Annotated in this window: 57 protein-coding genes, 1 tRNA gene and 1 pseudogene (2 of these 59 cut by a window edge); 29 read left to right on the forward strand and 30 right to left on the reverse strand. The window is 62.9% G+C overall.

Annotated features, from left to right (window positions below; all coding sequences use genetic code 11):
• Both NKH78_RS26510 and NKH78_RS26515 read left to right on the forward strand, forming a co-directional pair.
• On the forward strand, window positions 1-35 hold the final stretch of the coding sequence (locus tag NKH78_RS26510; protein WP_292657898.1) for a LabA-like NYN domain-containing protein. The gene continues 547 nt to the left of window position 1, outside the view; only the last 35 of its 582 coding nucleotides appear in the window; the start codon falls outside the window, past its left edge; its stop codon occupies window positions 33-35.
• On the forward strand, window positions 32-709 hold the full coding sequence (locus tag NKH78_RS26515) for a uracil-DNA glycosylase (protein WP_352647302.1): 678 nt from the start codon (window positions 32-34) through the stop codon (window positions 707-709). Before NKH78_RS26510 ends, NKH78_RS26515 begins: the two co-directional genes overlap by 4 nt.
• Before the next feature lie 30 nt (window positions 710-739).
• Here NKH78_RS26515 and NKH78_RS26520 read toward each other — a convergent pair whose 3' ends face one another.
• The 6 genes from NKH78_RS26520 to dapA all read right to left on the reverse strand — a co-directional run bounded on the left by NKH78_RS26520 (window position 740) and on the right by dapA (window position 3,983).
• Window positions 740-871 (reverse strand): hypothetical protein, encoded by a 132-nt coding sequence (locus NKH78_RS26520; RefSeq protein WP_352508496.1) that lies wholly within the window; start codon window positions 869-871, stop codon window positions 740-742.
• 4 nt (window positions 872-875) lie between these two features.
• Complete coding sequence (locus tag NKH78_RS26525) at window positions 876-1,259, reverse strand: hypothetical protein (RefSeq protein WP_352738171.1); 384 nt, start codon at window positions 1,257-1,259, stop codon at window positions 876-878.
• Window positions 1,260-1,367: 108 nt separating this feature from the next.
• Window positions 1,368-1,595 (reverse strand): hypothetical protein, encoded by a 228-nt coding sequence (locus NKH78_RS26530; RefSeq protein WP_352689565.1) that lies wholly within the window; start codon window positions 1,593-1,595, stop codon window positions 1,368-1,370.
• A gap of 170 nt (window positions 1,596-1,765) precedes the next feature.
• The gene (locus NKH78_RS26535; protein WP_352689564.1) at window positions 1,766-2,494 is read right to left on the reverse strand and encodes a GH25 family lysozyme; all 729 of its coding nucleotides are present in this window, start codon (window positions 2,492-2,494) and stop codon (window positions 1,766-1,768) included.
• A 102-nt stretch (window positions 2,495-2,596) separates the two neighbouring features.
• Entirely contained in the window at window positions 2,597-3,076 is a 480-nt protein-coding gene (gene smpB, locus NKH78_RS26540) for an SsrA-binding protein SmpB (protein WP_023768487.1), read from the reverse strand.
• A 25-nt stretch (window positions 3,077-3,101) separates the two neighbouring features.
• Window positions 3,102-3,983: a 4-hydroxy-tetrahydrodipicolinate synthase gene (gene dapA, locus NKH78_RS26545; protein WP_352647295.1), complete on the reverse strand. Its 882-nt coding sequence runs from the start codon at window positions 3,981-3,983 to the stop codon at window positions 3,102-3,104.
• Between the two features lie 228 nt (window positions 3,984-4,211).
• Here dapA and NKH78_RS26550 point away from each other — a divergent pair, with 228 nt between their 5' ends.
• Window positions 4,212-6,251: a lytic transglycosylase domain-containing protein gene (locus tag NKH78_RS26550; protein ID WP_352738211.1), complete on the forward strand. Its 2,040-nt coding sequence runs from the start codon at window positions 4,212-4,214 to the stop codon at window positions 6,249-6,251.
• A 312-nt stretch (window positions 6,252-6,563) separates the two neighbouring features.
• Window positions 6,564-7,454, forward strand: a complete 891-nt coding sequence (locus NKH78_RS26555) for an alpha/beta fold hydrolase (protein WP_352738173.1) — start codon at window positions 6,564-6,566, stop codon at window positions 7,452-7,454.
• A 51-nt stretch (window positions 7,455-7,505) separates the two neighbouring features.
• Here the strand turns inward: NKH78_RS26555 and NKH78_RS26560 are convergent.
• Window positions 7,506-7,596, reverse strand: a tRNA-Ser gene (locus NKH78_RS26560).
• Window positions 7,597-8,045: 449 nt separating this feature from the next.
• Here NKH78_RS26560 and NKH78_RS26565 point away from each other — a divergent pair.
• The 11 genes from NKH78_RS26565 to NKH78_RS26615 all read left to right on the forward strand — a co-directional run bounded on the left by NKH78_RS26565 (window position 8,046) and on the right by NKH78_RS26615 (window position 18,420).
• Window positions 8,046-9,254, forward strand: a complete 1,209-nt coding sequence (locus tag NKH78_RS26565) for a porin (RefSeq protein WP_352507518.1) — start codon at window positions 8,046-8,048, stop codon at window positions 9,252-9,254.
• Window positions 9,255-9,408: 154 nt separating this feature from the next.
• Window positions 9,409-10,515: a pyridoxal phosphate-dependent aminotransferase gene (locus NKH78_RS26570; protein ID WP_352738175.1), complete on the forward strand. Its 1,107-nt coding sequence runs from the start codon at window positions 9,409-9,411 to the stop codon at window positions 10,513-10,515.
• A gap of 90 nt (window positions 10,516-10,605) precedes the next feature.
• Window positions 10,606-10,884 carry an acylphosphatase gene (locus tag NKH78_RS26575; protein WP_352690002.1) on the forward strand — a complete coding sequence of 93 codons (279 nt, stop codon included), beginning with the start codon at window positions 10,606-10,608 and terminating at the stop codon, window positions 10,882-10,884.
• A gap of 146 nt (window positions 10,885-11,030) precedes the next feature.
• Complete coding sequence (locus NKH78_RS26580) at window positions 11,031-11,693, forward strand: TetR/AcrR family transcriptional regulator (protein ID WP_352690003.1); 663 nt, start codon at window positions 11,031-11,033, stop codon at window positions 11,691-11,693.
• A 48-nt stretch (window positions 11,694-11,741) separates the two neighbouring features.
• Window positions 11,742-12,905 carry an isovaleryl-CoA dehydrogenase gene (locus tag NKH78_RS26585; RefSeq protein WP_352884745.1) on the forward strand — a complete coding sequence of 388 codons (1,164 nt, stop codon included), beginning with the start codon at window positions 11,742-11,744 and terminating at the stop codon, window positions 12,903-12,905.
• 82 nt (window positions 12,906-12,987) lie between these two features.
• Window positions 12,988-13,380, forward strand: a complete 393-nt coding sequence (locus NKH78_RS26590; protein WP_352690005.1) for an AbrB/MazE/SpoVT family DNA-binding domain-containing protein — start codon at window positions 12,988-12,990, stop codon at window positions 13,378-13,380.
• Complete coding sequence (locus NKH78_RS26595) at window positions 13,377-13,760, forward strand: type II toxin-antitoxin system VapC family toxin (protein WP_352480311.1); 384 nt, start codon at window positions 13,377-13,379, stop codon at window positions 13,758-13,760. The genes NKH78_RS26590 and NKH78_RS26595 overlap by 4 nt, the downstream gene beginning before the upstream one ends.
• 4 nt (window positions 13,761-13,764) lie before the next feature.
• Window positions 13,765-15,372 carry a carboxyl transferase domain-containing protein gene (locus NKH78_RS26600; protein WP_352690006.1) on the forward strand — a complete coding sequence of 536 codons (1,608 nt, stop codon included), beginning with the start codon at window positions 13,765-13,767 and terminating at the stop codon, window positions 15,370-15,372.
• A 1-nt stretch (window position 15,373) separates the two neighbouring features.
• A complete protein-coding gene (locus NKH78_RS26605; RefSeq protein WP_352738177.1) occupies window positions 15,374-15,904 on the forward strand; it encodes an O-acetyl-ADP-ribose deacetylase in 531 nt (176 codons plus the stop codon).
• A 70-nt stretch (window positions 15,905-15,974) separates the two neighbouring features.
• On the forward strand, window positions 15,975-16,385 hold the full coding sequence (locus NKH78_RS26610; RefSeq protein WP_352706063.1) for a hypothetical protein: 411 nt from the start codon (window positions 15,975-15,977) through the stop codon (window positions 16,383-16,385).
• 49 nt (window positions 16,386-16,434) lie between these two features.
• Window positions 16,435-18,420, forward strand: a complete 1,986-nt coding sequence (locus tag NKH78_RS26615; RefSeq protein ID WP_352706065.1) for an acetyl/propionyl/methylcrotonyl-CoA carboxylase subunit alpha — start codon at window positions 16,435-16,437, stop codon at window positions 18,418-18,420.
• An 82-nt stretch (window positions 18,421-18,502) separates the two neighbouring features.
• Here NKH78_RS26615 and NKH78_RS26620 read toward each other — a convergent pair whose 3' ends face one another.
• On the reverse strand, window positions 18,503-19,624 hold the full coding sequence (locus NKH78_RS26620) for a branched-chain amino acid ABC transporter substrate-binding protein (protein WP_254819977.1): 1,122 nt from the start codon (window positions 19,622-19,624) through the stop codon (window positions 18,503-18,505).
• Between the two features lie 375 nt (window positions 19,625-19,999).
• Entirely contained in the window at window positions 20,000-20,266 is a 267-nt protein-coding gene (locus NKH78_RS26625) for an SEL1-like repeat protein (protein ID WP_352706067.1), read from the reverse strand.
• A 459-nt stretch (window positions 20,267-20,725) separates the two neighbouring features.
• On the opposite strand from NKH78_RS26625, the gene NKH78_RS26630 reads away from it, so the two are divergent.
• The 5 genes from NKH78_RS26630 to NKH78_RS26650 all read left to right on the forward strand — a co-directional run bounded on the left by NKH78_RS26630 (window position 20,726) and on the right by NKH78_RS26650 (window position 24,360).
• Window positions 20,726-21,070 (forward strand): DUF2147 domain-containing protein, encoded by a 345-nt coding sequence (locus NKH78_RS26630; protein ID WP_254819976.1) that lies wholly within the window; start codon window positions 20,726-20,728, stop codon window positions 21,068-21,070.
• Between the two features lie 206 nt (window positions 21,071-21,276).
• Window positions 21,277-21,429, forward strand: coding sequence for a hypothetical protein (locus tag NKH78_RS26635; protein ID WP_023718367.1), 153 nt, complete (start codon window positions 21,277-21,279; stop codon window positions 21,427-21,429).
• 30 nt (window positions 21,430-21,459) lie between these two features.
• The gene (locus tag NKH78_RS26640) at window positions 21,460-21,654 is read left to right on the forward strand and encodes a hypothetical protein (RefSeq protein WP_352706069.1); all 195 of its coding nucleotides are present in this window, start codon (window positions 21,460-21,462) and stop codon (window positions 21,652-21,654) included.
• Window positions 21,655-21,739: 85 nt separating this feature from the next.
• Window positions 21,740-23,242 carry an AMP nucleosidase gene (locus NKH78_RS26645; RefSeq protein ID WP_352647263.1) on the forward strand — a complete coding sequence of 501 codons (1,503 nt, stop codon included), beginning with the start codon at window positions 21,740-21,742 and terminating at the stop codon, window positions 23,240-23,242.
• Between the two features lie 80 nt (window positions 23,243-23,322).
• A complete protein-coding gene (locus NKH78_RS26650; RefSeq protein ID WP_352706071.1) occupies window positions 23,323-24,360 on the forward strand; it encodes an endonuclease/exonuclease/phosphatase family protein in 1,038 nt (345 codons plus the stop codon).
• A gap of 30 nt (window positions 24,361-24,390) precedes the next feature.
• Here NKH78_RS26650 and NKH78_RS32715 read toward each other — a convergent pair.
• From NKH78_RS32715 to NKH78_RS26670, 3 genes and pseudogenes are all read right to left on the reverse strand, one after another.
• A pseudogene (locus tag NKH78_RS32715) lies at window positions 24,391-24,986 on the reverse strand (DUF922 domain-containing protein).
• 111 nt (window positions 24,987-25,097) lie between these two features.
• Window positions 25,098-26,777: an electron transfer flavoprotein-ubiquinone oxidoreductase gene (locus NKH78_RS26665; RefSeq protein ID WP_352706075.1), complete on the reverse strand. Its 1,680-nt coding sequence runs from the start codon at window positions 26,775-26,777 to the stop codon at window positions 25,098-25,100.
• Window positions 26,778-26,883: 106 nt separating this feature from the next.
• Complete coding sequence (locus NKH78_RS26670; RefSeq protein ID WP_254820002.1) at window positions 26,884-27,066, reverse strand: hypothetical protein; 183 nt, start codon at window positions 27,064-27,066, stop codon at window positions 26,884-26,886.
• On the opposite strand from NKH78_RS26670, the gene NKH78_RS26675 reads away from it, so the two are divergent.
• The 3 genes from NKH78_RS26675 (at window position 27,017) to NKH78_RS26685 (ending at window position 29,504) form a co-directional block, all read left to right on the forward strand.
• On the forward strand, window positions 27,017-27,661 hold the full coding sequence (locus NKH78_RS26675; protein WP_352647256.1) for a hypothetical protein: 645 nt from the start codon (window positions 27,017-27,019) through the stop codon (window positions 27,659-27,661). The two genes, NKH78_RS26670 and NKH78_RS26675, sit on opposite strands and share 50 nt — an antisense overlap.
• 37 nt (window positions 27,662-27,698) lie before the next feature.
• Window positions 27,699-28,580, forward strand: a complete 882-nt coding sequence (locus NKH78_RS26680) for a uracil-DNA glycosylase (protein WP_352706078.1) — start codon at window positions 27,699-27,701, stop codon at window positions 28,578-28,580.
• A gap of 105 nt (window positions 28,581-28,685) precedes the next feature.
• Window positions 28,686-29,504, forward strand: a complete 819-nt coding sequence (locus NKH78_RS26685; protein WP_352706080.1) for a helix-turn-helix domain-containing protein — start codon at window positions 28,686-28,688, stop codon at window positions 29,502-29,504.
• Here the strand turns inward: NKH78_RS26685 and NKH78_RS26690 are convergent, their stop codons facing one another.
• The gene (locus NKH78_RS26690; RefSeq protein WP_502899851.1) at window positions 29,505-30,482 is read right to left on the reverse strand and encodes a DMT family transporter; all 978 of its coding nucleotides are present in this window, start codon (window positions 30,480-30,482) and stop codon (window positions 29,505-29,507) included.
• A complete protein-coding gene (locus tag NKH78_RS26695; protein ID WP_352706152.1) occupies window positions 30,479-30,697 on the reverse strand; it encodes a hypothetical protein in 219 nt (72 codons plus the stop codon). Before NKH78_RS26695 ends, NKH78_RS26690 begins: the two co-directional genes overlap by 4 nt.
• A gap of 154 nt (window positions 30,698-30,851) precedes the next feature.
• On the opposite strand from NKH78_RS26695, the gene pepN reads away from it, so the two are divergent.
• Window positions 30,852-33,497 carry an aminopeptidase N gene (gene pepN / locus NKH78_RS26700; protein ID WP_352738182.1) on the forward strand — a complete coding sequence of 882 codons (2,646 nt, stop codon included), beginning with the start codon at window positions 30,852-30,854 and terminating at the stop codon, window positions 33,495-33,497.
• A 190-nt stretch (window positions 33,498-33,687) separates the two neighbouring features.
• Window positions 33,688-36,012, forward strand: a complete 2,325-nt coding sequence (locus tag NKH78_RS26705; protein WP_352738184.1) for a PAS domain-containing sensor histidine kinase — start codon at window positions 33,688-33,690, stop codon at window positions 36,010-36,012.
• Window positions 36,013-36,063: 51 nt separating this feature from the next.
• Here NKH78_RS26705 and NKH78_RS26710 read toward each other — a convergent pair whose 3' ends face one another.
• The 16 genes from NKH78_RS26710 to NKH78_RS26785 all read right to left on the reverse strand — a co-directional run bounded on the left by NKH78_RS26710 (window position 36,064) and on the right by NKH78_RS26785 (window position 52,487).
• On the reverse strand, window positions 36,064-36,438 hold the full coding sequence (locus NKH78_RS26710) for an EF-hand domain-containing protein (protein ID WP_352738185.1): 375 nt from the start codon (window positions 36,436-36,438) through the stop codon (window positions 36,064-36,066).
• Between the two features lie 254 nt (window positions 36,439-36,692).
• Entirely contained in the window at window positions 36,693-39,653 is a 2,961-nt protein-coding gene (locus tag NKH78_RS26715; RefSeq protein WP_352778072.1) for a bifunctional [glutamine synthetase] adenylyltransferase/[glutamine synthetase]-adenylyl-L-tyrosine phosphorylase, read from the reverse strand.
• Window positions 39,653-41,122, reverse strand: coding sequence for an ATP-binding protein (locus NKH78_RS26720; RefSeq protein WP_352738188.1), 1,470 nt, complete (start codon window positions 41,120-41,122; stop codon window positions 39,653-39,655). The genes NKH78_RS26715 and NKH78_RS26720 overlap by 1 nt, the downstream gene beginning before the upstream one ends.
• Window positions 41,123-41,128: 6 nt before the next feature.
• Window positions 41,129-41,803, reverse strand: coding sequence for a response regulator transcription factor (locus NKH78_RS26725; protein ID WP_254819962.1), 675 nt, complete (start codon window positions 41,801-41,803; stop codon window positions 41,129-41,131).
• Between the two features lie 289 nt (window positions 41,804-42,092).
• Entirely contained in the window at window positions 42,093-43,637 is a 1,545-nt protein-coding gene (locus NKH78_RS26730; protein ID WP_352690015.1) for a Do family serine endopeptidase, read from the reverse strand.
• 116 nt (window positions 43,638-43,753) lie between these two features.
• A complete protein-coding gene (locus NKH78_RS26735; RefSeq protein WP_352738189.1) occupies window positions 43,754-44,218 on the reverse strand; it encodes a cytochrome c-type biogenesis protein in 465 nt (154 codons plus the stop codon).
• Complete coding sequence (locus tag NKH78_RS26740; protein WP_352884757.1) at window positions 44,215-46,203, reverse strand: heme lyase CcmF/NrfE family subunit; 1,989 nt, start codon at window positions 46,201-46,203, stop codon at window positions 44,215-44,217. Before NKH78_RS26740 ends, NKH78_RS26735 begins: the two co-directional genes overlap by 4 nt.
• Before the next feature lie 14 nt (window positions 46,204-46,217).
• Complete coding sequence (ccmE, locus tag NKH78_RS26745; protein WP_352706090.1) at window positions 46,218-46,661, reverse strand: cytochrome c maturation protein CcmE; 444 nt, start codon at window positions 46,659-46,661, stop codon at window positions 46,218-46,220.
• Window positions 46,662-46,664: 3 nt separating this feature from the next.
• Complete coding sequence (gene ccmI / locus NKH78_RS26750) at window positions 46,665-47,801, reverse strand: c-type cytochrome biogenesis protein CcmI (protein ID WP_352752362.1); 1,137 nt, start codon at window positions 47,799-47,801, stop codon at window positions 46,665-46,667.
• A gap of 78 nt (window positions 47,802-47,879) precedes the next feature.
• The gene (locus NKH78_RS26755) at window positions 47,880-48,314 is read right to left on the reverse strand and encodes an RT0821/Lpp0805 family surface protein (protein ID WP_352690020.1); all 435 of its coding nucleotides are present in this window, start codon (window positions 48,312-48,314) and stop codon (window positions 47,880-47,882) included.
• Window positions 48,315-48,423: 109 nt separating this feature from the next.
• Entirely contained in the window at window positions 48,424-49,779 is a 1,356-nt protein-coding gene (locus NKH78_RS26760; RefSeq protein WP_502899853.1) for an ATP-binding protein, read from the reverse strand.
• 82 nt (window positions 49,780-49,861) lie between these two features.
• Window positions 49,862-50,527: a response regulator transcription factor gene (locus tag NKH78_RS26765; protein WP_352588745.1), complete on the reverse strand. Its 666-nt coding sequence runs from the start codon at window positions 50,525-50,527 to the stop codon at window positions 49,862-49,864.
• A gap of 64 nt (window positions 50,528-50,591) precedes the next feature.
• A complete protein-coding gene (locus tag NKH78_RS26770) occupies window positions 50,592-50,891 on the reverse strand; it encodes a hypothetical protein (RefSeq protein WP_352690022.1) in 300 nt (99 codons plus the stop codon).
• A gap of 383 nt (window positions 50,892-51,274) precedes the next feature.
• The gene (locus NKH78_RS26775; protein WP_352690024.1) at window positions 51,275-51,685 is read right to left on the reverse strand and encodes a DUF3168 domain-containing protein; all 411 of its coding nucleotides are present in this window, start codon (window positions 51,683-51,685) and stop codon (window positions 51,275-51,277) included.
• Between the two features lie 266 nt (window positions 51,686-51,951).
• Window positions 51,952-52,218, reverse strand: a complete 267-nt coding sequence (locus tag NKH78_RS26780) for a DUF1488 family protein (protein WP_254819951.1) — start codon at window positions 52,216-52,218, stop codon at window positions 51,952-51,954.
• Window positions 52,215-52,487 carry a hypothetical protein gene (locus NKH78_RS26785; RefSeq protein ID WP_352690026.1) on the reverse strand — a complete coding sequence of 91 codons (273 nt, stop codon included), beginning with the start codon at window positions 52,485-52,487 and terminating at the stop codon, window positions 52,215-52,217. The genes NKH78_RS26780 and NKH78_RS26785 overlap by 4 nt, the downstream gene beginning before the upstream one ends.
• A 268-nt stretch (window positions 52,488-52,755) precedes the next feature.
• On the opposite strand from NKH78_RS26785, the gene NKH78_RS26790 reads away from it, so the two are divergent.
• From NKH78_RS26790 to NKH78_RS26805, 4 genes are all read left to right on the forward strand, one after another.
• Entirely contained in the window at window positions 52,756-53,094 is a 339-nt protein-coding gene (locus NKH78_RS26790; protein ID WP_254819949.1) for a co-chaperone GroES, read from the forward strand.
• A gap of 99 nt (window positions 53,095-53,193) precedes the next feature.
• Complete coding sequence (gene groL / locus NKH78_RS26795) at window positions 53,194-54,813, forward strand: chaperonin GroEL (protein ID WP_352738196.1); 1,620 nt, start codon at window positions 53,194-53,196, stop codon at window positions 54,811-54,813.
• A 78-nt stretch (window positions 54,814-54,891) separates the two neighbouring features.
• Window positions 54,892-55,053 (forward strand): hypothetical protein, encoded by a 162-nt coding sequence (locus tag NKH78_RS26800; protein WP_352479526.1) that lies wholly within the window; start codon window positions 54,892-54,894, stop codon window positions 55,051-55,053.
• Window positions 55,054-55,206: 153 nt separating this feature from the next.
• Window positions 55,207-55,824, forward strand: partial view of a transglycosylase domain-containing protein gene (locus NKH78_RS26805; RefSeq protein ID WP_352738197.1) — the 5' end (the start) only. Its footprint extends 1,542 nt past the window's final position; only the first 618 of its 2,160 coding nucleotides appear in the window; the start codon lies at window positions 55,207-55,209; its stop codon lies off the right edge, out of view.

The following is a 55,824-nucleotide window of genomic DNA, read 5'->3' on the forward strand; positions in this document are numbered from 1 at the left end:
CCGAACCGGCCGAAGTCGACGAGGAAGACTATTGACGGTCGTTGCCTTGACCGCGCCCCTGGTCGTCTCGCCCGAACCCGATCGCGATTGCCCGCTCTGCCCGCGGCTGCACGACTTCATCGCCGAGTGGCGGCGGCGCGAGCCGTCCTGGTTCAACGCGCCAGTGCCGACCTTTTTGCCGCCGGAAGGCGAGGATGCGGTGCGCTTGCTGATCGTCGGCCTGGCGCCTGGCCTGCGCGGGGCGAACCGGACGGGGCGCCCCTTCACCGGCGATTTTGCCGGCGACCTGCTCTACAACACGCTGATCGCGCACGGCTTTGCGCGCGGCGAATTCAAAGCGCGACCAGATGACGGGCTGGAGCTTGTCGGTTCGGCGATTACCAATGCGGTGCGCTGCGTGCCGCCGGATAACAAGCCGGTTGGCGCCGAGATAGCGACCTGCCGGACGTTCCTGGTACCGACGATTGCGCGGTTTCCAAATCTGCGCGCTGTGCTGGCGCTGGGCTCGATCGCGCACCAGTCGACCGTGCGGGCGCTCGGCCAACGCGTTGCCGCCTATCCGTTCCGGCATGGTGGGCAGCAGCAGGCCAATGGCATCACGCTGTTTTCCAGCTATCATTGCTCGCGCTACAACACCAATACCGGCGTGTTGACGGAAGCGATGTTCGTCGACGTCTTCAGTCAGATAGAAGCTTTTCTGAAGACATAGAGTCGGACGAGGCCCGCCAGGGCACGAGCCTTAGATTCGGGCGATCGCAAACAACCAGGCCAGGAGATCCAGCAACCACAGAAACAGTGCAAGCTGCAGCGCGACGCGCAGGCGTTGGATGATCCGCCAATTGCTGGCCATGTCGGATTTGATGCGCAGCAAGCGCTCATTGCATCCCGTCCACGGTTGCGGGAGGGTGCTGGTCGACGAAGTCCTGGGGCAGCTTCTTGGGATCGAAACGGAACGTATAGTTATAATACGGCCACAACATAATCGCGACCAGCAGTCCGATCAGAAAAAGCAACGTCAGTGCCAGCCAGTCCCAAGGCCCTACGCCATCCAGGAGCGCCCTGCCTCTAAGGAGAGAACTCGCGAACGCAGTTGCGAAAATCAGATTGCCGGCGCGCGTATTGAGACTTTCAACCACGCCCTGCTGGTGTTGGAGGCCACGCACCGCCTCCGCGTAGACAAATGCCAGGCGGGGGTCGCCGCCGTCCGCCGCTGCAGGCGGGGCGTTGCTGTCATTGGTCGATGAAGGGCGCTCCGGCATCAAATGCAGTTAGCACAGCGCCGCCCCGATACGAATAGTTGGTGGAAGCATAAAGGCGGGACGGTGACGTTCAACTTTTAGGGAAACAATGAATCGGGCGGCGATTGATCAATCTACAAAATCCCATGAAATCTCAGCTTTGAACCTCGCAATCGCCTCCTCGACTAACCCCAAAGGAATATCCTTCCGATACAGAGTTACCTCTCGGGTTCGCCTTGTGTCGTCACGGAAAATCTCCAACACTTGGTCGCCTTCAATCCAAAGCTCGACGCCGATTCCGTCCCGGTCGGCTACGTCGCTTGCGACTATCCAAGATTTTTTTGGTCCTGCGGTCATTGGCTAATCCAGAGTATGCGGCCAAGCTAGCGTATCTCTGCCGATAAAGTCTGCAAAACGGTCGTAAGCTGAACTCGAAACTGAGACGCTATCGAATAGCCGTATTTGTCAAGGCTTCGTCGTTCTGTCATCGCGCCACTGAGGGTGCTTTCGGGCGGACAGGAATAGTGTCAATCCGACGCCGTCGCTTCAGGCGCTGCGGCAAACATCGCTGCCAGCGTCGCCGGCCCGCCTTGGAGAACATTCAGGTCGACGTCGCCGCTGATGCCGTCGACGCGGCCCCGGTTGTGGTACTGCCAGTAAATCCAGTCGTCATGGCCTGGCCGCAGCGCCAGCGAACGCAGCCAGCGCGGGCGGCCGGCTACCTGCCCGGCATAGGCTTGCGCGGCCTCGTCGGTCACATAGAGGATGGCCGTCTTGCCGAACGCTGCTTCGACCGGGCCGAGGAAGGCTGAGAGTTCGGCCCTCAGTTGTTCGGGAGTTGGGCGCTGCGGGCAATTGCCGCCGAACTCGATGTCTACCACCGGCGGCAGCAAAGGCTGATCGCGCGGCACCACCGAGATGAAGTTGCGTGCCTGATCGGCACCGGGCCTGCAGAAGGTGAAAAAGTGATAGGCGCCGACGGCAAGGCCGGCGGCGCGGGCCGCACGCAAATTGCCCGCGAAGGCATCATCGACATGGTCGCCGCCTTCAGTTGCCTTGATAACAGCGAAGGCGACATCGTCGGCGGCAACACGCCGCCAGTCGATCTGCCGCTGATGGTGGGAAACGTCGATGCCCCTGACCGGATATTTGCCGCGATCCGGAGAAAACGTCTGAAAGTAAGTATAGCCGCCGGCCAGGATGAGGCCTGCCATGAGCAGACCGGCAGCACCCCACAAGACGATCCGGTTTTTCAACAGAGACCTACCCCCATTGGCCCGCCCTGCCCGCCGCCATGCTCCGGGCGTTCGTCGCTCGAAAAGCCAAATCATTGGCTTTTCGTCCGCTTCGGACCGCCCTCACCCTCGCTCTTTCAGCAGCCGGCCCTTCTCGCGCGACCAGTCGCGCTGCTTTTCGGTCTCGCGCTTGTCGTGCAGCTTCTTGCCGCGGCCAACGGCGAGCAGCAGCTTGGCACGGCCCTGGTCGTTGAAGTAGATCTTCAGCGGCACCAGCGTCATGCCTTCGCGGTCGACGCTTTGCGCCAGCTTGGCCATCTCGCGCTTGTTGAGCAGGAGTTTGCGGCGGCGGCGTGGCTCGTGGTTAAAGCGGTTGGCCTGCAGGTATTCCGGCAAATAGGAATTGATCAGCCAGATCTCGCCGCCCTCGACCGAGGCGTAGCTGTCCTGGATGTTGGCCTGGCCCTGGCGCAGCGACTTCACCTCGGTGCCGGTCAGCACAAGACCGGCCTCGATCGTGTCGAGCACCTCATAGGAAAACCGCGCCTTGCGGTTTTCCGCAACGGTCTTGTTGTTGGGATCGGCTTTTCTGACTTGATTCATGATGCGGAGAGGTGGCGCCTCATCCCTAGTTTATCAAGCCGGCGTGCTTCATCGCCGCGTCGATCTTCTCGGCGGTCGACGGCTCGACCGTCATTAGCGGCGAGCGCAGCACGTTTTCGACCTTGCCCAGCTTCGACAGCGCATATTTCGCGCCGGAAACGCCGGGCTCCATGAAAATCGCCTTGTGCAGCGGCAACAGACGGTCCTGCAGGTCGAGCGCCTTGGCGCTGTCGCCGGAAAGCGTTGCCTCCTGGAATTCGGCGCAGAGCCTGGGCGCGACATTTGCGGTCACCGAGATGCAACCGACACCGCCATGCGCGTTGAAGCCGAGTGCCGAGGCGTCTTCGCCGGAGAGCTGGATGAAATCCTTGCCGCAGGTGGCGCGCTGCTCTGAAACCCGCTCGACCTTGCCGGTGGCATCCTTGACGCCGACGATGTTCTTGAAGTCGTGCACCAATTGCCCCATCGTCTCCGGGCTCATGTCGACCACCGAGCGCGGTGGAATGTTGTAGATGATGATCGGCAGGCTGGTCGCCTTGGCGACGGCGGCGAAATGCGCATAGAGGCCGCGCTGCGTCGGCCTGTTGTAATAGGGCGTGACGACAAGGGCCGCGTCGGCGCCCGCCTTCTCGGCAAACTGGACCAGGCCGACCGCCTCTTCGGTGTTGTTGGAGCCGGCGCCGGCGACGACCGGAACCCGGCCCTTGGCGACCTCGATGCAAACCTTGACGACTTGGCGGTGCTCGTCATGCGACAGCGTCGGCGACTCGCCGGTGGTGCCGACCGGGACCACGCCCGTCGTGCCTTCGGCGATCTGCCAGGCTATGAACGCGCGAAAGGCTTTCTCGTCGAAACGGCCGCTCTTTTCGAACGGTGTGACGAGCGCGGTCAGCGAGCCTCTCAGAATGTCGTCCAACTCCTTGGGGCCTTTCGGGTTTTGTCGTGCGCTGCCTTCTAGCCGAAAGCGAAGCCGCGCACCATAGTCTCGACATTGTTGCGCGGCAAGCATTGCGCCGGCAATCGCAATTCGAACGACCTCAATAAGATTTTCTTTACGGGCCCTTCACCACCGACGAATAGGCTTCGGTTCAACTGTGCCTGCTGTAACGTCGAAGAACAGGAAATGACCAGATCCATGCCGGCCAGGCGGCCTCATCTTTTCGCGCTTTTCGGCGCGATCGTCGCGCTGATACCCGGCGCGGCGATCGGCGGCAGCGTCGATATGCGGGTCACGTCGGCGATCCCGATGACGGCGCCGGACAACGATGCGCTGCCGCAGTCCCCGTCGCCGTCCGCCAGCGTTGCGGTGCTGAAGAGCGGTCTCGACGCGCTGGCGGCAAACGACATTCAGCGCGCGCGCCAGGTGCGCGAGGCGCTGCCGACCAAATCGCTAGACCGGCACATCCTTGCCTGGGCGATAGCGCTTTATGGCGGCGACCAGGTGCCGAGCGGCGACATCGCCGATGCCGCGAAGATGCTGCCGAACTGGCCGGGCACGATCGCCTTGCGCAAGAACAGCGAGCGCGCGCTCTATCGCGAGAACCCCTTGCCACATGTCGTGGTGCGGGCGTTCGACGGCAGCCAGCCGCTGACCTTCGAGGGCGTGGTGATCCTGGCCCGCTCCTATGTAGCGCTGGGCGATACGAAGGCGGCGCGCTCGGTGCTGTCGCCATTCTGGCGCACCGAAAAGCTCGAAGCCAGGGACGAGGCGGCGGTCATCCGCGAGTTCGGCGCGCTGATCCCGGCCGCCGACCATCGCTTCCGCATGGAGCGCATGTTCTATGCCGACCGGGTCGCTTCGGCGCTGCGCGTCGCCGGTCTCGCCGGCGCCCAGCAATTGGCCGACGCCTGGGCGGCAGTCACCAAAGGCGACAAGAACGCGGCCAAGCTGCTGAAGGCGGTGCCGACGGCGCAGCGGGCGGCTGGCTATCTCTTTGCTGAAGCCGAATATCTGCGCAAGCAGCAGAAATTTTCCGACGCCGCCGCGCTGGTGATGAAAGCGCCGGGCGACCGTGACGCGCTGGTCGATCCGGACGCCTGGTGGGTCGAGCGCCGGGTGCTGTCGCGCGAGCTGGTCGACCAGGGCGACATGAAGACCGCCTACAGAATAGTCGCCGCGCACGCCTTCGAAAGTGCCGCCAAGGCCGCCGAGGCGGAATTCCACGCCGGCTGGTACGCACTGCGTGGCCTCAACGATCCCGCCACCGCCGCCAAGCATTTTGCGCGAATCGCCGAGCTCGCCCAGGGGCCGATGTCGCTGTCGCGCGCCTATTACTGGCTCGGCCGCGCCGCCGAAGTCGGCGGGCCCGGCAATGACAAGGATTATTTCAGCCGCGCCGCCAGCTACGGCACGACCTTTTACGGCCAGCTCGCCGGCGAGCGCGTCGGCCGGCAGACCCTCAACATCGTCTACCCCCAGCCAAGTGCCGCCGACCGCCGGAATTTTGCCACCCGCGAGGCGGTCAGCGCCATCAAGCGGCTGCAGGAGGCCGGCTATGACCCCTACGCCGAAACGCTATACCGCGATCTTGCCGGGCAGCTGAACAGCCCCGGCGAACTTGCGCTGCTGGCGGCGCTGGCGGAAAGACAAGGCAACCATTTCATGGCGCTGAAGGTCGGCAAGATCGCCGGCGCCCGCGGCATCGACGTCGGCGCGCTGTCGCATCCGCTCGGCGTCATTCCCGACACCGCCAACATCACCGGCTCGGGCAAGGCGCTGGCCTATGCGATTGCCCGGCAGGAAAGCGAGTTCAACATCGGCGCTGTCTCCAGCGCCGGCGCGCGCGGACTGCTGCAGCTGATGCCGGGCACGGCCAAGCAATTGGCGAAGAAGGCCGGCATCACATTTTCTCAGGCCCGGCTGACCACCGATGCCGGCTACAATGCAACGCTGGGCGCTGCCTTTCTCGGCGAGCAGCTCGGCCGTTTCGATGGCTCCTACGTGCTGACCTTCGCAGGCTACAATGCCGGCCCCACCCGCGCCGCCCAGTGGGTGGCGAAATACGGCGACCCGCGCGGCAAGGACGTCGACGCCATCGTCGACTGGATCGAGCGAATTCCCTATACGGAAACAAGAAGTTACGTCCAGCGCGTGATGGAGAATTACGAGGTCTACAAGATGCGCATTTCCGGCAAATACGACATTGTCGGGGATCTGGTGAACGGCCGAGGGTGACGACCGGGCTTCAAGCCAAGTCAGGCTGCGATCCTTCGCGCCCCCCTCTGTCCTGCCGGACATCTCCCCCTCTAGTGGGAGATTGGCAGCTTCGCTGAGGGGTACTTTTCTGCAACTTGGGATGTTATCGAAAACGGAGATGATGGCCGATCTCCCCCCTTTGAGGGTACCCTTGTGGGGGAGATGGCCGGCAGGCCAGAGGGGCGCTGTCCGCCGACATCTCGAAGATTCTCAGCGCCGACGCTTCGATTTGACCGCCTCTGCCCTCGCCTGTAGCTGTCGGAAACGACCCGGACGAGGCAAGGGAATACCATGGCAAGCCAAGGCTTCTCCGACTTCTTCTACGCCGCGCCGGACGGGCTGTCCCTGCACGCCCGCATCTACGACGAAGCGAATTCCGGCCATTGGCCAGTCGTTTGCCTGCCCGGCCTGACCCGCAATTGCCGTGATTTTCACGAGCTGGCGCTTTATCTATCAGTGCAGGGGAAGCGCAAGGTCGTCGCTTTCGACTATCGCGGGCGCGGGCAGTCCGCCTACGATGCCGATATCGGCCATTACAATATCGGCATCGAAGCCGGCGATATTCTCGCCGGGCTGGCGGCGCTGAGCATCGAGGAGGCTGCCTTCATCGGCACGTCGCGCGGTGGATTGATCATCCATGTGCTCGGGGCGATGCGGCCGGCCATGCTGAAGGCCATCGTCCTCAACGACATCGGCCCGGTGATCGAGTCGCAAGGTCTCGCCCATATCCGCTCCTACCTCGACCCCATGCCAAGGCCGAAGACGTACGCCGAGGTGGTCCGCGACCTGCGCAGCATCCATGGCCCGGATTTTCCGGCGCTGACCGATGCGGATTGGGAGCGGATGGCGTCAGCCTTCTACCGCGAGGCCAAGGAGGGATTTCTGCCCGACTTCGACCCGAAACTGGTCGACACGCTGGCGGGCCTAGACCTCACTCAGCCGCTGCCTGATCTGTGGCCGCAGTTCGACGCGCTGGCGGCGGTTCCGATGCTCGTCATACGCGGCGCCAACTCGAAGCTGCTGTCCGCGGAAACACTCGAGCAGATGCGCACGGGCCATGCCGACATCGAAACGATCACGGTCGACGGCCAGGGGCATGCACCGTTCTTGGAGTCCGGGATCCTTACGGGCAGGATCGCTGGTTTTTTCGAGCGGGCGGAGCGGCGGGGTGATGGGAAGTAAAGCTCGAGAACTGAGGAATTTAATGGGCAGTGCTGCACCGACTTTGAGCGGTGGCGGAGAGGATGGGATTCGAACCCACGAGAAGCTTTTGACCTCTACTCCCTTAGCAGGGGAGCGCCTTCGACCACTCGGCCACCTCTCCGTTGCGCCGGTGGATAAAGAAAAGCGCCGCCACAATCAACAAGCTGGTGTCACTATCGTCGAAAAATCGGGCTTCCGCCAAATTGCCACCTGTGGCTTGCGGCGATTCCGCGGCAATTCCCTGGCTGTTGAGTCGGCGCATGGTCACAGTTTGAGCGGGCCATTGCCGGAATTGGCTGGAATGCGGGGTTGCCGGGGCCCGATAGTTAATGGGAGCTTTCGGAGTGAGGCCAAATCGTGTCATTTGTGCAACAACGCTCGGCGATAGCGCCACCACAAACCTTTTGCCGGTACGATCGTGGTTGAACGACGCCGCCTCATGGGTAATGTCGGGTTTGAAGGAGCGGCGCGGTGCGCATCTTTTTCGGTAGTGGGGATGGGGCAGGGAACGCTGTCCTTCAGCAAAGAATACCCAGACCCGTTTTTTAACTTTTGACTGGAGGTCAGAAAATGAACATCAAGAGCCTGCTTCTCGGCTCCGCTGCGGCGCTGATCGCAGTATCCGGTGCGCGCGCCGCCGACGCCGTCGTCGTCGCCGAGCCGGAACCCGCTGAATACGTCAAGATCTGCGACGTCTACGGCGCTGGCTACTTCTACATCCCCGGCACCGAAACCTGCCTGCGCATCGGCGGCTATGTCCGCTACGACATCGGCATCGGCGACGTCGGTTCGTTCGACGGTGCTGAGAATTTCGATCACGAAGATGGCGATATCCAGGACACCTACTACAAGAACGCCCGCTTCAACCTGAAGACCTGGACCGCTCAGGAAACCGAACTCGGCACCTTGAAGACCTACACCGAGACCCGGTTCAATTTCGGCAACCGCAACCGTCACGTTAGCACCACAACCACCGATCCGGACGGCCCCGAGGGTCCGCTGCTGCCGGTCACGACCATCGTCAGAAATGACGCCGAAAACAAGGGCGTTTCGCTGAACTTCGCCTGGATCCAGCTCGGTGGCCTGCGCGTCGGTAAGGACGAATCGGCCTTCAACACGTTCATCGGCTACGCCGGCAGCGTCATCCAGGATACGCTGGTTCCTTACGGTGATTTCGACACCAACGTCGTCCAGTACTACTTCGATTTCGGCAACGGCTTCTCGGCCGTGGCTTCGCTCGAGCAGGGCGCGGGCCGCGTTGGGACCATCGACAGCTACGTTCCGCATGTCGTCGGCGGCCTGAAGTGGACGCAGGGCTGGGGCGCGATCACCGGCGTCATCGCCTACGACAGCAACTACGAAGAAGTGGCCGGCAAGGTTCGTTTGGACGTGAATGCAACCGACGCGCTGTCGCTGTTCATCATGGCGGGCTACGGCACTGACGATAACCTCAATGACCCGGGCAACTTTGTCCCAGCCAATGGCCGTGGTTTCTACAAGCAGTGGGGCGGCAACTGGGCGGTTTGGGGTGGCGGCACCTACAAGTTCAACGAGAAGACCTCGTTCAACGTGCAGGCTTCCGCTGACGACGACAAGAACTATGCCGTCGCGGCGAACATCGCCTACGACATCGTTCCTGGCCTGACGATCACCGCCGAAGTCGATTGGGACCACTACGGGCGGTTTAACGATCCGGCCAGCTTCACCAACGTCAACTGGACCAGTGCGGACAAGAAGGACAGCATTGGCGGCCTCCTCCGCTTCCAGCGCTCGTTCTAATAAGTTCGACCTGACCAATATTGAACCCGGCGGGCAACCGCCGGGTTTTTCTTTGAGCCATTCGCCGGCTGCCACATTTCAAGGCTGCCGCGGAACTTGCGCAGGCCAAGCCGGCAGGCTAGCAAGAAGGCCCCTTTTTTAACGAGCCTTTGCCATGCGCCCTCCCCTTACACCGCTCATCGCAGCGCTTCCCTCCACGGTGCCGTTTGTCGGCCCGGAGACGCAGGAGCGCGACCGCGGCCGCGCCTTTCGCGCCCGCATCGGGGCCAATGAGAGCAGCTTTGGCCCTTCGCCGCGCGTCGTTACCCGCATGGCCGGGATTGCCGGCGACATGTGGATGTATTGCGACCCCGATAATCACGATTTGAAGGTAGCCGTAGCCAGGCATCTCGGCGTCGGCGCCGAAAACGTCGTCGTCGGCGAAGGCATAGACGGGCTGCTCAGCCTGGTTGCGCGCATGTATGTGGCGCCCGGCGACGCGGTGGTGACCTCGCTCGGCGCCTATCCGACCTTCAACTTTCATGTTGCCGGCGTCGGCGGCCGATTGGTCGCAGTGCCCTACGAGAACGATCGGGAAAACCTCGACGGCCTGCTGGCTGCGGTCGCCAGGGAGAAGGCGCCACTGGTCTACCTGTCCAACCCGGACAATCCGATGGGCAGCTGGTGGGAAGCCGCCGAACTCGGCCGCTTCATCGAGGCCTTGCCGGAAACCACAATGCTGGTGCTCGACGAGGCCTATGGCGAATTAGGGCCAGCCTCAGCGCTGCCGCCAATCGATGTGGCGCGGCCGAACGTCGTCCGCATGCGCACCTTCTCCAAGGCCTATGGGCTGGCCGGCATACGCTGCGGCTACGCGGTGGCCGAGGCCCAGGTGATTCGCGACTTCGAGAAGATCCGCAACCACTACGGCGTCAGCCGCATGGCGCAGATCGCCGGCGTCGAGGCGCTTGCCGATCAAGCCTGGCTGGAAAGCGTGGTGGCGCGGGTCGCCTCCGGCCGCCGACGCATTGCCGGAACAGCCGAGGCGAACGGGCTGAAGCCGCTGGCTTCGGCGACCAATTTCGTCACCATCGATTGCGGCCGCGACGGCGCCTTCGCGCTGAAGGTGCTGCGGGCGCTGTTGTCGCGCGACGTCTTCATCCGCAAGCCGATGGTGCCGGTGCTCGATCGCTGCATCCGGGTCAGCGTCGGCCTCGACCACGAGCTCGACATTTTTGCCGAGGAATTGCCCGGCGCACTGGCGGCAGCACGGGGGAACTGAAGAGCCTTCGCCCTATGTGGCTGACTGGCGGCAGCGTGGTTGAATTTGCACGGCGATGCGCCAGACTCGACTCAGAGGATGGAGAGCGCGATGACCGACCGCACTGTACAAGTACGCATATATGGCAAGGTGCAAGGCGTCAGCTACCGGGTCTGGGCGCGGCGCGAGGCGTCGGCGCTTGGCCTCGCCGGGTGGGTGCGCAACGAAGTTGACGGCTCGGTGACAGCCTTGATTGCAGGAACCGGGGCGGCGGTCTCGACGATGATTGAGCGACTTTGGCAAGGGCCGGCAGGGGCAGCAGTTTCGAAGGTCGATGTCGAGGACATCGAGGCACGCAACACGTCCGCGGGTTTCAGGATTATTGCCTAGCAAGGCATGATCCTGCTCATTGCTTCCATCGGACAAAATCTCCAGGGTGCAGAGAGAGCAAACCTGAAGTCATTGCCCTGCCCGAATGCTTCGGTCCTTGAATTAATTGAACGTTTGTTTTATTACGTCGTAAAAGGCGGTTTGTCATGGCGCGTACGACCGGTTCTCACGGAGAAAAGACCGAAGCTGCGGTCCGCGAGGCGGCGGTCAGCCTGATTGCGCGTCTCGGCTACGAAGCGATGTCGATGCGCCAGCTGGCGGCCGAAGTCGGCGTCCAGGCAGCGGCGCTTTACCGCTACTTCCCGACCAAGCAGGACCTTCTGTTCACGCTGATGCGCGAGCATATGGAAGGCTTGATCGAGGCGTGGCGCGCAACACGCCCTGTCGGCGCCGATCCGGCAACGCGGCTTGCCGCCTATGTCGAAAACCACATCGCTTTCCATATCGAACGCCGCCATTCCACCCATGTCTCGAACATGGAGCTGCGCAGCCTGTCGCACGAAAAACTCACGCAGATCCTGCGCATGCGCACGGCCTACGAGAAGGAGCTGCGCACCATCCTGCGCGACGGCGTCGAAGCGGGCTTATTCAGCATCGAAGACACAGGGCTCACCGCCATGGCGCTGATCCAGATGATGACCGGCGTCATCGTCTGGTTCCGGCCGGGCGAACGGCTGTCGATCGCCGAAGTCACCGCTACATATCTAGCAATGACAATGCGCCTTGTTGGAGCAAAGAACGATGGCGCGACAACGAGCTCCGGCGCCGTGCGTTCATTCGAGCGCGCAAAGGACGCTCTAGCACTTTGATTTCGCGCATGATCCCGATTTTCGGGGTCGTGCGCCGGGAGGAACGGCATGTACATGCATACGCTCAACTTCGGGCTTGACGAAGATGTCGAGGCGCTGCGCGACCTGGTGCGGCGCTTCGCCCAAGAGAAAATCGCGCCGATAGCCGCCGAGATCGACCGGTCGAACGAATTCCCGGCGCATCTGTGGGTGGAGCTCGGCGGGCTTGGCCTGCTCGGCATCACCGCCGATCCCGATTTCGGCGGCAGCGGCATGGGCTACCTCGCCCACGTCGTGGCGATGGAGGAGATTTCGCGCGCCTCCGCCTCGGTCGGCCTCTCCTACGGCGCCCATTCCAACCTCTGCGTCAACCAGATCAATCGCTGGGCGACGCAGGCGCAGAAGGAAAAATATCTGCCTTCGCTGTGCAGTGGCGAAAAGGTCGGCGCGCTGGCAATGTCGGAATCCGGCGCCGGGTCCGACGTCGTGTCGCTGCGCCTGCGCGCGGAAAGGCGCAACGACCGCTATGTGCTCAACGGCACCAAGATGTGGATCACCAACGGACCGGATGCCGAGACGCTGGTCGTGTATGCCAAGACCGATCCGGAACTCCATTCGCGCGGCATCACCGCTTTCATCGTCGAAAAGGCCTTTGCCGGTTTTTCGGTTGCGCAAAAGCTCGACAAGCTTGGCATGCGCGGCTCGAACACCGGCGAGCTGGTGTTCGAGAATGTCGAAGTCCCGTTCGACAATGTGCTGCATGAGGAAGGGCGCGGCGTCGAGGTGTTGATGTCGGGCCTCGACTACGAACGTGCCGTGCTGGCCGGCGGGCCGATCGGGCTGATGGCGGCGTGCCTCGACGTGGCGATACCTTACGTGCACGAGCGCAAGCAGTTCGGCCAGCCGATCGGCGAATTCCAGCTGGTGCAAGGCAAGCTCGCCGACATGTATGCGACGATGAACGCGGCGCGCGCCTACGTCTATGCCGTGGCCGCCGCTTGCGATCGCGGTGAGACGGCCCGCAAGGATGCTGCCGCCTGTATTCTCTTCGCCGCCGAAAAGGCGACGCTGATGGCGCTCGAGGCCATCCAGCTTTTGGGCGGCAATGGCTACATCAACGACTACCCGACCGGCCGGCTGCTGCGCGACGCCAAGCTCTACGAGATCGGCGCCGGCACCAGCGAAATCCGTCGTTGGCTGATCGGGCGGGAAATCATGGCGGAGAGCGCCTAATGGCATCCTTTTGAACTTTTGCCAGAAGCCATGCGATGTGGCATATTTCGGACTATGTGCCACAATCCTAGCGAGACGAACCATGGCGGACAGAACGGGAAAGTCCGGATTTGACGAAGATCCGCAAGCACAGTTCGATGCCAGCGCTCGCAAAACGCCACTTAGGGTTCCGGCGAAACGCGAGCGTGTTAAACTTGGCGAGGGCGGGCGCTTCGTCATCCCTGCTGCGATGCGCGAGGAGATGGGCGTGAAGCCTGGCGAGGAGATGATCCTGCATGTCGAAAACGGCGAGCTGCGGGTAAGATCGTGGCTGCAGAATCTGCGGCGCGTCCAGGCCGAATTGTCGGCGCTGAAACAGCCCGGTGAAAGCGTCGTCGACGAATTTCTGAAAGAGCGGCGGGAAGAGCAGCGTCGAAGCGACAAGCGTCTCGACCGGCTTCACGCCGAAGGGACGACAGGAAAGCGGGCGAAATGAAGCCCTACGTCATGGACAGTTCGGCGGCACTCGCAATCCTGCTCAACGAGCAAGGCACCGATAGTGCTTTGGGGTTCGCGCCGGATGCACAATGCAGTTCGGTCAATGCGGCCGAAATCATTGCCAAGCTGATCGACAAGGGACGCAGCATGGAACAGGCCGCGGACGACCTCGCCAGTCTCGGCATGCCGATCGCCGTTTTCGACGAAGCGATGGGCATCGCCGCCGGGCAGCTTCGCCAACTGACGCGGCATCGCGGCCTGTCGTTGGGCGATCGGGCCTGCCTCGCGCTGGCTATTCGCGAGAACGCCATTGCCGTCACCGCTGATCGCGATTGGAGCGACCTCGATGTCGGCTGCAAGATCGAGCTGATCCGGTAGCGCCATGGCCCCCCTCAACTCGCAGATCTCGCCCGCCTCCGATATTTTCCGCGCCAATGCCGAGCGCATGCGGGCGCTGGTCGCCGATATTGCTGAGAAAGCGGCCACGGTCGAACGCGGCGGCTCGGAAGATGCGCGCGAGCGGCACGTCTCCCGCGGCAAGCTCCTGCCGCGGCAACGCCTCGCCCAATTGCTTGATACCGGCTCGCCCTTCCTCGAAATCGGCCAGTTCGCGGCATGGTCGATGTATGGCGAGGACATCCCGTCGGCCGGTCTCATCGCCGGCATCGGGCGCGTCGAAGGCACCGAAGTGATGGTCGTCGTCAACGACGCCACGGTGAAGGGCGGCACCTATTATCCGCTGACAGTGAAGAAGCATCTGCGTGCACAGGAAATCGCGCTGCAGAACAATCTGCCTTGCGTCTATCTGGTCGACAGCGGCGGCGCCAATCTGCCCAATCAGGACGAGGTGTTTCCCGACCGCGATCATTTCGGCCGCATCTTCTATAACCAGGCCAACATGTCGGCCGCCGGCATTCCGCAGATCGCCTGCGTCATGGGGTCGTGCACTGCCGGCGGCGCCTATGTGCCTGCGATGTCGGACGAGACAATCATGGTGCGCAACCAGGCAACCATCTTTCTCGGCGGCCCGCCGCTGGTGAAGGCGGCCACCGGCGAGGACGTCACCGCCGAGGACCTCGGTGGCGCCGACGTGCACACAAGGCTTTCCGGCGTTGCCGACCACTATGCGCTCGACGACGAGCATGCGCTGGCCATATGCCGGCGTATCGTCAAAAACCTGAATCGGAACAAGACTGTAAGCCTTGCCTTACAGAAATCGATTCCGCCGCTTCACGATCCACATGAACTCTACGGAATCGTGCCGACGGATCTGCGCCAGCCCTATGACGTACGCGAGGTAATCGCCCGCACCGTCGACGGCTCCGAATTCGATGAGTTCAAGCAGAATTATGGCACCACGCTGGTCACCGGTTTTGCCCATCTCAGCGGCATGCCGGTCGGCATCATCGCCAACAATGGCGTGCTGTTTTCGGAAAGCGCGCTAAAGGGCGCGCATTTCATCGAGCTGTGCTGCCAGCGCAGGATCCCGCTGATTTTCCTGCAGAACATCACCGGCTTCATGGTCGGGCGGAGATACGAGGCCGGCGGCATCGCCAAGGACGGCGCCAAGCTGGTCATGGCGGTCGCAACGGCCAAGGTGCCGAAGATGACCGTGATCATCGGCGGCTCGTTCGGCGCCGGCAATTACGGTATGTGCGGACGCGCCTATTCGCCACGCTTCCTGTGGATGTGGCCGAATGCCCGCATCTCGGTGATGGGCGGCGAGCAGGCGGCAACGGTGCTGGCCATGGTCAAGCGCGAAGGCATCGAGCGCAAGGGCGGGGAATGGAGCGCCGAGGAGGAGGCGAAATTCAAGAAGCCGATCCTTATGAAATACGAGCATGAAGGCCACCCGCTCTATTCGTCGGCAAGGCTCTGGGACGACGGCATCATCGACCCGGCCAAGACCCGCGAGGTGCTGGCGCTCAGCCTTTCGGCCGCGCTCAACGCCGAGATCGAAGAGACAAGGTTCGGCGTGTTCAGGATGTGAGATGAGCGAAATCGGCCAGAGGATTCGTATTCAAACCGGCGACATCACGAGGCTGGCGGTCGACGCCATCGTCAACGCCGCCAACACCTCTCTTCTCGGAGGCGGCGGCGTCGACGGCGCTATCCACCGCGCGGCCGGCCCCGAGCTTGTGGCAGAATGCCGGACCTTGCATGGCTGCAAGGTCGGAGACGCAAAAATCACCAAGGGCTACAGGCTACCCGCGCGCTACGTCATTCATACGGTCGGGCCGGTCTGGCAAGGTGGCAGCAAAGGAGAAGCCGAACTGCTCGCCTCCTGCTATCGCCGGTCGCTCGAAATCGCCGCCGCAAAGGACTGCCGGACGGTGGCGTTTCCAGCGATCTCGACCGGGGCCTACCGCTACCCGAAGGATCAGGCGACGCAAATTGCAGTCGGGACCGTGAGCGCCTTCATCGGCCAGAACACCGTTCCGGAAACCGTCATTTTCTGCTGCTTCGACGAGCCGACGGCCGAATTGTATCAGCGGGCCGTTGCTGCACTCGGCAAAGCGTGATCCACAGCCATGAGAAATCTGCAGACCCATTTTCAATCATCCAACTGGCCATACAGAAAAATTGCGGCTATTGCTGTTTTTCAACGTCAATGGGGCTTGGGCGAAGGTGAAACAGCAACTTTTCCAGAAAACTACTGCCGCAATACTTTCGGGGTTACTTATATTAGCTGCACCAGGCACGGGCGCGGCGGGATCGCTGGCCGGAAGCGAAGGCGACAAGCGCTTTTCACCACTTCTGCCTGGCAGCGCCAAGGACGAATGCACCAAGGCCTACAAGGCCTATGTCGCTGCAAGCGGCCATTCGGCATACGCCACGACATCTTTCGTGCGGGTCAGGGACGGTTACGTCCTGTGTGGCGCTCACTGCAATGCCTCGTCGCAAAAGGCGGCAGAGGCCATGGCGATGAAATCCTGCCAGAGCGCACGGGCGTACTACAAGGTGGCGGCCAGCGGCAACTGTCAGATCGCGGCTTCGAAGTAGACGGGCAAACGCCGATCCGGGATTGCCCGCGCCAAATCCGGGAGGCCCGATGTTCGCCAAGATCCTGATCGCCAACCGTGGCGAGATCGCCTGCCGGGTGGTCCGCACGGCACGCAGGATGGGTGTGCGCAGCGTCGCCGTCTATTCCGATGCCGACGCTCACGCCTTGCATGTCGAAATGGCCGACGAAGCGGTGCATATCGGCGCCTCTCCCGCCAACGAAAGCTATCTGCGCGGCGACAAGATCATTGCAGCGGCCTTGGCCACAGGTGCCGAGGCCATCCATCCGGGCTACGGCTTTCTTTCGGAAAACCCCGAATTCGTCGACCAGGTCGCCGCCGCTGGGCTGATCTTCATTGGGCCGTCGGCGGCCTCGATCCGTGCCATGGGACTGAAGGACGCGGCCAAGCGGCTGATGGAAAAGTCCGGCGTGCCTGTCGTTCCGGGCTACCATGGCGAAGCGCAGGAGATCGTGTTGCTCGCCTCCAAGGCGCGCGAGATCGGCTACCCCGTATTGATCAAGGCGCGCGCCGGCGGCGGCGGCAAGGGCATGCGGCGTGTCGAGCATCCCGATGATTTTTCGGAAGCACTGTCGGGCGCGCGGCGCGAGGCGAAAGCCGCGTTCGGTGACGACCGCGTCTTGGTGGAAAAATATGTCGACAAGCCGCGCCACATCGAAGTGCAGGTGTTTGGTGACAATTTCGGCAACGCCGTACATCTTCACGAACGTGACTGCTCGGCGCAGCGCCGCCATCAGAAGGTGATCGAGGAGGCGCCTGCCCCCGGCATGACGCCGGCACTGCGCAAGGCGATGACCGAGGCGGCGGTGAAAGCCGCAAAGGCAATCCACTATTCCGGCGCCGGTACCATCGAGTTCATCGTCGATGCCTCGCAAGGTCTGAAGGCCGACCGTTTCTGGTTCATGGAAATGAACACCCGCCTTCAGGTCGAGCACCCCGTCACCGAAATGGTCACCGGCATCGACTTGGTCGAGTGGCAGTTGCGGGTAGCCTCCGGCGAAAAACTGCCGAAGACGCAGAGCGAGATCGCGCTCTCCGGCCACGCCTTCGAGGCGCGCATCTATGCCGAGGACGCGGCAAGAGGGTTTTTACCGGCGACCGGCACCTTGCACCATTTGAAATTTCCGCAGCCAGCACCGGAAGGTGCGACCATGCGCATCGAAACTGGCGTGCGCGCCGGCGATGCGATTTCGCCGTTTTACGACCCGATGATCGCCAAGCTGATCGTCCATGGCAAGGACAGACGGGCGGCGCTCACGGCACTTGGCGAGGCGCTGTCGCAGACCGAAATCGCCGGCTCGACCGTCAACACTGGCTTTCTTGCCGCGCTGGCCGCTGATGCAGCTTTTGCGGCGGGCGATATCGATACCGGCCTGATCTCCAGGCATCAGCAGGCGTTGACGGCGGTTGCGCCGCCGAGCGGTGAGACAATTGCCGCCGCGGCACTTGCTGCTTCCGGTGCGCGCGACTTGCCGTCCTCGGACGATCCCTGGTTGTCGCTGGCCGGCTATGCGCATTTCCACGCTGTAGTGCGGCGCATGCTGCTGAAGTTTGGCGAGCAGGAGATCGCCGCGCGCGTGTCGGTGCGGCCGGACAGACGGTTCGAGGTGGCGCTGGAAGCGCCCTATGACAGCGTCAATTCGCATGATCTCCGTACCGCCCCTCGCCTCGCCCGCTGGCCGGGCCACGTCACCGTCTTCGAGGGCGCTATCGGCTACGATTTTGCCGTGCCGGACCCGCTGGCGCGAGCCGACGAAGCCGCCGCTTCCGGCAGCCTGCGCGCGCCGATGCCGGGCCTGGTCAAATTGGTGCGTGCGGCAAAAGGCGAGGCCGTGATCAAGGGCCAGCCGCTGCTGATACTGGAGGCGATGAAGATGGAGCACACCATTGCCGCGCCCCATGACGGGCTTATCGCCGAGATCGCCGCCGAAGGCGCGCAGGTCACAGACGGAACCGTGCTGGTTCGCTTTGCCGAGGAACCACAGCTGACCGCAGTTTCCTTATCCACGAAGTGACCCCGAGCGCGTCACAAAAGGCACCGCAAAGATGAAAATGGCCAGGTTCGACCCGGCCATTTTCAATTACAACATAGTTCTATCAGGGCTGGATCGGCGCGTATTTGCCGTCATGCCACTGGTTGATGTCGTAGCTGGCGTTCTTGAGGTCGCCCTTCTCGTCGAAGGTGACCGGCCCGACAACCGTGCTGATCGGCTGGCCGTTCTTCAACGCCTCGGCGACCTTGGCCGGGTCGTCGCTGCCGGCGCGCTTGATGCCCTCGGCGAATGCCTGGATCACGGCATAGGAAAACAGCGTGAAGCCCTCCGGCACAAAGCCGCCGGCCTTGATCTTGGCGATAGCTTCCTTGGCTTCGGGCTTCGACTGCGGATCCGATGGGAAGACGAACATGGTGCCTTCGCCGGCCGGACCGGCAACCTGCCAGAATTCCGGCGAAGCGATCGAGTCCGGCATGATCAACTGGAACTTGAGGTTCTGCTCCGCCGACTGGCGCAGGATGAGGCCGGCTTCGGGGTGATAGCCGCCGAAATAGACCACATCAGCCTTCAGCTCCTTGAGCTTGGTAACGAGCGCGGAATAGTCCTTCTCGCCGGCGTTGATGCCCTCGTAGAGGATTTCATTGAGACCGTTCTGGTTCATCGTTGCCTTCACGGCATCGGCCACGCCCTGCCCATAGGCGCTCTTGTCGTGCAGGATGACGACTTTCTTGCCGGCATATTTCTTGGCGATCCAGGGACCAATAAAAGCGCCCTGCGCATCGTCGCGCGTATAGAGGCGCATGATCGTCGGCCAGCCGGCCTTCGCCGCTGCGTCGGTCAACACCGGGTTTGAGGAAGCCGGACTCATCATCAGCGCACCGGCTTCTGCGTAGACAGCGGAGGCCGGGATGCTGGAGCCCGAGCAGGCGTGACCATCGATGAACTTGACACCATTGGCGATGATGCGGTTGGCGACCGAAACCGCCTGCTTCGGATCGCACTGATCATCCTCGATGTCGAGCTTGATCTGGCGACCGTCGACGCCGCCAGCCGCGTTGATCGCGTCGGCGGCGGCTTGCGCGCCTTGCTTGAACTGATCGCCGATGGTGGCAAGCTGCCCGGTCATCGGTCCGACCACCGAAAAGGTGATGTCGTCGGCGAAGGCGAGCGGCGCGGTCATCATCAGGCCAAATATGGCTGCGCTCAAAATACTGAATTTCTTCATGGTAACATAACTCCTCCACTCTCGCGCAGCCGCCCGGCCGCGCCTCTTCCAGAGTGGCGGGAGAATTTCATCCTTCGCCGGAGCTGTCTAGACGCATCGTCGGCGCTCGATTGGGCCTGTAACATGCGGTCCCAAAGACAAAGCCGCGCCAGCCCTGTTCCGGCCGGTCGCGGCTTTTGCCATTGAGCTTGCCGGCGCATCCGCGCCGGAACCTGCTGGCCTTCCCTGTCTGTTGCACGGCTCGGCCTGATCAGCCTGCTGTGTTCTTGGTTTTGACTTGGTCGGCCATCTTGCGCGGCCTCTTTTTTTCGGGGCCAGCCGTCTGCGCGGCCTTGACCCGAAGCGTCCCTGTCAGTGAACTCAGTGTCGGCGAATTCAGTGCATCGTCATCCATTCGCGGGCTTCGCGCAGCGCACTGGCGATCTCGACTTTCGACATGGCGGCCGACAATTCAGAACGCAGTTCCGCGGCGCGGGCCGAACCCTTGATCGCGGCGATGTTGAACCATTTGTGGGCGGCGACGACATCGGTCTCGCAATCGCGGCCGGTCGCATACATCATGCCCAACTCGAAAAGAATATCGGCCTGGGCAGTTGCCCCCATGGCGCCGAAGCCGGCTTCAAGCATTTCAAAACGTGCCATTTCAAATCCCCTGTTCTGGCTCCCGAGAGCTGTCTCCGTCTGTCCCTCGGTGTCCTTGATTACCTTCGGGGGCGGCCGCTCTTTCGATGCTTTCGAGAATGCCGCGGAGGCTTGAATCCGTCGTTAAATGGCGTGCTTAATTTGAGGAAAACAAAGCTAAAACAAGAGGTAAACGCGAAAATTCGTTAAGGATACAAAGCCAGCAACTGCGCCAGTTTGCACAAAATTTGAAGAAAACTTGCGAGGCGCGGATCAAGACTCGGCTAACCACAGAAGACAAAGACGTGTGCGGCCCGTTTCATTTTTCGCCGGCGCGGCCGTTCGGGAGCGGGCAAAAACCCGCAACCGTTCCGTCGCGGCACCGCTTTTGTTTTTCCGGGAGCTGGACTAGCTTACGTTTGCGTAAGGGGCAGACGGCCGGGACGGAGCCCGATTGGACTTGCCTGAGGGAGGAAAGACATGTTTCGACACGTGAGCCTGGCCCTCGCGGCCGCAATAATGATGACCGGCGCGGCATGGGCCGATCCGATCGAAGGCAATTGGAAAACGCAAGCCGGAGCGACTGCCGCCATTTCGGGTGGCGGCGGGGCATTTTCGATTACGCTCAAATCCGGCAAATTTGCCGGCAAGAACATAGGTTCACTGAAGGTGGCCGGCGACAACAAATATGCCGGCACCATAACCGACCCCGAAACCGACAAGACCTATTCGGGCAAGGCTTCGCTTTCCGGCAGTTCGCTCAAGATGAGCGGCTGCGTGTTGGGCGGGCTGATCTGCAAGAGCCAGACCTGGCACAAGCTCTGATCGTGCCATTCCTGCCGGGGTGCGCGGGGCCAGTCGGCCCCGTTTTCATATATCGGTCTCGCAGCCGCGGCTCGCCATAGGTCACTGCTTTCAAGGCGGCCCGCCCAGAGATCATCAACCATTTTGAACCCCAGATGAACGCCGGCATCAGAGCCGGTTCAGCCTGGGCAAGGCATTGTCATGCGTGTTGAAGGAGACACCGCGCGATGCTTGCCCGCCGCTTCACCATCGTCTGCCTGCTGATGAGCCTGTTCGGCATGTTGTTCGCCGTCCTTGTCGCCGAAGCCGGCCGGCCGGCCCGCGCCTGGGATGTGGCCATTTCCTGCCGGCTCGGTTGCCCGAACCAGCTTCGCCACTGAACCCGACAGCGAGATATTGAAACCCACGCCATGACCCGCCTCACCGCCAATGTCGTCAAGATCCTTCGGCTTCTGCCGCGGACGGCACTCATCCTGACGGTTCTGGCGGCCCCGGTCCTGGCCGTGCCGACGATGCGCGCCGATTCCGGTTCGACCATCGAGGCGCCTGCGCTGAGAAAGGCCAGCGTCGGCTTTGTGCTGCTGGTCAGCTTGCGGCGAGGCTAGGCCGCCGGAAAGAAAACCGCCGACAGCGCGTTTTGAGACCGCCTTACCCCCTCCCAACTGCGCGCCCAACTCTCTATATTGGGTCATGGAAAAGCGAATCTATCCCCAAGCCATTGAATCGGTCGTCACGCCGGAGCCGTTTGGCCGACAGAGCTTCAACGACGCCAAGAAGGCGGTCGCGGCCCTGCAGGTGCTTTACGACCGCAACACAAAGTTCCTGCGCGATTCATTTGCCGCGCTCGCAGCGGGCGGCGACAACAACAAACGCTACCGGGCCTTCTATCCGGAGATCGGCGTCACCACGAGTTCGTTCACCCAGATCGACTCGAGGCAGGCCTATGGTCACATGCCGACGCCGGGGCATTTCTCAACCACAATCACCCAGCCTGCTCTTTTCGAGAGCTATCTCACCGAACAGCTTCGGCTGATCATGCGCAACCACGGCGTTCCGGTCACGGTTTCAGAATCGACCACTCCCATCCCCCTGCATTTCGCCTTTCTCGAAGGCACGCATGTCGACGGTTCCGCTGCGGAACGCATCAAACGGCCGATCCGTGACCTGTTCGACGTGCCGGATCTCGACGGCACCGACGACCAGATCGCCAACGGTACATTTGAAGTGGGATTGGGCGAGGCACGGCCGCTGGCGCCGTTCACGGCACAACGGATCGACTATTCGCTGCATCGGATGTCGCACTATACGGCGACCAGTCCCCAGCATTTCCAGAACTTCGTGCTGTTCACCAACTACCAGTTCTACATCGACGAATTCGTCGCCCGTGCACGCGAATTGATGGCCAATGGCGGTGACGGATATGTAGAGTTCGTCGAGCCGGGCAATATCGTGACCAAAGTGGGCGACAGCGCGCCTGGTGAGGGTGCTGCGCCCCCTCGCCTGCCGCAGATGCCGGCCTATCATCTGAAGAAGCCGAATCATGGCGGCATCACCATGGTCAATATCGGCGTTGGCCCTTCCAACGCCAAGACCATCACCGACCATATTGCGGTGCTCCGGCCGCATGCCTGGGTGATGCTCGGCCATTGCGCTGGCCTGCGCAACACGCAGGCGCTGGGCGATTATGTGCTGGCACACGCCTATGTTCGGGAAGACCATGTCCTCGACGACGATCTTCCGGTCTGGGTGCCGATCCCGCCGCTGGCTGAAATCCAAGTGGCGCTGCAGGAAGCGGTCGCCGAGGTCACCGGGCTTTCCGGCTACGACCTCAAGCGCATCATGCGCACCGGCACCGTCGCCACCATCGACAACCGCAACTGGGAGCTGCGCGACCAGCGCGGGCCGGTGCAGCGGCTGTCGCAGTCGCGGGCGATCGCGCTCGATATGGAATCGGCAACGATCGCCGCCAACGGCTTCCGCTTCCGGGTTCCCTATGGCACGCTGCTTTGCGTATCCGACAAGCCGCTGCATGGCGAATTGAAGCTGCCCGGCATGGCGACCGAGTTCTACAAGCGGCAAGTGGCGCAGCATCTGACCATCGGCATCAGGGCGATGGAGAAGCTGGCTGAAATGCCGATGGAGCGACTGCATTCGCGTAAGCTCAGGAGCTTTTCGGAAACGGCCTTCCAGTAAATGCCGAATCGCATGTGTCGGTCCGGGTCAGGACATTTCGTCATCTTGATTGAGCCGCACTTCTGCCGATAGACAAAGCGATGGCACGTATTCGGGAAATGACGGTTGCGCTGGCATTCGTCGCAATGCTTGCACTCTCGGCCGCGCTGGTGGCCGGGTTTTTCGGATCGCTGCATCCGGCCCTCGATTCCTTTGCTCATTTCCGCGTCCATTTTTCGGTGCTGATGGCGCTTTGCGCGCTGCCCCTGCTCGCCACCTCGTTTCGCCTGCAGGCTGCGGCCGCCTTGCTGTTTGCGGTAGCCTCCTTTGCCACCACGTCGAATGCCTTGCCGCTTTCGCGGCTATGGCAGGTGCAGGCCGCCTACGAAGCCAAACCTGGTGACGAGCCGGTCTACCGCCTGCTGCAGATGAACCTCAGGTTCAACAATCCAACGCCTGAGAAGGTGCTGTCGCTGATCGGCCGGACCCAGCCCGATGTGATCACCCTCGAAGAGGTGTCCGAGATGTGGAAGGCAAAGCTTGGGCTGCTGTCCAGCGCTTATCCCTACCGGATCCTCTGCCCGTATCCCAATGGCGTGTTCGGCGTTGCGCTGCTGTCCAGACGACCGTTTGCCATAGGCACAGCGCCGCACTGCGACAGCCGCGGCGCAATGGCGATCGCCACGGTCGATTTCGGCGGAACCGACGTCGATGTCGGCGCCATCCACCTCACCTGGCCATGGCCGCACAACCAATCACGGCAGATTGGAGGGTTGTCTGACGAAATCGCCTCGCTTGGCGAGACGTCGATCCTGGCGGGCGACTGCAACGCAGCGCCATGGAGCGCCGCCGTCCGGCGCGTCGCATCGCTTGGCAAGCTGACTGTAATGCCGTCGGTCGGGCCGACCTGGCTCTACAGAAAGCTGCCGGATTTCCTGCGCTTCGCCGGACTGCCGATCGACCAGGTTTTCAGCAAGGGCGCCATCGTTATCCGTTCGGCGTCGACCCTTGAGGACACCGGCTCAGACCATCTGCCGGTGCTGGTGGAGTTTTCGCTACGGTCGCATGAACAAAAGCCGCTCGACGAGCACCAGACGGCGACCGCGCTTGCAGCGCTGCCTGGCGGGACGCGAAGCTGAAAATCCGCAGTCCAGTCTCGACCTGGCTTATTACTGGCCCACAAAAGCGCGGATGAGGTGCTCGACAGGGCCGCCGTCGCGATGCTCGTGCGCATCGAAGGCGATCTGCTTTGCCTCGTATTCGGCATAGATGGCATTGATCCGGCGCTTTGCCTCGCGACGTGCCTCGAAACAGTGCGGGTCATCAGCGACTGTCAGCCCTCGAACCGACTTTTCGGTGGCCCGCATCATCTGTCTGGCGATGCGGCCATGGGTCTCTTCATGGGCGCGGACGCCAGCGAAGAACCGCTTCCAGCGCTTCTGCAGCGCAGGCGATGTGGCTGAGACTAGTTTGGGATAGGTATAGAAGAGATTGAGCGTCCCGTTGGCCGGCGCAGGCGGCAGACGCCGTTTTCCTGATGGGCGTCGAAGGTCCAATCATCGACGCTGTAGCCGGTCTGCGCGATGGCGTGGGTCATGAAGCCGTGCTTCGGCCCACTGCGATCCATGGCCTCGATCAGGGCCGCGCCGGTGGTTCCGGCAATGTTGTAAGTTCGTGTCTTGACCAGCACCTTAGTGCCGGCCAAGGCTGCAGGGGCGCACAATGCCCCGATCGCCACAACGCTCGTCAGAACTGCCAGGCGCATTTTTCCTTCCTCCCTGTCGCCGCAGAAAGGAAACACAGGCAGGCGGTTTATTCAACAATCCTACGGTTGCGCTGCTCCTCATCTTGTTTAGTCCGGAACAAACCTTGTGACTTACATGTTCTGGTAGACCGGGCCCTCGCCGCCCTGTGGCGGCACCCAATTTATATTCTGGTTCGGGTCCTTGATATCGCAAGTCTTGCAGTGCACGCAGTTCTGCGCGTTGATGACGAAGCGCACATCCTTTGCCGCAGGATCGGCGGCGGCATTGCCGTCCTTGTCGACCCATTCGTAGACGCTGGCCGGGCAGTAACGCGTCGAGGGCCCGGCATAGACGTCATGCTCGGAGCGCTTTTGCAGGTCCATGTCGGCGACGAGCAGATGGACCGGCTCGTTCTCCTCGTGGTTGGTGTTGGACAGGAACACCGACGACAGCCGGTCGAAGGTCAGCACCCCGTCCGGCTTCGGGTAGGCGATCTTCTGGTGCGCGGCGGCCGGTTCCAGCGTGGCGTAGTCGGCCTTGCCGTGCTTCATCGTGCCGAAGGGCGAGAAGCCGAACAGCGTGTTCAGCCACATGTCGAGCCCGCCAAGGCCGACGCCGACAATGGTGCCGAAGCGTGACCATAGCGGCTTGACATTGCGCACTTTCTTCAGATCCTTGCCGATATCGGTGGCGCGCCAGGTGGCCTCGTAGGAGGCCAGCTCGTCATTGGCGCGGCCGGCGGCTATCGCATCACAGACATGCTCGGCCGCCAGCATTCCGGAGAGCACGGCATTGTGCGAGCCCTTGATGCGCGGCACGTTGACGAAGCCGGCCGCGCAGCCGATCAGGGCACCGCCGGGGAAGGACAGTTTCGGCACCGACTGCCAGCCGCCTTCGGTGATGGCGCGGGCACCATAGCCCAGCCGCTTGGCACCCTCGAAGGTACCGCGGATCGCCGGATGGGTCTTGAAGCGCTGGAACTCGTCAAAGGGCGACAGATAGGGGTTCTTGTAGTTCAGGTGAACGACGAAGCCGACTGCCACCTGGTTGTCCTCGAGATGGTAGAGGAAGGAGCCGCCGCCGGTCTTCATATCGAGCGGCCAGCCGAAGGAATGCTGCACAAGGCCCGGCCGGTGGTTTTCCGGTTTGACCTGCCAGAGTTCCTTGAGGCCGATGCCGTATTTTCCTGGCTCGCGGCCGTCGGAAAGGTGGTATTTGGCGATCAGCTGCTTGGCGAGCGAGCCACGCGCGCCCTCGCCGATCAAGACATATTTGCCCATCAGCGCCATGCCCGGCGCAAAGCCCGGACCGTGCGTGCCGTCCTTCTCGACGCCCATGTCGCCGGTGACGACGCCGGTGACCGCACCGGCCTCGTTGTAGAGCAGGCCGACCGCCGCAAAGCCCGGATAGATCTCGACGCCCAGCGCCTCGGCCTTGGTCGCCAGCCAGCGGCAGACATTGCCGAGCGAGACGATATAGTTGCCGTGATTGTTCATCAGCGGCGGCATCAGGATATTGGGCAGACGGAACGAACCGGCGGGGCCGAGAACCAGGAAATGGTCGTCGGTGACCGGTGTCCTGAAGGGATGACCCTCCTCTTCGCGCCAGCCGGGCAGCAGCCGGTCGATGCCGATCGGATCGACGACGGCGCCGGACAGGATGTGCGCGCCGACTTCGCCGCCCTTTTCCAGCACGACGACGGAAAGCTCGGGATTGACCTGCTTGAGACGGATCGCGGCGGCGAGGCCGGCCGGGCCGGCGCCGACAATGACCACGTCGAATTCCATGCTTTCGCGTTCGATATCGCTCATCGACCCCTCACTGGCTCGCTATTCCCGGCATCTTGCTGGCTCACGCGCTGCATAGCGCATCAAATAGCGACGGGAAACCGGCGCGGACGTGACAATACCGATTTCGTCAAAAAGTCGCGTCCTGCCACACAGATTCGCGGTGGCGAGCATCAATCTTCAATCCTATTCCGTTTGCACAGATATGTCGCACTGATGTTTTTAATTGTTCGACGGCTTGCTTATCGGCCATACTTCCCGCCATGCGCATATTCAGGCCGGCTGGCTTTTCATCGACGCGCTTTTTTTTCACGCCCGGCCGGATTTGCCGTGCGGCGCTGTTGGCGCTGCTGCCACTGACGACCCTCGATGCCCATGCCGAGCAGCAACTGGTCTGGGCGACCGGCGCCTATTCCTTTTCCGACGAGCGCGGCGGCTTCCGCATCACCGGGGCTTCCGGCATCGGCACGAAAGAGGATCCGCTGGTCATCACCGAAGAGCTGAATTCAGCGACGCCGGTAACGCTTGCCATTCGCACGACAAAGCCGATCCAGCCGTTCGGCAAGGCGGGAGACTTCGCCAATGGTCTGATGTATATGCGCATCGACGTGCTCAACAATAGCGGCCAGGCCTGGGTCGAGTTCCAGTTCGAACTCCAGGAGATCCTCGACCAGCCGAGCGTGTTCGGCGACGGCCTGTCGTTTGACCAGCGCAACAAAACGCCTGAAAATATCTGGTCGAGCAGCTACGCCGATTTCGACCGCAATTTCGAACCGTATGACCGCCTGCTGTTCAAGAACGGCAAGATCGACCCGCTGAAGACCGCCAGCTTCTATTTCCTGATCACCGACTACACGCCGCGCTGGACGTTCTATCTGGTGCAGGATCCGCGCATACCGTCGAGCTGAACTTGCAAATTCAAGCTTTGCGGCCGAATGTGAAACCATGACTGCCGCCCCCCACAATAGCCGAGCCGATCTCGCCGAGCTGCTGGCCTTCTACGCCAGCGCCGGCGTCGACGAGGCACTTGAAGAACACCCGGTAAACAGGTTTGCAGAAGCCAGGCCACCGGAGCGGGTGCCTGCGGCGGCCGCTATGCCGGCCGGTGAAAATGCGGCGCCACAACGCTCGACGAGCGTATCGCGCGCCGAAATGGGCGAGAGACCGAGTACAGCACCGGCAGTGCGAACGTCCCCGGCCATGTCAACGGTGCCCGACGAGGCGCAAGCGGCATTGGCGCGGCAACTGGCGAGATCGGCGGCAAGCCTCGACGAGCTTCGCCAGCACATGGCGGCATTCGACGGCTGCAATCTCAAATTCACCGCCAAGAACCTTGTGTTCGCCGACGGCAATCCGACTGCCGAGGTGATGCTGGTCGGCGAAGCGCCGGGTCGCGATGAGGACATAGAGGGCTTGCCGTTCGTTGGCCGCTCCGGCCGGCTGCTCGACCGCATGCTGGCTGCGATCGGTCTTGACCGGACGTCCGTCTACATCGCCAATGTCATTCCCTGGCGGCCGCCCGGCAACCGCACGCCGACCCCGCACGAAACCGAGATCTGCCGGCCGTTCATCGAGCGGCAGATCGAGTTGGTCAATCCGAAGGTGCTGGTCAATCTCGGCGGCCCGTCGGCAAAGACCCTGCTCAACACCTCCGAAGGCATATTGCGGCTGCGCGGCAACTGGCGCGTCCACACGACCCCGTCCGGCGTCGCCATTCCTGCCATGCCGACCCTGCATCCGGCCTATTTGCTGAGAACGCCGGCGCACAAGAAGCTGGCGTGGCGGGATTTCCTCGAAGTGAAGGCGAAGTTGCGGGCGCTTGGGTAATGGTGCAGAGCGCGTCTTCAGTTCTCCCCTTGCGAGGAAGGAAGGGCGGCATCATGACTTCGCAGGTAATTGAAATGCGCCCACTGCCGGCCTAGTCATCTCGTTATGACAGCAGCCCAGATTTCCGCCGGCAGTCTCATTCGCGAATGGCGTACACGCCGGCGCATGAGCCAGCTCGACCTCGCTATGGAGGCCGAGATCTCGCAGCGGCATCTGAGCTTCGTGGAAAGCGGCCGCGCCGCACCCTCGCGTGACATGGTGCTGCATCTGGCGGAGCAGCTTTCGATCCCGCTCAGGCAGCGCAACCAGCTGCTGCTGGCCGCCGGCTTTGCCCCGAGCTTCGGCGAACGACCACTTGACGATGCCTCGATGGCACCGGCGATGGCGGCGGTCGAGACCGTGCTCAAGGCGCACGAGCCGTTCCCGGCGCTTACCGTCGACCGGCATTGGAACCTGGTGTCGGCGAACGCCGCCATCGGCCCGTTCCTCGCCAATGTCGCCGATGCCTCCCTGCTGAAGCCGCCGGTCAACGTTTTGCGCCTCAGCCTGCATCCCGGCGGCATCGCGCCGCGTATCGTCAACCTAGCGGAATGGCGGACGCATCTTCTGGAGCGGCTGAAGCGGCAGAACGACGCTACCGCCGATCCGGTTCTGGTCGAGCTCGAGCGCGAGCTTCGGGCCTATCCGTCCGGCCTTAGAGGCAGCCGGCCGGCGCCGGTCGAACCAAATGCGATTGTCCATCCGCTCAAGCTTGCCCATGGCGACGCGGTGCTGTCGTTCATCAGCACCATCACCGTGTTCGGCACGCCGCTCGACGTGACGCTGTCGGAGCTGGCGATCGAATCTTTTTTCCCCGCCGACGAACAGACGCGGGCGGTGCTGGTGCGGCTGGCGAAAGAGCGGACTGACGCAGCGGAGCCGTGATCACCCTTCCGGCGCGACGGCCTTGCGGGTGCGGGTGCGTTCGAGACCCAGCTGGCGCTCGCGCCAGATGATGAAAATCCCCGCCGCAACCACGATCATGCCGCCGACCAGCATGTTGATCGTGGCGACATCGCCAAAGACCAGATACCCGACGACGACGCCGAGGATCATCGAAGTGTATTCGAAGGGTGCCACGACGGAAGCCTCGGCATGGCGATAGGCCGAGGTCATCAGGATCTGGCCAAGCCCGCCGCAAAAACCCGCGGCAATCAGAAGCCCGGCCTGTGTCGTCGTCAGCGCCTGCCAGCCGAATGGCAGCGAAAGCAGCGCCATGAGGCTCGCGGTAACCGAAAACCACAGCACGATGGTCGCCGTCCGCTCGCTCTGGACGAGGTTGCGAACCAGGAGCATGGCGATGGCGGAGATCGCCGCGGCTATGAGGGCGGCAATGACGCCGAGCACCTCCTGATCGCCAAGGGCAGCGCCCGAACTGAGCAGCGTCAGTTCCGGCCATGAGATGATCAGCACCCCGACCAGGCCGACGGCAACCGCACTCCAGCGATATATGCGGATGGCTTCGCCGAGGAAGATCGAACTGAACACCACGACCAGCAGCGGCTGCGCGTAGTTCAGCGTGATCGCCTCCGGCAGCGGCAGCCGCGTCAGCGCGAAGAAGCCGAGCCCCATGGCACAGACACCGACGACGCCGCGCGCAATGTGGTTGATCGGGCGCTTTGTCGAAAAGGCGGTTCCGAGTTTTCCCTGGAAGGCGAGGAAGGCGATGATCGGAAAAATGGCAAAGAAGGAGCGGAAGAAGACGATCTGGCCCGCCGGCACGGTGCCCGCCGCCTTGATGCAGGACGACATGCCGACGAAGACCGCCACCGATACGATCTTGAGCAAGATCCCGGTCAGTGTGCTGTGCTCGCCGGCAAGATTGCCGGCTGCAAGCACTGGCAAATCCGGTCTGGCTGTCACGCCCCTTTTGCTTCCTCGATCGCCCAGATGCGCGCCGGCGTTGCCGGCCTGTCGATATGCCTGATGCCGTAGGCGCGGTAGAACGCGTCGGTCACCGCATTGAGCGCGGCAGGCGTCGATCCGATCGTAACCGCCCCGGCGCCTTTGATGAAAGCCCGATCGTCGCGACGCAACACAGAGGCGCTCATCCCGAATTTCGGCGTGACGATGGTCATGGAAGCCTCGCGATGATGCTTGGAAAATGATCGCCGGAAATAGACGTCGCTGCAGTTTTGTCGAGGGAGTGTTTCGTGTAAAGAGCGCAGACTTCAAATTATTTGGACCAGCGGACCCGCCCGCCGCTCCCGGATCGACAGGAAAAATCAAGGAATGCGCACGGATACCGGCCAGGTCTTCAAACTCGAAGACTATCGCCCTAGTGATTATCTGATTCCGGAAACCAGCCTGACTTTCCGCCTTTCGCCTGAAGCAACGCATGTCACCGCCGTGCTGACGGTCGAACGTCGCGACGAGATTGCCGCGTCGGTGCCACTGGTGCTGGATGGCGACGGGCTGACGCTCCGCAGTATCGCCATCGACGGCCAGGAACCGAGCCTTGAGGATTTTCTCGTCACGCCCGATCAACTGACAATCATCAGCCCCCCTGCCACAAGGCGCTTCCGGCTGAGAATTGAAACCGTGTTGGCGCCGGCGCAGAACGAAGCGCTGATGGGCCTCTATCGCTCCAGCGACGTCTATTGCACGCAATGCGAGGCCGAAGGCTTTCGCCGCATCACTTATTTCCTCGACCGTCCCGACATCCTGTCGGTCTATACGGTGCGTATCGAAGCGGAGCGCAATGAGGCGCCGCTGCTTTTGTCCAACGGCAACCCGGCCGGCAGTGGCGAGCTTGCCTGCGGCTGGCACTATGCGGTCTGGCACGACCCCTTCCCCAAGCCGTCCTATTTGTTTGCGCTGGTGGCCGGCGACCTCGGCAAGATCTCGGACAGTTTCGTTACCCTGTCTGGCCGCAAAGTCGAGCTCGGAATCTATGTCGAACCGGGCAAAGAGAGGCTCGCCGGCTACGCCATGGACGCTTTGAAACGGTCGATGAAATGGGACGAGGAGGCATTCGGCCGCGAATACGACCTCGATGTCTTCAACATCGTCGCCGTGTCCGACTTCAATATGGGCGCGATGGAGAACAAGGGTCTCAACATCTTCAACGACAAATATGTGCTGGCCGACCAGGAAACCGCGACCGACGCCGATTTCGCCAATATCGAGGCCATCATTGCGCATGAGTATTTCCACAATTGGACAGGTAACAGAATCACTTGCCGCGACTGGTTCCAGCTTTGCCTGAAGGAAGGCCTGACCGTTTTCCGCGACCACGAATTCTCCGCCGATCAGCGCTCGCGCGCCGTCAAGCGCATCGCCGAGGTACGTACGCTGCGCGCCCATCAGTTTCCCGAGGACCAAGGGCCGCTGGCGCATCCGGTGCGGCCGCGCCGCTATCGCGAGATCAACAATTTCTATACGGCGACGGTCTATGAAAAGGGCTCGGAAGTCGTGCGCATGATCCACACTATCCTCGGTGCAGAGACGTTCCGCGCCGGCATGGACCTCTACTTCGAACGTCACGACGGCCAGGCGGCGACGATCGAAGACTTCATCAAGGTGTTCGAAGACGTTTCCGGTCGCGACCTGTCGCAGTTTTCGCTCTGGTATCATCAGGCCGGTACGCCGAACCTGACCGTCAGTTCGGCGTATAATCCTGCGGCGCAGGAATTCACGCTCGAAATCGAGCAGTCGGTGCCGCCAACGCCGTCGGAAAGCCGCAAACGGCTGATGCACATTCCGCTTGCCTTCGGCCTGGTCGGCGCCGGCGGAGAGGCGACAGCCTATAGCGGCGTGGAAGGAGCGAATGTCGAGGACGGCGTCATCCATATTCGCAAACGCCGCCATGTCGTCAGGTTTTCCGGTATTGCCGAGCGGCCGGCCATGTCGCTCAACCGCGGCTTTTCGGCGCCGGTGACGCTTTCGGTCGAGCAGCGGCCCGACGACCAGTTTTTTCTGGCTGGCCACGACAGCGACGCCTTCTCGCGCTGGCAGGCGTTCAACACGCTTTTGACCGATGCGCTGATTGCAGCTTTCCGCCAGATCCTAGACCACAGGCAACCCGAGTTCAGCGCCCGGCTGACCGGGCTTGCCGGCAAAATAGCCGGCGACGAAGCGCTCGAACCCGCCTATCGGGCACTGGCGCTGGCGCTGCCCGGCGAGGCCGATATCGCCCGCGACATCGGCAAGAACATCGACCCCGACGCCATTTTCGCGGCGCGCAGGGCGCTGGCAGTTGCGATCGCCGAGGCCAACCGCGAGATATTCTCCAACTTCTACGATCGGCTCGCCGACAATGGTCCGTTCAGCCCGGACGCGGCCAGTGCCGGGCGGCGGGCGCTGCGCAATGTCCTGCTGGACTATCTCTCCTTGCTGCCGGGAGGTGCGGAACTCGCTGCCCGGCACTTCCAATCGGCGACCAACATGACGGATCGTGCCGCGGCGTTGACCGTGCTTGCGCACCGTCACCACGGCTCACCTGAGGCAATCAAGGCACTGGCCGATTTCGAGGCGAAATATGCAACCGATCCGCTGGTCATGGACAAATGGTTCCAGATCCAGGCCAGCGTGCCCGGTCCGCAAACCGTCGACGCGGTGCGCGCCTTGACCAGCCACCCAACGTTCTCGATGGCCAACCCGAACCGGGTACGCGCGCTCATCGGTACGTTTTCCAGCGCCAACCAGACCGGCTTTCATCGCGCCGACGGCGAGGGCTACCGGCTTTTCGTCGAAACGGTGCTGCAGGTCGAAAAACGCAACCCGCAGGTGGCCGCCAGGCTGGCGACGGCGCTCAGGTCGTGGCGCTCGCTCGAACCCGTGCGGCAGGCCAAGGCAAGGGAGGCGTTGCTTTCAATCGCCAATACCGAGAAGCTGTCGGCCGATTTGCGAGACATCATCGAGCGCACCCTGGCGTAAGCGACCTCCCCTTCTCCCCTTGTCGTGGGAGAAGGGAAGACCATCCGAAAACCCATTATTTTAGTCGATTTTTAATCTTTTTTCGCCGCACCTCTGGACAAGGCGAATCACCTTTGATTCTTTAGTGACGATTCGGAAGTGCGGCGTTGCCGGATCGTCAAGCGGGACAGAAAATCGGGGAGTGCCATTTATGGCGAAGGCGGACGCGTGGGGCGCGCCCGGTGGGACGGCGTTTGAGCGTCGCGAGGCGCGAAACGACGGTCTCGCGGGCAATACGCGGCTCATCGCCGAACCTGCCTACCGACGGCTGCTGGCAGCCGAGCCGCTGTTGCGGCGATCGATACCGGCCCTCATTATCATGTTTCTGTTGATCATCGCAGTACTGCGCTTTCTGTCGCTGATGAACGAGCGCGACGAGATCGAGCGCGACGCCAAAGCGATCCTTGCGCTGGCCGCCGGCCAACTGGCCAGTTCGATCGCCGACGCGACCATGGTTTCCGCGCCAGGTGCGATCCAGGACCTGCTGGAGAGCACCGGTCGTCAGGGCGCGATGGGCCGAAGCCACGTACTGGCGATCGCCGACAGCGCCTTCAAGATCATTGCCGTATCGCCGCAGTCGATGCACTGGGAGGGCCGATCGCTCGATGGCGTCGTGCAGGGCGGGCAGCCGCTGTTCATGTTCGGCGACCGCGCCGGCGTGATGGAGGTTAGCATCGGCGGACAGGACTGGTACGCGGCAGTGAGCCTGGCGAATGGCCGAAAGGGTGCCGCGGCAGCGTTCGTGCCGCAGGAGGCAGTTTTTGACGCCTGGCGCAAGACGGTCTCACTCAATGTCACGCTGTTCGTGCTGACGGCCGGCGTGCTGATCGTCGTCCTTTATGCCTATTTCGGCCAGGCGGCGCGTGCCCAGGCCGCCGACCGCATCTATCTCGAAGCCCACCAGCGCATCGACATGGCGTTGGTGCGCGGCCGCTGCGGCCTGTGGGATTGGGACATGGTGCGCGGCAAGATGTACTGGTCGCGCTCGATGTACGACATGCTGGGCTACGAGCCTTGCGACACGATGCTGTCGTTCGGCGAAGTCGACGAAATCATTCATCCCGAGGACGGCGATTTGTTCGAACTCGCCAACAGGATCGTCGCACGCGAGATCGATCATATCGATCAGGTGTTCCGGATGCGCCATGCCGACGGGCAATGGGTTTGGATGCGCGCAAGAGCACAGGTTATCGACCCGGAAGCGCCGGAGATCCAGCTGATCGGCATCGCCGTCGACGTCACCGAGCAGCGGCACCTGGCGCTGCGCTCCGAAGCGGCGGACCTGCGCCTGAGGACAGCCATCGAAAACATCAACGAATCCTTCGTGCTGTGGGATTCGTCCGAGCGCCTGATCATGTGCAATTCCAAATACCAGCAGGACAACGGCCTGTCGGATCGCGACGTGATGCCGGGCGCCCCGCGCGCCGTGCTGGAGGAACGCATGCTGGCCTTCGCCTCGGAGCGACGGCTTGCCAATACCAACGGACCGCAGGGGGGCGTGACCTTCGAGCGCCAGCTTGCCGACGGCCGCTGGCTGCAAGTGAACGAGTTGCGGACAAGGGACGGCGGCACCGTCTCCGTCGGCTCCGACATCACCCAGATCAAGCTGCACCAGGAGAAGCTGGTCGACAGCGAGCGCCGGCTGATGGCGACAATCCACGACCTCAGCCTTGCCCGCCGCGCGGAAGAAGAACGGGCTCGTGAGCTCGTCGAGCTCAATCGCAAATACATGAAGGAAACCGAGCGGGCCGAAGCGGCAAACCGGGCCAAATCCGAATTCCTAGCCAACATGTCGCACGAGTTGCGCACGCCGCTCAACGCGATCATCGGCTTCTCGGAACTGATGGAACGGCGGCTGTTCGGGCCGCTGGGGTCGCCGCGCTACGAAGAGTATGCCACCGACATCAATGGCAGCGGCAAATATCTTCTCGGCGTGATCAACGACATCCTCGACATGTCGAAGATCGAGGCCGGCCAGTTCGCCCTGGATCAGGAAGAAATCGATCTCTGCCCGCTCATCAGGGAGACAGTTCGCGTCGTCTCGCTGCAGGCGGCGGAAAAGTCGATCACCGTCGAAACCCGCATCGCCGATTCGCTGACGCTGTTCGCCGACCGCAGGGCGATCAAGCAGATCCTCATCAACCTTCTGTCCAATGCGGTGAAGTTCACCGGGCAAGGCGGCCACATTTCGGTCAGAGCCCGCAGCATTTCCAGCGCGCTGATCCTGACGATCGAGGACAATGGCTGTGGCATCCCGAAAGCGGCGCTGAGCAAGCTCGGACGGCCATTCGAACAGGTGCAAAACCAGTTCTCCAAGAGCCATACCGGCTCCGGCCTCGGCCTCGCCATCTCGCGCTCGCTGGCCGAGCTTCAGGGTGGCGCGTTGAAGATCCGTTCGACCGAAAGCATCGGCACGATCGTCTCGGTACGCATCCCGATGAAGAAAGTCGCGCAGGCGATCAGGGCGGCTGCGTGAATGACCAGATAAGTCTCCGGCGGCTCGCGCCGCCGGAGCGGTTGTCAATTCTCACTGCATGCCGTCAGCGCCATCATTGCCCTCGCCGTCCCATTGGCGGTGACGGCCGGGACCCTTCGGCAGTTCGTTCTTCTCGATCTTGCCGTCATTGTCACGGTCGAGCATGGCGAACACCTTCTTCTGGCGGCTGGTGATATCGTCGGCGGTCAGCGTCCCGTCGCCCTTGGTGTCGTAGCGGGCGATGATGCGCCTGGCCATCTGCTCGAAGCGTGCCTTCTCCAGCGCGTCGGCGAGCTGTGCCACGGTCAGCTTGCCGCCATTGTCAGCGACCATCTTCTTCAGCCGCGCGTTCATGGCGTCGGAGAACTGGTCGAAGGTGATGGTGCCGTCATTGTCCTTCATGACCTTGCCGAGGCGCATCATCATGCCGTCGCGCGGCCTGGCGCCGGAGTGCTCGTCTGCAAGGCTGCGGTGCCGACGGCGCCGGCCAGGGCTGCGAAAACGAGTGCAAGTCTGGTTGTCTTTCTCATGGTCTTCTCCTGTTGCATCGTCACCCCCGATGCTAGAGCGGCGGACCTTCATCCCCCGCCCTATCTCTTTGATTGAACATCGGAACCTCCCAAAAAAGGTCGCAATTTCGGGTCCGATGCTCTCGCCCGTACGGCTGGTTGCCGTCACGGTTATTTCGCACGAACCAGAAGGTCGAAATCCTTTCTGACCTTCTGCGACGTCTCCTTGAGATGCCCTTCAAGCACACCGAAATCAGGCAGGTCGGTGACCGCAAGAAGCAGATCGGAAAGCCCTGGCGGAACGTCGTCGCGTTCGAACGCGCCGGTGAGGCAAAGCCGTATCATCTGAGTCAGCGCCAGATAGAGCGAAAAGGCATCCACCAGTTCCTGCCTGACCTGGGCGCTGGCGAAATCCGGCGCCAAGCGCGACAGGACCTCAGCCGTGCCGGTAGCCCTGCGGCCGGCTTCGATCTTTCCCGTGATCAACGCAACCTGGGCAATGAATTCGAGATCTATGAGGCCGCCCGGGATCAGCTTGATGTCCCAGGGATCGCGCGGCGGCTTCTCCTTGTCGACCATGGCGCGCATCTCGGATGCCTCGGCCATCACCTTGGCTGGATCGCGCGGCAGAGCGAGTACTGCGGCAACTTCCTCCTCAACCTCGCGGCAGAGCTCGGCATCGCCACCGATCGTGCGGGCCCGCGCCAGCGCCATATGCTCCCACGTCCAGGCGTCCTGGCGCTGGTACTTCTTGAATGCATCGACGTGCGTGGCCACCGGCCCCTTGTTGCCGGACGGTCGCAGGCGAAGGTCGAGCTCGTAGAGCACGCCCTCGGCGGTCGGCGCGGAAACGGCGGCGATCAGCCGCTGCGTCAGCCGGCTGTAGTAATGCGACGGGGCAAGCGGCTTGTCGCCGTCGGACTCCTCGGCATCGGCGTCGTGATCGTAGAGCAGGATGAGGTCGACGTCCGAACCCGCCGTCAGTTCGCGGCTGCCGAGCTTGCCCATGCCGAGCAGTGCGACCCTGCCGCCGGCAATATAGCCATGACGCAACGCGAATTCCGCCGTCACCGCCTGCAACGCCGCCCCGATGGTCAGATCGGCGAGATCGGAAAAGGCGCGGCCGGCGCGCGGCGGATCGATCGACCCTGCAAGCAGCCTGACGCCGATCAGGAATTTTTGCTCCGAAGCAAAGATGCGCAGCCGGTCGAGCACGTCCTCATAAGCCCTGTCGCCTTCGAGAAAGCCGGCAAGGCGCGCCGATAGATAGGCGCGGTTGGGCAGTTCGCTCAGCAGCGCCGGATCGAGCAGGCCATCGAAGACATGCGGCCGGCGCGTGATGATGGCGGCCAGCCGCGGTGCCGCGCCCATGATCGTCGCCATCAGCTTCAGCAACGCCGGATTCGACTGCAGCAGCGAAAACAGCTGAATGCCGGCAGGGAGGCCGGCAAGGAATTCGTCGAAGCGGATCACCGCCTCGTCCGCTCGCCGCGTCTGGCCGAAGGCTTGCAGCAGCGCCGGCGTCAGTTCGGTCAGCCGCTCGCGTGCCTCCGCCGACCGGGTGACGCGGTAGCGGCCGAAGTGCCAGCCGCGGATAACCCGGCAGATGTCGCTCGGCCGCTGGAAGCCGAGCCGCCGCAGGGTCTGCAAGGTATCGGGATCGTCGACGTCGCCGGTAAAGACCAGATTGCCGATGCCGGCCGAAAGCTCCGGCGCGGTCTCGAACAGCGCTGCATAGTGGCGCTCGACCTGATGCAGCGCCGCGCGGAACGTTTCGGCAAAGCCTGCCGCATCGGCAAAGCCCAGCATGCGGGCGACGCGTTCCAGCCCCTCTTCGTCCTCCGGCAGGATATGCGTCTGCTGGTCGGCAACCATCTGGATGGCATGTTCGACGCGGCGCAGGAACCAGTATTGCCTGGTGAGTGCATCGCGCGCGTCGGCGGTGATCCAGCCGCGCGCGGCGAGTTCGCCGAGCATCGGCACGGTCTCGCGGCCGCGCAGTTCGGGAAAGCGGCCGCCGGCGATAAGCTGCTGGGTCTGGACGAAGAACTCGATCTCGCGGATGCCGCCGCGGCCAAGCTTGACGTTGTGGCCCTTGACCGCGACCTCGCCATGGCCCTTGTGGGCGTGGATCTGGCGCTTGATCGAATGGACGTCGGCAATCGCCGCATAGTCCATGTATTTGCGCCAGATATAGGGCTGCAGTTCCTTCAGGAACGCGGCGCCGGCAGCAACATCGCCGGCCACCGGGCGAGCCTTGATCATGGCGGCGCGCTCCCAGTTCTGGCCGCGCGCCTCATAGTAGCGCAGCGCCGCCTCGACCGGGATCGCCAGCGGTGTCGAGCCGGGGTCAGGACGAAGCCTGAGATCGGTGCGGAAGACGTAACCGTGCTCGGTGCGGTCCTGGAGGATACGGACCAGCCGACGGGTCAGGCGCGAAAACAGCTCTGTGGCATCGAGCGGGTCGACGACGGCAGGCGCATCGGGGTCGAAGAAGGCGACGAGGTCGATGTCGGAGGAGAAGTTCAACTCATGCGCGCCGAGCTTGCCCATGCCGAGCAGAATCCAGCCCGAGCGTCGCGCCGGATTTTTGGGATCCGGCAATCGGAGCTTGCCCTGCTCATGCGCGTCGCGGAGCAGGAAATCGACGGCCGCACGCGTGCAGGCATCGGCAAGGTCGCTCAGTCGCCGCACTGTCAACGAGGTCTCGGCCTCGCCGGCCAGATCGGCCAAGGCGATCAGGAAATGCGCCTCCGCCTTGCATTGGCGCAGCTCCATCATCAGGCTGGTTTCGGAGACGGCCTCTGCGCGTGCTGCCTTGTCGATCGCGGCGCCGATCGATGACAGCCGCGCCTCGACCCTCCCGTCGAAAAGCGCATCGAGTATCTGCGGCCGGCGGCGCGCGGTATCGCGCAGGAACGGCGACAGGTCGAACACGGCGGCGAGGAAATCCTGGACGACCCCCTTGCCGGCGAGAAATTTCGCCAGTCGCGGCAGTTCCTTTTGCCGCGCGGCGTCGGCGATCTCCGACAGTTCCTGCCTGGCGCGGCTTGCATCCAGCGGAACGAGCTCTACCGCCGGCTTCAACAGCCAGTCCGTTTCCAGGCGTCGCACTGCCATCCTCGCAACCATCAGCGATCCTCCCGCCCGGGAAAACTCATGACGACCGACAATCCGGGATTGCCGGGCAGCAGCTCAAGCCGTCCATTGTGGAATGTCATGATCGCCTTGGCGAGACTCAAGCCAAGGCCGGAACCCGGCTGCGAGCGGCTCTTTTCCAGCCGCACGAAACGCTCGGTCACCCTGGCGCGGTCGACATCGTCGGGAATGCCCTGGCCGTTGTCGGAGACGGCGAGTCTGATCTCGCTACCGACACGCTCCAGCGTCACGCGAACCGTAGGCCCGGAGGTCGAGTCGGTCGAATATTTGATCGCATTGTCGACGATGTTGGACAGCGCTTGGCCGATCAGCTCGCGATTGCCGTCGACGACGAAAGAACCTTGCACCGAAGTTTCGAGTGTCACGCCCGCCTCCTCCGCTACCGGCTCGTAGAGTTCGACGACATCGTGCACGGCAGCGGCCAGATCGACCCTGGTGGTGCTTTCCGAGGAATAGCCGGCCTCCAGCCGCGAAATCATCAGGATAGCGTTGAAGGTCTTTATCAGCTGATCGGATTCGGCGATCGTTCCTTCCAGAGCCTGCCGGTAGTCACTGGCGTTGTGCTTGCCGGAAAGCGTCGCCTCGGCGCGATTACGCAGCCTGGTCAGCGGCGTCTTCAGGTCATGGGCGATGTTGTCGGAGACCTGCTTCAGGCCCTCGTTCAGCGTGGCGATCCGGGCCAGCATGGAATTGAGGTTTTCCGACAGCCGGTCGAACTCGTCACCGGCGCCGGTGACCGGCAGCCGGCCGGAAAGATCGCCGCCCATGATGCGGCGGCTCGCCTCCGACACGCTGTCGATGCGCTTCAGCGCCGCGCGCCCGACGAAGAACCAGATCAGCAGCCCGCCGACGCCCATCATGCCGAGCGCCAGCATCAAGGCACGGCGAATGACAGCGCGGAAGCGCTCCGGCTCGCCGAGGTCGCGGCCGACCAGCATGATCATCTGGTTGGGCAGGCGCAGCACCAGGGCAACGGCGTTGTGGCCTTTCTCGCCTTCGGCCTGGACTTCGCTCTGGGCGGGCTCGTTCGGGTCGGAGACCGGGTTGCGCTGCCGTTCGAGCTCGCCCTCACCGAAGCGGCGGTAGGAGAACGGTTCGGTGGTCCAGCCCTCGGCCTCGATCACGCCCGGCTCCAGGCTCTGCACGTTGCCGGTCAGGATCTGGCCGTTGGCATCGGCGATCAGATAGAGATTGGCGCCGGGCTGGCGGGAGCGCTGCTCGACGACGCGGACCAGCAGCGGCAGGCCGCCGCGCTGATAGGCGCGGGCAAGGCCGAGCACCTCGTCGTTGATCGTCTCCTGCGTCTGGGCGGTCAGCATGCGCACCGAGAGCGAGGTCATGTACAAGACCAGCAACACCGCACACAGCGCAAAAAGCAGAAGATAAAGCGCTGAAAGCCGCGCTGCCGTCGTCTTCATGATGGCCGGCACGGAAAGAGCCATGGGGTTCTAGCCGCTTTTCAGCATGTAGCCGGCGCCGCGAACCGTGTGCAGGATCGGCTTGTCGAACCCCTTCTCGATCTTGCCCCGCAGCCGAGAGATATGAACGTCGATGACGTTGGTCTGCGGATCGAAATGATAGTCCCAGACGTTCTCGAGCAGCATGGTGCGCGTCACCACCTGGCCGGCATGGCGCATCAGATATTCGAGCAGGCGGAACTCGCGCGGCTGCAGCGTTATCTCGCGCCCGGCGCGGCGCACCGAGTGCGACAGCCGGTCGAGTTCGAGATCACCGACCCGGTAGACGGTTTCGGCTTCCCTGGCGCTGGCGCGGCGGTTCAGCACCTCGACGCGGGCGAGCAGTTCGGAAAAGGCGTAGGGTTTGGTCAGGTAGTCGTCACCGCCGGCGCGCAGACCGGTGACCCGGTCGTCGACTTCGCCGAGCGCCGAAAGGATCAGGACGGGCGTCGTATTGCCTCTGGACCTGAGCCCGGCAATGACGGACAGGCCGTCGCGGCGCGGCATCATGCGGTCAACGACCATGACGTCATAGTCGCCGGAATCAGCGAGCGCGAAGCCGGTTTCGCCGTCGCCGGCGACATGGGCGGTATGGCCGGCCTCGGCGAACGCCTTCTGCAGGTAGTCGGCTGCCTCGCGATCGTCTTCTATGACGAGAATCTTCATAGAACCGTTATACGCGATTTCGCTGGAAGATTGAGTGGCCGGCATACGCATCGTGGCCTTCTCCATGGCGTATCGCGAACAAAGTGATTCAAGGATACGCGGTAAGTCTTTGTTTTAGCATGTCGTAGCCTAAAACCGCTTCACGCTTTGAGCGACATGTTCGAGCGGCAGCGGGCGATGGGAAGCCCGCTGCCGCTGGGGCGGAACACGATGACTGACTAACGTATTCAGGCCCCGTGCTTTCCCGTGCGGCGGCTCGGGGGTGTTGAAAACCGCCGCACCGGAAAAGTCAGCCCTTGGCGACAGGCAGTGCGACGAAGCGGTTACTGTCGTCGCGGGTGATCTGCATCAACACCGCTTTGCGGCCGGACTTCACCGCGTCGGCCATCGCCTTGTCGACGTCGGCGGTGCCGCTCACTTCCGTCGAATTGACGGAGGTGATGACGTCGCCGGGCTGGATGCCGCGATCGGCGGCATCGCTGTCGGGGTCGACGTCGGTCACCACAAGTCCCTTGCCATTTTCGGACTTGGTAACGGTCAGGCCGAGATCGGCGAGCGTGTCGGTCTTCGGTGCCGGAGCAGGCTGCTGGTCGGCCGAGGCCTGCTTGTCGCTCGACGGCAGCTTGCCAAGGTCGACCTTAACCGCCTCGCTCTTGCCGTTGCGCCACACCGTGACGTCGACCGATTTGCCGGGCGGGTAAGCGCCAATCAGTCGGGCGAGTTCCTTCGGCGAAGCAACGTCCTTGCCGTCCACCTGGGTGATCACGTCACCGGCGGTGATGCCGGCCTTCTTGCCGGGACCGTTGTCCTGCGCGCTGGCAACGAGCGCGCCTTTGCCGGACCCAAGGCCAAGCGACTCGGCGATTTCAGGCGTGACCGGCTGGATTTCGACGCCGAGCCAGCCGCGCTGGACGGTACCGTTCCTCATCAGGTCCTGCACGACCTGCTTGGCGGTCGAAGCGGGAATGTCGAAGGCAATGCCGACGCTGCCGCCCGACGGCGAGAAGATCGCGGTGTTGATGCCGACAACCTGGCCGTTGAGGTTGAAGGTCGGGCCGCCCGAATTGCCGCGGTTCACCGAGGCGTCGATCTGGATGAAGTCGTCATAGGGACCGGCGCCGATATCGCGGCCGCGGGCCGAAACGATGCCTGCGGTAACCGTGCCGCCGAGGCCGAACGGATTGCCGACAGCCACCACCCAGTCGCCGACGCGAACCTTGGAATCATCGGCGAAGTCGACATAGGTGAACCTGTTGCCGTCATCGACCTTGAGCACGGCAAGATCGGTGCGCGGATCGGTGCCGATCAGCTTGGCGTCGAGTTCCTTGCCGTCATTGGTCACCACGGTGAAGGCGGTCCCCTCCTCGACGACATGGTTGTTGGTGACGAGATAGCCGTCATCGGAGATGAAGAAGCCGGACCCTTGCGCCACCGGCCGCGGCTGGTCGTTGTTGCGGTCACGATGTCCAAAACGACGCATTCCGTTCGGGCCTTGGTCGCCAAAGCCGCGGAATTCGCGGAAGAAACGCCGCAGCTGCGGGTTATCGGGAAGATTGCCTAAGCCGTCCTCGTCGTCCATCTGGTCGGAACCGTCATCGGCCGTCGGCTGGATCTTGGCCTTGACGCGCACGCTGACAACCGCCGGCGAAACACGCTCGACCACATCGGCGAAGCTTGGGACCTGCGGTGCCTCGACACGCACGGCGTCGGCCAGCACCGGGGCTGTCCCGGTGGCAACGGCGCCGAAGCCGATCGCGCCGGCAATGGCCAGGGATGCGGCTGCGGCCAGCAGGCGTTTGCGAGTGCGAAGAGATGAATTGGGGGCAACATTCATGGTTCTCGTATCCTCTTTTCAAGGGACGCCCCTTGTTTGGCATCCTCGACAAAGGAAATAGAGAGCCGCACATTACGGCGCCATTTCCGGTACATGAAACTTTCGTAATGTATCGATCAATCGCGGCGGAGCATTGCGTCCAACGCCGCCTGCTCGTCCGCGGTCAGGGCATTGGTCGCCGTCGAGCGGCGCGAGCGGGCGGCCAGCAGGATAAACGTCCCGCCAACGAGCAGCAGAAGAACTGGCGTCCCCCAGAGCAAGACATTGCGCAGATTGAAGCGTGGCTTCAGCAGCACGAACTCGCCGTAGCGCGAAACGACATAGTCCATCACCTGCTGATCGGTATCGCCGGCGACCAGACGCTGGCGCACAAGGATGCGCAGGTCACGGGCGAGATCGGCATCGGACTCGTCGATCGACTGGTTCTGGCAGACCATGCAGCGCAGGCCTTCCGACAAAGCGCGCGCCCTCGCCTCGAGTGCCGGGTCGGCGAGCACCTCGTCGGGCTGGACCGCCTGCGCGGCGCCGGCGAACAACAGCGCCAGCAGCAGGACCAGCGAGGCCAGCGTGCTCCTTCTCATTGCGGGCTCGCCGATGGCATGGCGCCTGCAGGCTTGCGGCGCGACGGTGCGCCGACGCGCAGGCGGCGGTCAAGCAGCGACATCGCCGCGCCCGCCATCATCACCAATCCGCCGCCCCAGATCAGCGTCACCAGCGGCTTCCACCACAGACGAACGACCACCGAGCCATCGCTGCCCTCGTCGCCAAGCGAAAGATAGAGCTGGCTGAAGCCGATCGTCCTGATGCCGGATTCGGTTGTGGTCATCTGGCGCACCGGATACGAGCGCTTGGCCGAGGTGATCTCGCCTGCGACGCTGCCGTCGGCGCCAATCAGGGCGAAGCGGCCGCGATCCTCACTGTAGTTAGGGCCCTGGGCCGGGTAGAGCCCCTCGAAGCGCAGCCTGTGACCGGACAGTTCGACGGTCTCGCCGGCATGCATCGACAGGATTTTTTCGGTGCCGAAGCAAAGCGTGCCGACAATGCCAAGCGTCGTCAGCCCGAGACCGAGATGCGCAAGCGCTGTGCCGAAGACCGAGCGCGGCAGGCCGGCGAAGCGCCTGAGCATGGTGGCGAGCGCGACGGTGCCGAAGCCGGATTTGACGCCGAGATCGGTGAGCGCACCGCAGATTAGCCAGAAGGCAAGGCCGACACCGAGCGCTGCGAATACCGATGCGCCATCGATGAACAAGGCCGTCACCAGTACGGCGAGCAGCGCCGCCGCGAAAGCCGCCATCAGGCGCTGGGCGACCGCGAAAATGTCGCCGCGCTTCCAGGCGAGCAGCGGCCCGAACGGCACGACGACCAAGAGCGGCACCATCAGCGGGCCGAATGTCAGGTTGAAGAACGGCGCGCCGACCGAAATCTTGTCGGCCGAAAGCGCCTCGACGGCGAGCGGGTAGAGCGTGCCGACCAGCACGGTGGCGGTGGCGGTGGTCAGGAACAGATTGTTCAGGACCAGCGCGCCTTCGCGCGAGATCGGGTGAAACAGGCCGCCGGCCGTCAGCCGGGAGGCGCGCAAGGCAAACAGCGCCAGCGAGCCGCCGATGAACAGCGTCAGGATGCAGAGGATGAAAACGCCACGCGTCGGATCGGTGGCGAATGCGTGCACCGAGGTCAGCACGCCGGAACGCACCAGGAAGGTGCCGAGCAGCGACAGTGAGAAGGTCAGGATCGCCAGAAGCAGCGTCCAGATCTTCAGCGCCGAGCGCTTTTCCATGACGATCGCCGAATGCAGCAGCGCCGTGCCCGCCAGCCACGGCATGAAGGATGCGTTCTCGACCGGGTCCCAGAACCAGAAGCCGCCCCAGCCGAGTTCGTAATAGGCCCAGTAGGAGCCCATGGCGATGCCGCCGGTGAGGAACATCCAGGCGACCAGCGTCCATGGCCTTACCCAGCGCGCCCACGAAGCGTCGATGCGGCCCTCGATGAGGGCGGCGACCGAGAAGGAAAAGCAGATCGAGAAACCGACATAGCCGAGATAGAGCAGCGGCGGATGGATGGCGAGGCCGAGATCCTGCAGGATCGGGTTGAGATCGCGTCCCTCGATAGGCGCCGGATTGAGCCTGACGAACGGGTTCGACGTCGTCAGGATGAACAGCAAGAACGTGGCGCCGATCGCTCCCTGCACGGCAAGCACATTGGCCCGGAGCGTCGCCGGAAGATTGCCGCCGAAAACGGCGACAAGCGCGCCGAAGAAGGTCAGGATCAGCACCCAGAGCAGCATCGAACCTTCGTGATTGCCCCAGGTTCCGGTGATCTTGTAGATCAGCGGCTGCAGCGAATGCGAGTTCTCCCAGACGCTCTCAACCGAAAAATCGGACCCTGCATAGGCGGTCGCCAGCGCTACGAAGGACAGCGCCGTCAAGGCAAAGCCGGTCAGCGCGGCGGGTGCGCCGACGGCCATCATCTTGTGGTTGCCGGTGCGCGCGCCGAACATCGGCACCACCGTCTGCACCAGGGCCAGCGCAAACGCCAGGACCAGGGCGAAATGTCCGGTTTCAACCATTGTCGCCGCACCCGCTACTCACTCTTGCTCTCCTGCCACACGCCCTTGGCCTTGAGGCCGTCGGCCACCTCCTTGGGCATATAGGTCTCGTCATGCTTGGCGAGCACGCTGTCGGCGACAAAGATGCCGTCGGGGCCAAACGAGCCTTCGGTGATCACGCCCTGCCCTTCCCGGAAAAGGTCGGGAAGAATGCCGGTATAGGTGACCTTGACGTCCTTCTGGTTGTCGGTCACCGAAAAGGCGACGGTGGCGCCTTGGCTACGCTCTACTGTGCCTTTTTCGACGAGGCCGCCGAGCCTGATGCGCTGGCCCGGCTGAAGGCTGGCGGTGGCCAGATCAGCCGGCATGTAGAAATAGGAGGCCTTCTGGCCAAGCGCACAGAAGGTCAGCCCGGTGGCAACACCGAGAAACCCCAGCCCTGCGGCGATCACCGACAGTCGTTTCTGCTTGCGCGTCATCGTCTACTCCGTCGCCGTCACGCCGAGCGAGGCAGCAAAGGCGGTGAATTTCCTGGCCTGGTCACTGTCCGCGCCAAAGACGGCGATACCGCGATTGAGCGCGTCACGCGCCTGATCTGTCTTGCCCAGCACGACATAAGAACGAACGAGCTGCATCCACCCTTCCTCGTCGCGCGGATTTTGCCGAAGCTTTTCATCGAGGCTGGCAACCATAGTGCTGATCATGGCTTGCCGGTCCTGCGGCGACATCGAGGAGGCAGCATCGATATCCTCGGCGCTCGGTCCTTTCGCGGGCGCTCCGGAAGCGACGCTGCGGGCGGCGGATTCGGCCAGCGCCTGCTCGACGGCGCCGCGCCACGGCGAGCCCTGCGGCAAGGCGGCCAGCATCTTTTGCCAGGCCGCCGTGGCTTCAGCTATGCGGCCCTCCTGTGCCATGCCCATGGCGAGATAGAACGCGGCCTTCGGATTGGCCGGATCGAGCTTCAACGCCGCCTCGAACGCCGCCTGCGCTTCGGCCGAGACAATGCCGCCGGCCGCATTGGCTATCGCCTCGCCAAGACCCGCCTGACGGGCAGCGCTGTCGCCGTCGAGGCGGATGGCGTTGCGATAGGCGGTCACCGCATCGGCGTATCGCTGCATGCGCAGATAGACCGGCGCCAGAACGTCCCAGCCACGGCCATCGGATGGGTTGGCCGCCAGGTGCGCCTCGGCGCGGGCTATCAGCTCGTCGACCGAGCTGTCGGCGGGGTTCTTGGCCAGGCGTTCGCTGAGTGGCTGCGATGGCAGGTCGGGTGAGCCGAGCTGGCCATAGAGGCCCCAGCTGAGCAGCGGAACCACCAGCACGGCAGCCGTCGCCACCAGTCTTGTCGACCGCGACGGCTGCGTCGCCGTCTCGCCGGCCTGGCCGGCATTGCTCAGGCGAAGGATGCGGCGGGCGATTTCGGCGCGAGCCTCTTCGGCCTCCATCGGCTGGATCAGGCCACGCGCCATATCGCGGTCAAGCTCGGCCAGCTGGTCGCGATAGACTTCAAGGTCGTGATCGCCGGCAGCGGACGCGTTCTTCGATCCACCGGCCAACGGCAGCAGCACCGCCAGGCTTGCGCCCAGCGTCAGGATTGCGGCTATGACCCAGAACAGCATGGCTCTTCCAATAGAACGAGACCCCTGCCCTGCCAACACAAGCGTGCTGCGACGCTTTGGCGGAAACGGCCGGACCAGCTACGTCAGCGGCGTCCAGCTGCCGTCGGCATTGCGGCAGGCGGTTCCGCGCGCGGTGGCGCCGGCGGTGCCGGTAAACACCGTATGGGTGTATTGCCGGCAGTCCTGCGATCCGACGCGATAGGGCTGGGCGGCAACCACTTCGCCGCGATGGGCCGAACTGTCGCTCTTCCAAGCCACTTTCTGGCCGCTCGCCGTGTATTCAAGCGCCTTGTATTCCGCCTCGAGCGCGCTGCGTTTCTCGGTCTCGCTCAGGCCGGCGCCGATAGAGCCGCCGACGAGGCCGCCGCCCATGGCGGAGATGATCGTCGTCGCCACCTTGGCGCCGCTGGGGGGCGTGGCGGCCGGCGTTACCGTAACGGCCGGGCCCTTGCTGAGCGTTGTGCAGCCGGAGACGGCGAGCAGGGCGGAAACGAGCGCGACGCGAATCTTCATGCCAATACCGGCTTTCTTGAGCTGGACCGCCGCGCTGTCAGCAGGCTGGCGCGGCGATAATGTCGATGTTTGTCGGAAATTTGGCCGCAGCCGGCCACCTGGAAAAGCATTACTGAAGGCTCCGCAATCGAACCATCGCCTTCAATCCACCCATGACGGATCGTTCCAGCGCCAGAGAGCCTCCATACTCGTTGACAAGGTCGGCGACAATGGCAAGTCCGAGCCCGCTGCCCGGTTTTGTCTCGTCGAGACGCCGGCCGCGCTGCAATACCTCGCGCGCCTTGTCGTCGGGAATGCCGGGGCCGTCATCCTCGATGGCTATCTCGAATAGATTGGCCGCGCCTTCCTTGCTGGCGCCACCCTTGCTGGAGATTGGCTTCACGGAAACGGCAACCGCGCTCCTTGCCCATTTCATCGCATTGTCGAGCAGATTGCCGAGCAACTCCTCCAGGTCCTCGCGTTCGCCGGCAAAGACGATGTCGGTGGCCGGCAGTGAGAGCGACAGCGCCGTCTGCGGGTTGAGCTTCTGCAGCACCCGAACCATGCGCTGGACCAGCGGTGTCACCGGCGTTCGGTAGACGACGCTGTCGCGCTGCGCGGCGACACGGGCACGTTGCAGATAATGGTCCACTTGCTTCTGCATGGAAGCAGCCTGCTCAGCGATCAGCTGCCCCTTGGCGCCACCCAGCGCCCGCGCCTCGTTGAGCAGCACGGCAAGCGGTGTCTTCAGCGAGTGCGCCAGGTTGCCGACCTGCGTGCGCGACCGCTCGACGATACGCCTGTTGTTCTCGATCAGCGCATTGGTCTCGTTGGCGAGCGGCTCGATCTCGGCCGGGAAACGGCCGTCGAGGCGTTGCGCGGTTCCTTCGCGCACCATCGCAAGCGCATTCCTGACCCGGCGCAGCGGCTGCAGGCCGAGCAGGATCGCAATCGCGTTGATGGCGATCATGCCGACGCCGAACAGCGACAGATAGGTCAACAGACGCCGCTGGAAGGTAGCGATTTCCTGCTCGAGCTCGGTCTGGTTGCCCATGACACGGAAGCGCGCGGCGCGATTTTTCGCATCGAGGACGAACTCGCTCTCGAACACCTCCAACTGCTCGCCTTCGATGCCGTCCGCTGAATAGCTGCGCTGGAAGCTGGCATTGAAGGGCACCTCGGCAACGCTTGGCGACGGGATCGCCTTGGTCATTGACGACGAATGGAGATCGCCGTGCACGCCTTCCGAGGCGGGCTCGACCGACCAGTACCAGCCGGAATTCGGCTCCGAGAATCTCAAATCGCCAAGGTCGGGAGCGCCGGTCAACTGGCCGCCTTCGGAAACGCCCACCGAGCCGATCAGGTTGAACAGATGCGCCGAAAGCAGGCTGTCGAAACCGCGCTCGCTGGCCTGGCGATAGAGCGTGGTGATCAAGGTGAAGATGACCACCAGAGTGAGGATCGCCCAGACCGTGGAAAAGGCGATGACGCGAAACGCCAGCGAACGCGGCCATGACCGCAGCGACGGCGTGTTCGAGACGGCGGGTCTTGTAGGAAGCGGTTCCGCGTTACGCCTCCGGCTTACGCATGCGGTAGCCCATGCCGCGAACGGTTTCGATCATGTCGATGCCCATCTTCTTGCGAAGCCGTCCGACAAAGACCTCGATCGTGTTGGAATCGCGATCGAAATCCTGGTCGTAGAGATGCTCGACCAGTTCGGTCCGGGATACGACGTCGCCCATATGGTGCATGAGGTAAGCAAGCAAGCGGAATTCGTGCGAGGTCAGCTTCAGCGGTACGCCGTCGACGTCGGCCTTGGAGGCCTTGGTGTCGAGACGCAGCGGCCCGCAGGTCAGCTCGGACGAGGCATGCCCGGCAGCGCGCCGGATCAGAGCGCGCACCCTGGCCAGAATTTCCTCGATGTGGAAGGGTTTGGTGACGTAGTCGTCGGCGCCGGCGTCGATGCCGGCAACCTTGTCGCTCCAGCGGTCGCGTGCCGTCAGGATCAGCACCGGCATCTTGCGGCCGCCGCGCCGCCAGCGCTCGACCACGCTGATGCCGTCCATCTGCGGCAGGCCGATGTCGAGCACCACGGCATCATAGGGCTCGGTGTCGCCGAGAAAATGCCCTTCCTCGCCGTCGAAAGCGCGGTCGACGACATAGCCGGCATCGACCAGCGCGTCGCCGATCTGCCGGTTGAGATCCTTGTCATCTTCGACGACGAGTACGCGCATGCGGAAGGCCTGTTGAAGCTGTTCAGATATAGGCCGATTCCGGCAGACTGGGAAACGGCACGGTTCAGTTCAGCGGAACGACGATCTCCGAGCGACGGGGACGCTGCCCGTCCTTGCCCGGAACGAGCACGACGATGACGCAGACCGGCTTGCCGGCGCGTGTCGACTGCGAGGCCTTGGCCAAGGTGCCGCCATTCTGCTCCGCCACCTGCTGGCCGATCGCGTAGCAGTCGGACGCGGCGAGGACGACCGGCTGGGGCCGCTCGGGCGTGACAGCGGGGATCGCCATCGCTTGCGACGCAAGCAGGCCGGCGGCTGAGAGCGCCAGTGCCGCGGTCCGGAAGTGCGAGCGAAGGGTTTTCATGGCCAGCGTTCTAACGCGCCGGTGCTGAACGTGATATGAACGGTGAACGCTCGAATGCATGCCCGCCACACCCCTGAAGCGCGAGATTACCGGATTGCCCTTTCGCTGCCCATCCCGCGAAATTGCCAAGTTAACCTAGCCCTCCGATCCTTCGCCGACAACCGGGCATCGTTTGGCGGTGAAAGGCAATCGCTTCAGGTTTGCCCCGACTTCGACAATCGATCCGGCAACCGAAGGCAGATTCAGCCGAACCGACCGGAAATAAAAAAACCCGCTCTGCGACGGGTCATTGGCGCCAATCAGCACCATAGCCAAATTAGTAGCATAGCTGCCGGCACAAAGCAAGAACAAAATTGCCCGATTTTACGGAAAGTGCCCGACGCTCAGCCGTCTTCCTCGATCACGGCGCGGAAGCGCAGCAGCCCGTGATGGGCCGAAAGGTCCTCGTCGTAGCGGGCTTCGGCGAATTCGAGCTTGAGATGGGCGCGACGATGTTCACCAAGCGAGAGCGCCGCATCTCGCAGGCGGGCGCTGACCAGGTCCATGATGTCGGTGGTTTCCTTGCTGGCCTCGGACTTCGACCAGACATGCAGCGTCAGCAACTGCTCGGCGTTGTTCTCCGTCCCCGTTGCCCAGTCGTAGACGCTGGTGCGGCCGAAGGTCATGTGGGGGAACGCAACATTTTCCGGGGCATGGTCGAACAGTCTTGCATCGCCCAGTGCCGCCGACAGGTCGGGATCGCCGTTCACTGCCTCGAATATTGCCCTCTGCAATTCGACGGCCGGCGCGGTCATTGTCTTTGCCCTCGCCCGTCGCGTCGACCTCCCGGCTGCGTAGCTGCGTTGCATGACGGCATCCCGGCAAAAGCGCGAATCAGCGCGTCTCATACGGATTATGAACCTTCATGACCTCGGGAATAAGCCCTGCTCCTGGAATGCGCGACGCCGCAGCCCTCTGCGTCACGGACCCGTTGACCGGCTGAACGGTCGCGACGTCAAGCGGCGAGCGAAGGCGGACCGGAAGCCCTGAGAAAGCGTCTTGTGGACGGATTGCGACGGATCTAGCGAAAATCGGCCGCAGTCAGCACATATATGCTCCTGCGGGTGCGGGCATAGGCATTCCTGGCGACATCGTGGATCGAGTTGGAAGCCGTGTCGAAGGCTGCCAGGTAGGTAGCTTCTGAGGCCGCCGTTCCCGGCTGCATCTTGGAGATGGCATCGGTAGCGACAGAGAAGGAAATCTGGAACATGCCGTCATGGCCGACGAAGCGGATGCGTTTGCTTGCCTCGTCGTAGCTGCGGCTGGGATTGGGAAATGTCAGGCTCATGGTTTCGCCTCCATCGATGCGGATACGGCCTTCTTGACTGCCCGTGACGCCCGCTTCTTCTTTGCGGCGACCGGATTCAGAGCTTCCGCCGCGCGGTCCGCCTCTTCCTTGGCCAGTCGCAATTCCCTCAGCCTTGCCGTTTTGATGCTCCTGGCCTTGGCCTCCGAGAGATATTCGGCAGTTGCTTTGTTCCGTTCCGCCGTCTTCTTCTGGTTTTCCATGAAGCGAGCCTGAGCTTTTTCCATGATGTTCTGATTGCCTTCGGCCATCGGTAAAATCTCCCTTGCAGCGAAAGTCATGACTGTGAACTTCATCGTAAAATAGGTGTTCAAAGACAGAAATTCAATTTCATTAATATTCGGCAGGACCCGAACACCAAGGGATGACCAGGCAAGATAATACGTTCAATATTTTATATGCCCTATGAATATTTATTTTATATGCCCTATGAATATTTTTTGGCACTCCTATCAATCGAGTGCCAAGGCGCCTATAGAGAGGGGGCGGCCGCCTAAGCCGGCCCCAGAAAGAGTCCCCATGAAATTCCGGCCACTCCACGATCGCGTCGTCATTCGGCGCGCCGAAAGCGACACCAAATCCAAGGGCGGCATCATCATCCCCGACAATGCCAAAGAAAAACCGCAGGAAGGCGAAGTGATCGCTGTCGGGCCGGGCGCGCGGGACGAAAGCGGCGCGCTGATCCCGCTCGACGTCGAGGCCGGCGATCTCATTCTGTTCGGCAAATGGTCCGGCACCGAGGTCAAGATAGACGGCGAGGACCTTCTGATCATGAAGGAGGCCGACGTCATGGGCATCATCGAAAAAAGCGAGACGGGCATCATCGACAAGACCGTGGCTGCCAAGAAGGCCGCCTGATTGGAAGGCCGCGCGCCCTCCCGCGCGCGCAAAGGACGCTCCGAGCTTTGATTCAGGCGCTGCAAGCGCCTTGCCACGACAACCGAACTGGAAAAGATCATGTCTGCCAAGGAAATCAGATTCTCCACCGACGCGCGTGACCGCATGCTGCGCGGCGTCGAAATCCTCAACAACGCCGTCAAGGTGACGCTCGGCCCCAAAGGCCGCAACGTCATCATCGACAAGGCCTACGGCGCGCCGCGCATCACCAAGGACGGGGTGGCCGTGGCAAAGGAAATCGAGCTTTCCGACAAGTTCGAAAACATGGGCGCACAGATGGTGCGCGAAGTGGCCTCGAAAACCAACGACCTCGCCGGCGACGGCACCACCACCGCCACGGTGCTTGCCGCTTCCATCCTGCGCGAGGGCGCCAAATTCGTTGCCGCCGGCATGAACCCGATGGACCTCAAGCGCGGCATCGACCTTGCCATCAGCGCCGTCGTAAAGGAAATCCAGGCCCGAGCCAAGAAGGTCAAGTCCTCAGGCGAGATCGCGCAGGTCGGCACCATTGCCGCCAATGGCGACACCAGTGTCGGCGCCATGATCGCCAAGGCGATGGACAAGGTCGGCAATGACGGCGTCATTACCGTCGAGGAGGCCAAGACCGCCGAAACCGAGCTAGACGTCGTCGAAGGCATGCAGTTCGACCGCGGCTATCTCTCGCCCTATTTCGTCACCAATGCCGAGAAGATGCGCGCCGAGCTGGAAGACCCTTACGTCCTCATCCACGAAAAGAAGCTCGGAAATCTGCAGGCCCTGCTGCCCATCCTCGAAGCCGTGGTGCAAAGCGGGAGGCCGCTGTTGGTCATCTCCGAGGACGTCGAGGGCGAAGCGCTGGCAACGCTGGTCGTCAACAAGCTGCGCGGCGGCCTCAAGGTAGCGGCCGTCAAGGCGCCTGGCTTCGGTGACCGCCGCAAGGCGATGCTGGAAGACATCGCCGTGCTCACCGCCGGACAGATGATTTCCGAGGATCTCGGCATCAAGCTGGAGAACATTACCATAGACATGCTCGGCCGCGCCAAGCGCGTGCTGATCGAGAAGGACACCACCACGATCATCGACGGCGCCGGCGAGAAGACCACCATCCAGGCGCGCGTCCAGCAGATCAAGGCGCAGATCGAGGAAACCACGTCCGACTATGACAAGGAGAAGCTGCAGGAACGTCTCGCCAAGCTGGCGGGCGGCGTTGCCGTCATCCGCGTCGGCGGCGCCACCGAATCCGAGGTCAAGGAAAAGAAGGACCGCATCGACGATGCGCTGAACGCCACGCGCGCGGCCGTTGAAGAAGGCATCGTTCCGGGCGGCGGTGTCGCGTTGCTGCGCGCCAAGGCTGTGCTGAACGGGATGACCGGAGCCAATGCCGATGTGACGGCGGGCATTTCGATCGTGTCGAGAGCGCTCGAAGCGCCGATCCGGCAGATCGCCGAGAATTCCGGCGTCGAAGGTTCGATCGTCGTCGGCAAGCTCGCCGACGGCAAGGATCACAATCAGGGCTTCGATGCCCAGAACGAGGTCTATGTCGACATGATCAAGGCCGGCATCGTCGACCCGGCGAAGGTGGTACGGACGGCGCTGCAGGACGCGGGCTCCATTGCGGCGCTTCTGATCACGGCGGAAGCCATGATCACCGACGTTCCGGCGAAGGAAGCCGCTGCTTCGCCCGGCGGCATGGGCTATTGACCAGCCACTGCCGGAAACAAGCCTGAAAGACAGCCGCCGGGTATCCCCGGCGCGCACCATCGGCAAGGAGATCGATCAATGATCGCATTCGTCCCGAAGCCAAATGCAGCGGCGAAAATCGAAGTGGCCGAGGAAAGCCGCTTCGATCGCATTCGCAGGCTTGCCGACAAGCACAGGAAAGCCAACGCCGGTATGATAGGCCGCGACCCGAAAAAGATCGCGGACAAGCGTCCCATGTGACGCTGCCGATCCTCAGCACCCACGCAAGCGCGGAACCTTCATCGCCCTTGTAGGCAGCACCAAAATGGACGAATAGTCTTGAAAGGCGCGCCGCCGTGAAATTGCCGGCATGCGGTTTCTCAGTTGGCGGCGTCCCCGCAGCCGGATCCTGGAATGGCCAGTCCTTTGGAACCACGCAAGAGAAGAGGTCCGATCGCCGCAAGGCTGCTGGCGGTGGATGCGTGGATCGATTCCTCTGCCTACGAAATCGGCTTCAGGGCGCGCCAGTTCTGGGAGGCGGCCACCATCTTCTCGCGGCGTTTCCGCGTCGGCGGCTGGCGCCGCGGCCTGATCGAACTGTTGAGTGAAGGCTTTACGCTCGGTGCCGGCGGCATCGTCGTCCTTTTGGCGCTGGCCTTGCCGGCCTTCCAGATAACCGCCGGCGACTGGCGCACGCAAGGCGACTTCGCCGTCACCTTCCTAGACCGCTACGGCAACGAGATCGGCCAGCGGGGCATCATCCAGCGCGATTCGGTGCCGGTCGACGAGATGCCCGACCATGTCATCAAGGCGGTGCTGGCCACCGAGGACCGCCGTTTCTTCGACCATTACGGCATCGATGTGCTCGGCCTGTCGCGGGCGATATTCGAGAATGTGCGGGCCAATTCCGTCGTCCAGGGCGGCTCGAGCATCACCCAGCAGCTGGCCAAGAACCTGTTCCTGACCAACGAACGGACCTTCGAGCGCAAGATCAAGGAAGCCTTCCTGTCGCTGTGGCTCGAAGCCAATCTG

Origin of the sequence: Mesorhizobium sp. M0910, from assembly GCF_040319465.1 — a bacterium.
In the GTDB taxonomy this organism is placed as follows: Bacteria; Pseudomonadota; Alphaproteobacteria; order Rhizobiales; family Rhizobiaceae; genus Mesorhizobium.

Excerpts from the sequence above, each read along its gene's own strand:
- NKH78_RS26525 (WP_352738171.1), bottom strand. The coding sequence starts at position 1,259 with ATGCCGGAGCGCCCTTCATCGACCAATGACAGCAACGCCCCGCCTGCA.
- NKH78_RS26530 (WP_352689565.1), bottom strand. The coding sequence starts at position 1,595 with ATGACCGCAGGACCAAAAAAATCTTGGATAGTCGCAAGCGACGTAGCC.
- smpB (WP_023768487.1), bottom strand. The coding sequence starts at position 3,076 with ATGAATCAAGTCAGAAAAGCCGATCCCAACAACAAGACCGTTGCGGAA.
- NKH78_RS26550 (WP_352738211.1), top strand. The coding sequence starts at position 4,212 with ATGCCGGCCAGGCGGCCTCATCTTTTCGCGCTTTTCGGCGCGATCGTC.
- NKH78_RS26555 (WP_352738173.1), top strand. The coding sequence starts at position 6,564 with ATGGCAAGCCAAGGCTTCTCCGACTTCTTCTACGCCGCGCCGGACGGG.
- NKH78_RS26565 (WP_352507518.1), top strand. The coding sequence starts at position 8,046 with ATGAACATCAAGAGCCTGCTTCTCGGCTCCGCTGCGGCGCTGATCGCA.
- NKH78_RS26570 (WP_352738175.1), top strand. The coding sequence starts at position 9,409 with ATGCGCCCTCCCCTTACACCGCTCATCGCAGCGCTTCCCTCCACGGTG.
- NKH78_RS26575 (WP_352690002.1), top strand. The coding sequence starts at position 10,606 with ATGACCGACCGCACTGTACAAGTACGCATATATGGCAAGGTGCAAGGC.
- NKH78_RS26580 (WP_352690003.1), top strand. The coding sequence starts at position 11,031 with ATGGCGCGTACGACCGGTTCTCACGGAGAAAAGACCGAAGCTGCGGTC.
- NKH78_RS26585 (WP_352884745.1), top strand. The coding sequence starts at position 11,742 with ATGTACATGCATACGCTCAACTTCGGGCTTGACGAAGATGTCGAGGCG.
- NKH78_RS26590 (WP_352690005.1), top strand. The coding sequence starts at position 12,988 with ATGGCGGACAGAACGGGAAAGTCCGGATTTGACGAAGATCCGCAAGCA.
- NKH78_RS26595 (WP_352480311.1), top strand. The coding sequence starts at position 13,377 with ATGAAGCCCTACGTCATGGACAGTTCGGCGGCACTCGCAATCCTGCTC.
- NKH78_RS26600 (WP_352690006.1), top strand. The coding sequence starts at position 13,765 with ATGGCCCCCCTCAACTCGCAGATCTCGCCCGCCTCCGATATTTTCCGC.
- NKH78_RS26605 (WP_352738177.1), top strand. The coding sequence starts at position 15,374 with ATGAGCGAAATCGGCCAGAGGATTCGTATTCAAACCGGCGACATCACG.
- NKH78_RS26615 (WP_352706065.1), top strand. The coding sequence starts at position 16,435 with ATGTTCGCCAAGATCCTGATCGCCAACCGTGGCGAGATCGCCTGCCGG.
- NKH78_RS26620 (WP_254819977.1), bottom strand. The coding sequence starts at position 19,624 with ATGAAGAAATTCAGTATTTTGAGCGCAGCCATATTTGGCCTGATGATG.
- NKH78_RS26625 (WP_352706067.1), bottom strand. The coding sequence starts at position 20,266 with ATGGCACGTTTTGAAATGCTTGAAGCCGGCTTCGGCGCCATGGGGGCA.
- NKH78_RS26630 (WP_254819976.1), top strand. The coding sequence starts at position 20,726 with ATGTTTCGACACGTGAGCCTGGCCCTCGCGGCCGCAATAATGATGACC.
- NKH78_RS26635 (WP_023718367.1), top strand. The coding sequence starts at position 21,277 with ATGCTTGCCCGCCGCTTCACCATCGTCTGCCTGCTGATGAGCCTGTTC.
- NKH78_RS26640 (WP_352706069.1), top strand. The coding sequence starts at position 21,460 with ATGACCCGCCTCACCGCCAATGTCGTCAAGATCCTTCGGCTTCTGCCG.
- NKH78_RS26645 (WP_352647263.1), top strand. The coding sequence starts at position 21,740 with ATGGAAAAGCGAATCTATCCCCAAGCCATTGAATCGGTCGTCACGCCG.
- NKH78_RS26650 (WP_352706071.1), top strand. The coding sequence starts at position 23,323 with ATGGCACGTATTCGGGAAATGACGGTTGCGCTGGCATTCGTCGCAATG.
- NKH78_RS26665 (WP_352706075.1), bottom strand. The coding sequence starts at position 26,777 with ATGAGCGATATCGAACGCGAAAGCATGGAATTCGACGTGGTCATTGTC.
- NKH78_RS26675 (WP_352647256.1), top strand. The coding sequence starts at position 27,017 with ATGCGCATATTCAGGCCGGCTGGCTTTTCATCGACGCGCTTTTTTTTC.
- NKH78_RS26680 (WP_352706078.1), top strand. The coding sequence starts at position 27,699 with ATGACTGCCGCCCCCCACAATAGCCGAGCCGATCTCGCCGAGCTGCTG.
- NKH78_RS26685 (WP_352706080.1), top strand. The coding sequence starts at position 28,686 with ATGACAGCAGCCCAGATTTCCGCCGGCAGTCTCATTCGCGAATGGCGT.
- NKH78_RS26695 (WP_352706152.1), bottom strand. The coding sequence starts at position 30,697 with ATGACCATCGTCACGCCGAAATTCGGGATGAGCGCCTCTGTGTTGCGT.
- pepN (WP_352738182.1), top strand. The coding sequence starts at position 30,852 with ATGCGCACGGATACCGGCCAGGTCTTCAAACTCGAAGACTATCGCCCT.
- NKH78_RS26705 (WP_352738184.1), top strand. The coding sequence starts at position 33,688 with ATGGCGAAGGCGGACGCGTGGGGCGCGCCCGGTGGGACGGCGTTTGAG.
- NKH78_RS26710 (WP_352738185.1), bottom strand. The coding sequence starts at position 36,438 with ATGATGATGCGCCTCGGCAAGGTCATGAAGGACAATGACGGCACCATC.
- NKH78_RS26715 (WP_352778072.1), bottom strand. The coding sequence starts at position 39,653 with ATGGTTGCGAGGATGGCAGTGCGACGCCTGGAAACGGACTGGCTGTTG.
- NKH78_RS26720 (WP_352738188.1), bottom strand. The coding sequence starts at position 41,122 with ATGGCTCTTTCCGTGCCGGCCATCATGAAGACGACGGCAGCGCGGCTT.
- NKH78_RS26725 (WP_254819962.1), bottom strand. The coding sequence starts at position 41,803 with ATGAAGATTCTCGTCATAGAAGACGATCGCGAGGCAGCCGACTACCTG.
- NKH78_RS26730 (WP_352690015.1), bottom strand. The coding sequence starts at position 43,637 with ATGAATGTTGCCCCCAATTCATCTCTTCGCACTCGCAAACGCCTGCTG.
- NKH78_RS26735 (WP_352738189.1), bottom strand. The coding sequence starts at position 44,218 with ATGAGAAGGAGCACGCTGGCCTCGCTGGTCCTGCTGCTGGCGCTGTTG.
- NKH78_RS26740 (WP_352884757.1), bottom strand. The coding sequence starts at position 46,203 with ATGGTTGAAACCGGACATTTCGCCCTGGTCCTGGCGTTTGCGCTGGCC.
- ccmE (WP_352706090.1), bottom strand. The coding sequence starts at position 46,661 with ATGACGCGCAAGCAGAAACGACTGTCGGTGATCGCCGCAGGGCTGGGG.
- ccmI (WP_352752362.1), bottom strand. The coding sequence starts at position 47,801 with ATGCTGTTCTGGGTCATAGCCGCAATCCTGACGCTGGGCGCAAGCCTG.
- NKH78_RS26755 (WP_352690020.1), bottom strand. The coding sequence starts at position 48,314 with ATGAAGATTCGCGTCGCGCTCGTTTCCGCCCTGCTCGCCGTCTCCGGC.
- NKH78_RS26765 (WP_352588745.1), bottom strand. The coding sequence starts at position 50,527 with ATGCGCGTACTCGTCGTCGAAGATGACAAGGATCTCAACCGGCAGATC.
- NKH78_RS26770 (WP_352690022.1), bottom strand. The coding sequence starts at position 50,891 with ATGAAAACCCTTCGCTCGCACTTCCGGACCGCGGCACTGGCGCTCTCA.
- NKH78_RS26775 (WP_352690024.1), bottom strand. The coding sequence starts at position 51,685 with ATGACCGCGCCGGCCGTCGAATTGCAGAGGGCAATATTCGAGGCAGTG.
- NKH78_RS26780 (WP_254819951.1), bottom strand. The coding sequence starts at position 52,218 with ATGAGCCTGACATTTCCCAATCCCAGCCGCAGCTACGACGAGGCAAGC.
- NKH78_RS26785 (WP_352690026.1), bottom strand. The coding sequence starts at position 52,487 with ATGGCCGAAGGCAATCAGAACATCATGGAAAAAGCTCAGGCTCGCTTC.
- NKH78_RS26790 (WP_254819949.1), top strand. The coding sequence starts at position 52,756 with ATGAAATTCCGGCCACTCCACGATCGCGTCGTCATTCGGCGCGCCGAA.
- groL (WP_352738196.1), top strand. The coding sequence starts at position 53,194 with ATGTCTGCCAAGGAAATCAGATTCTCCACCGACGCGCGTGACCGCATG.
- NKH78_RS26800 (WP_352479526.1), top strand. The coding sequence starts at position 54,892 with ATGATCGCATTCGTCCCGAAGCCAAATGCAGCGGCGAAAATCGAAGTG.